The organism is Streptomyces sp. NPDC001056 (assembly GCF_053598955.1).
In genome coordinates, this window is record NZ_JBSFLI010000001.1 from 244146 (window position 1) to 299946 (window position 55801).

General features: G+C 72.2%; 48 protein-coding genes and 2 pseudogenes. 23 read left to right on the forward strand and 27 right to left on the reverse strand.

Annotated elements, in window-relative coordinates:
* The 3 genes from ACWDD7_RS01135 to ACWDD7_RS01145 form a co-directional block, all read left to right on the forward strand.
* Positions 1–1405, forward strand: a 1405-nt coding sequence (locus tag ACWDD7_RS01135; protein ID WP_450455564.1) for a VWA domain-containing protein, incomplete at its 5' end; no start/stop codon positions are given.
* Between the two features lie 109 nt (positions 1406–1514).
* A complete protein-coding gene (metG, locus tag ACWDD7_RS01140) occupies positions 1515–3131 on the forward strand; it encodes a methionine--tRNA ligase (RefSeq protein WP_450455565.1) in 1617 nt (538 codons plus the stop codon).
* Between the two features lie 104 nt (positions 3132–3235).
* Entirely contained in the window at positions 3236–3955 is a 720-nt protein-coding gene (locus ACWDD7_RS01145) for a hypothetical protein (protein WP_450455566.1), read from the forward strand.
* Positions 3956–4009: 54 nt separating this feature from the next.
* Here ACWDD7_RS01145 and aspS read toward each other — a convergent pair whose 3' ends face one another.
* Positions 4010–5773, reverse strand: coding sequence for an aspartate--tRNA ligase (gene aspS, locus ACWDD7_RS01150; RefSeq protein ID WP_392212384.1), 1764 nt, complete (start codon positions 5771–5773; stop codon positions 4010–4012).
* Positions 5774–5951: 178 nt separating this feature from the next.
* On the opposite strand from aspS, the gene ACWDD7_RS01155 reads away from it, so the two are divergent.
* Positions 5952–8120, forward strand: a complete 2169-nt coding sequence (locus tag ACWDD7_RS01155; RefSeq protein ID WP_450455567.1) for a SpoIIE family protein phosphatase — start codon at positions 5952–5954, stop codon at positions 8118–8120.
* Here the strand turns inward: ACWDD7_RS01155 and ACWDD7_RS01160 are convergent.
* From ACWDD7_RS01160 to ACWDD7_RS01170, 3 genes are all read right to left on the reverse strand, one after another.
* Complete coding sequence (locus ACWDD7_RS01160) at positions 8036–9136, reverse strand: AI-2E family transporter (protein WP_450455568.1); 1101 nt, start codon at positions 9134–9136, stop codon at positions 8036–8038. The two genes, ACWDD7_RS01155 and ACWDD7_RS01160, sit on opposite strands and share 85 nt — an antisense overlap.
* Positions 9137–9273: 137 nt before the next feature.
* A complete protein-coding gene (locus tag ACWDD7_RS01165; RefSeq protein WP_351870693.1) occupies positions 9274–10251 on the reverse strand; it encodes a pirin family protein in 978 nt (325 codons plus the stop codon).
* Between the two features lie 130 nt (positions 10252–10381).
* Positions 10382–10864 (reverse strand): SseB family protein, encoded by a 483-nt coding sequence (locus ACWDD7_RS01170; RefSeq protein ID WP_111583275.1) that lies wholly within the window; start codon positions 10862–10864, stop codon positions 10382–10384.
* 195 nt (positions 10865–11059) lie between these two features.
* Between ACWDD7_RS01170 and ACWDD7_RS01175 the strand changes: the two genes are divergently transcribed.
* The 3 genes from ACWDD7_RS01175 (at position 11060) to ACWDD7_RS01185 (ending at position 14797) form a co-directional block, all read left to right on the forward strand.
* Positions 11060–12886: an acyl-CoA dehydrogenase gene (locus ACWDD7_RS01175; protein WP_351870691.1), complete on the forward strand. Its 1827-nt coding sequence runs from the start codon at positions 11060–11062 to the stop codon at positions 12884–12886.
* Between the two features lie 123 nt (positions 12887–13009).
* Entirely contained in the window at positions 13010–14359 is a 1350-nt protein-coding gene (locus tag ACWDD7_RS01180; RefSeq protein WP_450455570.1) for a M18 family aminopeptidase, read from the forward strand.
* Between the two features lie 177 nt (positions 14360–14536).
* Positions 14537–14797 carry a DUF6458 family protein gene (locus tag ACWDD7_RS01185; protein WP_285556715.1) on the forward strand — a complete coding sequence of 87 codons (261 nt, stop codon included), beginning with the start codon at positions 14537–14539 and terminating at the stop codon, positions 14795–14797.
* On the opposite strand, the pseudogene ACWDD7_RS01190 reads toward ACWDD7_RS01185, so the two are convergent.
* Positions 14785–14982: pseudogene (locus ACWDD7_RS01190) on the reverse strand (alkyl hydroperoxide reductase); the annotation flags it as partial. The gene ACWDD7_RS01185 and the pseudogene ACWDD7_RS01190 overlap by 13 nt on opposite strands.
* Before the next feature lie 129 nt (positions 14983–15111).
* Here ACWDD7_RS01190 and ACWDD7_RS01195 point away from each other — a divergent pair.
* Complete coding sequence (locus ACWDD7_RS01195; protein WP_392212378.1) at positions 15112–15606, forward strand: LURP-one-related/scramblase family protein; 495 nt, start codon at positions 15112–15114, stop codon at positions 15604–15606.
* 43 nt (positions 15607–15649) lie between these two features.
* On the opposite strand, the gene ACWDD7_RS01200 is transcribed toward ACWDD7_RS01195, so the two are convergent.
* Positions 15650–16468 (reverse strand): carbon-nitrogen family hydrolase, encoded by an 819-nt coding sequence (locus ACWDD7_RS01200; RefSeq protein WP_351870681.1) that lies wholly within the window; start codon positions 16466–16468, stop codon positions 15650–15652.
* A gap of 182 nt (positions 16469–16650) precedes the next feature.
* Here ACWDD7_RS01200 and ACWDD7_RS01205 point away from each other — a divergent pair, with 182 nt between their 5' ends.
* Positions 16651–17475: a maleylpyruvate isomerase family mycothiol-dependent enzyme gene (locus tag ACWDD7_RS01205; RefSeq protein ID WP_351870679.1), complete on the forward strand. Its 825-nt coding sequence runs from the start codon at positions 16651–16653 to the stop codon at positions 17473–17475.
* A gap of 86 nt (positions 17476–17561) precedes the next feature.
* Entirely contained in the window at positions 17562–18314 is a 753-nt protein-coding gene (locus tag ACWDD7_RS01210; protein WP_450455572.1) for an SAM-dependent methyltransferase, read from the forward strand.
* A 24-nt stretch (positions 18315–18338) separates the two neighbouring features.
* Here the strand turns inward: ACWDD7_RS01210 and ACWDD7_RS01215 are convergent, their stop codons facing one another.
* Together ACWDD7_RS01215 and ACWDD7_RS01220 are read right to left on the reverse strand one after the other, a co-directional pair.
* On the reverse strand, positions 18339–19634 hold the full coding sequence (locus ACWDD7_RS01215; RefSeq protein ID WP_351870673.1) for an MFS transporter: 1296 nt from the start codon (positions 19632–19634) through the stop codon (positions 18339–18341).
* Positions 19631–20302: a GntR family transcriptional regulator gene (locus ACWDD7_RS01220; protein ID WP_450455574.1), complete on the reverse strand. Its 672-nt coding sequence runs from the start codon at positions 20300–20302 to the stop codon at positions 19631–19633. The genes ACWDD7_RS01215 and ACWDD7_RS01220 overlap by 4 nt, the downstream gene beginning before the upstream one ends.
* 191 nt (positions 20303–20493) lie before the next feature.
* On the opposite strand from ACWDD7_RS01220, the gene ACWDD7_RS01225 reads away from it, so the two are divergent.
* Positions 20494–21396, forward strand: a complete 903-nt coding sequence (locus ACWDD7_RS01225; RefSeq protein ID WP_351870667.1) for a D-alanyl-D-alanine carboxypeptidase family protein — start codon at positions 20494–20496, stop codon at positions 21394–21396.
* Positions 21397–21497: 101 nt separating this feature from the next.
* Here ACWDD7_RS01225 and ACWDD7_RS01230 read toward each other — a convergent pair whose 3' ends face one another.
* Positions 21498–22301 carry a hypothetical protein gene (locus tag ACWDD7_RS01230; protein ID WP_450455576.1) on the reverse strand — a complete coding sequence of 268 codons (804 nt, stop codon included), beginning with the start codon at positions 22299–22301 and terminating at the stop codon, positions 21498–21500.
* A 358-nt stretch (positions 22302–22659) separates the two neighbouring features.
* Here ACWDD7_RS01230 and ACWDD7_RS01235 point away from each other — a divergent pair, with 358 nt between their 5' ends.
* Entirely contained in the window at positions 22660–23505 is an 846-nt protein-coding gene (locus tag ACWDD7_RS01235; protein WP_450455577.1) for a calcium-binding protein, read from the forward strand.
* 186 nt (positions 23506–23691) lie between these two features.
* On the opposite strand, the gene ACWDD7_RS01240 is transcribed toward ACWDD7_RS01235, so the two are convergent.
* The 3 genes from ACWDD7_RS01240 to pdhA (ACWDD7_RS01250) are packed head-to-tail and all read right to left on the reverse strand — an operon-like array spanning position 23692 to position 27309.
* Entirely contained in the window at positions 23692–25068 is a 1377-nt protein-coding gene (locus ACWDD7_RS01240) for a dihydrolipoamide acetyltransferase family protein (RefSeq protein ID WP_450455578.1), read from the reverse strand.
* Positions 25069–25079: 11 nt separating this feature from the next.
* The gene (locus ACWDD7_RS01245) at positions 25080–26057 is read right to left on the reverse strand and encodes an alpha-ketoacid dehydrogenase subunit beta (RefSeq protein WP_351870656.1); all 978 of its coding nucleotides are present in this window, start codon (positions 26055–26057) and stop codon (positions 25080–25082) included.
* Position 26058: 1 nt separating this feature from the next.
* Positions 26059–27309 carry a pyruvate dehydrogenase (acetyl-transferring) E1 component subunit alpha gene (gene pdhA / locus ACWDD7_RS01250; protein ID WP_450455580.1) on the reverse strand — a complete coding sequence of 417 codons (1251 nt, stop codon included), beginning with the start codon at positions 27307–27309 and terminating at the stop codon, positions 26059–26061.
* 493 nt (positions 27310–27802) lie between these two features.
* On the opposite strand from pdhA (ACWDD7_RS01250), the gene ACWDD7_RS01255 reads away from it, so the two are divergent.
* Complete coding sequence (locus ACWDD7_RS01255; protein ID WP_351870650.1) at positions 27803–28849, forward strand: phosphotransferase; 1047 nt, start codon at positions 27803–27805, stop codon at positions 28847–28849.
* A 101-nt stretch (positions 28850–28950) separates the two neighbouring features.
* On the opposite strand, the gene ACWDD7_RS01260 is transcribed toward ACWDD7_RS01255, so the two are convergent.
* Positions 28951–30591 (reverse strand): protein kinase domain-containing protein, encoded by a 1641-nt coding sequence (locus ACWDD7_RS01260; protein WP_351869571.1) that lies wholly within the window; start codon positions 30589–30591, stop codon positions 28951–28953.
* Between the two features lie 344 nt (positions 30592–30935).
* On the opposite strand from ACWDD7_RS01260, the gene ACWDD7_RS01265 reads away from it, so the two are divergent.
* Positions 30936–32582, forward strand: a complete 1647-nt coding sequence (locus ACWDD7_RS01265; RefSeq protein ID WP_450455583.1) for a protein kinase domain-containing protein — start codon at positions 30936–30938, stop codon at positions 32580–32582.
* A gap of 54 nt (positions 32583–32636) precedes the next feature.
* Here ACWDD7_RS01265 and ACWDD7_RS01270 read toward each other — a convergent pair whose 3' ends face one another.
* Positions 32637–33179: a bacterial proteasome activator family protein gene (locus tag ACWDD7_RS01270; RefSeq protein WP_351869565.1), complete on the reverse strand. Its 543-nt coding sequence runs from the start codon at positions 33177–33179 to the stop codon at positions 32637–32639.
* Positions 33180–33359: 180 nt separating this feature from the next.
* On the opposite strand from ACWDD7_RS01270, the gene ACWDD7_RS01275 reads away from it, so the two are divergent.
* Positions 33360–34067: a hypothetical protein gene (locus ACWDD7_RS01275; protein ID WP_450455585.1), complete on the forward strand. Its 708-nt coding sequence runs from the start codon at positions 33360–33362 to the stop codon at positions 34065–34067.
* A gap of 46 nt (positions 34068–34113) precedes the next feature.
* Here the strand turns inward: ACWDD7_RS01275 and ACWDD7_RS01280 are convergent, their stop codons facing one another.
* From ACWDD7_RS01280 to pdhA (ACWDD7_RS01310), 7 genes are all read right to left on the reverse strand, one after another.
* Positions 34114–35094 carry an NAD(P)H-quinone oxidoreductase gene (locus ACWDD7_RS01280; protein WP_450455587.1) on the reverse strand — a complete coding sequence of 327 codons (981 nt, stop codon included), beginning with the start codon at positions 35092–35094 and terminating at the stop codon, positions 34114–34116.
* Between the two features lie 56 nt (positions 35095–35150).
* The gene (locus tag ACWDD7_RS01285; protein WP_450455589.1) at positions 35151–36284 is read right to left on the reverse strand and encodes a potassium channel family protein; all 1134 of its coding nucleotides are present in this window, start codon (positions 36282–36284) and stop codon (positions 35151–35153) included.
* A complete protein-coding gene (locus ACWDD7_RS01290; protein ID WP_450455591.1) occupies positions 36272–37708 on the reverse strand; it encodes a molybdopterin molybdotransferase MoeA in 1437 nt (478 codons plus the stop codon). The genes ACWDD7_RS01285 and ACWDD7_RS01290 overlap by 13 nt, the downstream gene beginning before the upstream one ends.
* On the reverse strand, positions 37705–38634 hold the full coding sequence (locus ACWDD7_RS01295) for an NTP transferase domain-containing protein (RefSeq protein ID WP_450455837.1): 930 nt from the start codon (positions 38632–38634) through the stop codon (positions 37705–37707). Before ACWDD7_RS01295 ends, ACWDD7_RS01290 begins: the two co-directional genes overlap by 4 nt.
* A 111-nt stretch (positions 38635–38745) precedes the next feature.
* On the reverse strand, positions 38746–40074 hold the full coding sequence (locus ACWDD7_RS01300; RefSeq protein WP_450455592.1) for a dihydrolipoamide acetyltransferase family protein: 1329 nt from the start codon (positions 40072–40074) through the stop codon (positions 38746–38748).
* A complete protein-coding gene (locus ACWDD7_RS01305) occupies positions 40074–41078 on the reverse strand; it encodes an alpha-ketoacid dehydrogenase subunit beta (RefSeq protein ID WP_351869547.1) in 1005 nt (334 codons plus the stop codon). Before ACWDD7_RS01305 ends, ACWDD7_RS01300 begins: the two co-directional genes overlap by 1 nt.
* Entirely contained in the window at positions 41075–42229 is a 1155-nt protein-coding gene (gene pdhA, locus ACWDD7_RS01310; protein ID WP_351869544.1) for a pyruvate dehydrogenase (acetyl-transferring) E1 component subunit alpha, read from the reverse strand. The genes ACWDD7_RS01305 and pdhA (ACWDD7_RS01310) overlap by 4 nt, the downstream gene beginning before the upstream one ends.
* A 175-nt stretch (positions 42230–42404) precedes the next feature.
* Here pdhA (ACWDD7_RS01310) and ACWDD7_RS01315 point away from each other — a divergent pair, with 175 nt between their 5' ends.
* Positions 42405–42902 (forward strand): Lrp/AsnC family transcriptional regulator, encoded by a 498-nt coding sequence (locus ACWDD7_RS01315; RefSeq protein ID WP_285556666.1) that lies wholly within the window; start codon positions 42405–42407, stop codon positions 42900–42902.
* 61 nt (positions 42903–42963) lie between these two features.
* On the opposite strand, the gene ACWDD7_RS01320 is transcribed toward ACWDD7_RS01315, so the two are convergent.
* The gene (locus ACWDD7_RS01320) at positions 42964–43563 is read right to left on the reverse strand and encodes a TetR/AcrR family transcriptional regulator (protein ID WP_450455594.1); all 600 of its coding nucleotides are present in this window, start codon (positions 43561–43563) and stop codon (positions 42964–42966) included.
* Positions 43560–45074 (reverse strand): 3-hydroxyacyl-CoA dehydrogenase, encoded by a 1515-nt coding sequence (locus ACWDD7_RS01325; RefSeq protein WP_450455596.1) that lies wholly within the window; start codon positions 45072–45074, stop codon positions 43560–43562. Before ACWDD7_RS01325 ends, ACWDD7_RS01320 begins: the two co-directional genes overlap by 4 nt.
* A gap of 159 nt (positions 45075–45233) precedes the next feature.
* Here ACWDD7_RS01325 and paaN point away from each other — a divergent pair, with 159 nt between their 5' ends.
* Positions 45234–46925, forward strand: a complete 1692-nt coding sequence (gene paaN, locus ACWDD7_RS01330) for a phenylacetic acid degradation protein PaaN (protein ID WP_450455598.1) — start codon at positions 45234–45236, stop codon at positions 46923–46925.
* A gap of 52 nt (positions 46926–46977) precedes the next feature.
* On the opposite strand, the gene ACWDD7_RS01335 is transcribed toward paaN, so the two are convergent.
* The 3 genes from ACWDD7_RS01335 to ACWDD7_RS01345 are packed head-to-tail and all read right to left on the reverse strand — an operon-like array spanning position 46978 to position 49903.
* Positions 46978–47727: a TrmH family RNA methyltransferase gene (locus ACWDD7_RS01335; protein ID WP_450455599.1), complete on the reverse strand. Its 750-nt coding sequence runs from the start codon at positions 47725–47727 to the stop codon at positions 46978–46980.
* A complete protein-coding gene (locus tag ACWDD7_RS01340) occupies positions 47724–49034 on the reverse strand; it encodes an HTTM domain-containing protein (RefSeq protein ID WP_450455601.1) in 1311 nt (436 codons plus the stop codon). Before ACWDD7_RS01340 ends, ACWDD7_RS01335 begins: the two co-directional genes overlap by 4 nt.
* Positions 49031–49903, reverse strand: coding sequence for a DUF5819 family protein (locus tag ACWDD7_RS01345; RefSeq protein ID WP_450455603.1), 873 nt, complete (start codon positions 49901–49903; stop codon positions 49031–49033). The genes ACWDD7_RS01340 and ACWDD7_RS01345 overlap by 4 nt, the downstream gene beginning before the upstream one ends.
* A 604-nt stretch (positions 49904–50507) precedes the next feature.
* Here ACWDD7_RS01345 and paaA point away from each other — a divergent pair.
* The 6 genes and pseudogenes from paaA to ACWDD7_RS01375 all read left to right on the forward strand — a co-directional run bounded on the left by paaA (position 50508) and on the right by ACWDD7_RS01375 (position 55400).
* The gene (paaA, locus tag ACWDD7_RS01350; RefSeq protein ID WP_392212347.1) at positions 50508–51542 is read left to right on the forward strand and encodes a 1,2-phenylacetyl-CoA epoxidase subunit PaaA; all 1035 of its coding nucleotides are present in this window, start codon (positions 50508–50510) and stop codon (positions 51540–51542) included.
* Positions 51539–51826: a 1,2-phenylacetyl-CoA epoxidase subunit PaaB gene (gene paaB / locus ACWDD7_RS01355; RefSeq protein WP_014673816.1), complete on the forward strand. Its 288-nt coding sequence runs from the start codon at positions 51539–51541 to the stop codon at positions 51824–51826. The genes paaA and paaB overlap by 4 nt, the downstream gene beginning before the upstream one ends.
* Positions 51823–52554, forward strand: a complete 732-nt coding sequence (gene paaC, locus ACWDD7_RS01360; protein WP_450455606.1) for a 1,2-phenylacetyl-CoA epoxidase subunit PaaC — start codon at positions 51823–51825, stop codon at positions 52552–52554. Before paaB ends, paaC begins: the two co-directional genes overlap by 4 nt.
* Positions 52548–53075: a 1,2-phenylacetyl-CoA epoxidase subunit PaaD gene (gene paaD / locus ACWDD7_RS01365; protein WP_450455607.1), complete on the forward strand. Its 528-nt coding sequence runs from the start codon at positions 52548–52550 to the stop codon at positions 53073–53075. Before paaC ends, paaD begins: the two co-directional genes overlap by 7 nt.
* Positions 53075–54139, forward strand: a complete 1065-nt coding sequence (locus ACWDD7_RS01370) for a 2Fe-2S iron-sulfur cluster-binding protein (RefSeq protein WP_351869512.1) — start codon at positions 53075–53077, stop codon at positions 54137–54139. Before paaD ends, ACWDD7_RS01370 begins: the two co-directional genes overlap by 1 nt.
* Before the next feature lie 127 nt (positions 54140–54266).
* A pseudogene (locus tag ACWDD7_RS01375) lies at positions 54267–55400 on the forward strand (acyl-CoA dehydrogenase family protein).
* A gap of 29 nt (positions 55401–55429) precedes the next feature.
* Here ACWDD7_RS01375 and ACWDD7_RS01380 read toward each other — a convergent pair.
* Positions 55430–55759 carry a rhodanese-like domain-containing protein gene (locus ACWDD7_RS01380; protein ID WP_351869577.1) on the reverse strand — a complete coding sequence of 110 codons (330 nt, stop codon included), beginning with the start codon at positions 55757–55759 and terminating at the stop codon, positions 55430–55432.
* Positions 55760–55801: the final 42 nt, after the last annotated feature.

The following is a 55801-nucleotide window of genomic DNA, read 5'->3' on the forward strand; positions in this document are numbered from 1 at the left end:
CGAAACCGAGCCGGACGTCGCACCGGAAGCCGAGGCCGAGCCCGAGACGGACATCGAGCCCGAAGCCCAGACCGAGACGAAGCCCGAGGCAACGGCCGAGGCCGAGCCCGAGGCGCGAGAAGAGACCGAGCCCGAGGCCCAGACCGAGGCCGAGCCCGAGGCCGAGGCGTCCGCAGCGGAGGGAAGCGAGACCGAGGTCGCGGCAGCGGGGCGGACGGAACCGGACCCCGAGCCGACTCCCTCCCCGGAGTCGTCGGCGGACGAGGCGTCCCCGGAGCCGACGGCGGAAACGGAGACCGCGCAGGCCGAGCCCGCCTCCCCGGACCGCACGGCCACGGAGCCGGAGGCGTCCGCCGAGGCGGAAGCCGGGAAGACGCCCGGGACGGCCGCCGAGCCGGAGGGCGAGGAGCCGGAGGAAGCCGCCGCTCCCGCCGACGAGGACCTCTCGAACCTGTCGGCGGCCACGGACGTACCGACCCCGGACCCGGCGACCGAGCCCGCCGAGCTTGAGCCGACCATGGAGACGGCGGAGGACCCCGAACCGGCCATCGCCACCGAGGCGGCCGGGGAAACCGCGACGGCGCTCGCGGAGGGCCCGAAGGCCGCGGCCGAATCCGAGCAGGGCGAGCCCGAGCCGGAAGCGACCGCACCCGCGCCCGCCGAGGCGCCCCGGCCCACCGCGAGCGAAGAACCCCCCACCGCCCCGCAGGCCGCCGACGGCGAGCCCGGCACCCGCGCCCCCGCCACCTCCCTCGCCACCCTCACCGCAGCCGCCCCCGCCCTCACCACCGCCTACGACGCGGCCGCCGCCCCCCTCGCCAAGACCGACCTCACCGGCACCCGGGCCAAGCTCTACCTCGTGCTGGACCGCTCCGCGAGCATGCGGCCGTACTACAAGGACGGCTCCGCCCAGGCCCTCGCCGACCAGACCCTCGCCCTCGCCGCCCACCTGGACCCCGAGGCCACGGTCCACACCGTCTTCTTCTCCACGGAAGTGGACGGCACCACGGACCTCACCCTCACCCCGGACCACACGACGAGGATCGACGACACCCACGCGGGCCTCGGCCGGATGGGCCGTACCAGCTACCACGCCGCCGTGGAAGCCGTACTCGCCCACTACGACGCGCACGTCGCCCCCGGCACCCCCGCCCTCGTCGTCTTCCAGACCGACGGCGCCCCGGACGCCAAGACCCCCGCGACCCAGGCCCTGACCGCCGCCGCGGACACCCACCCCACGGTCTTCTTCTCCTTCGTCGCCTTCGGCGAGCCGGACAACAAGGCCTTCGACTACCTCCGCAAGCTGAAGACCCCCAACACCGCCTTCTTCCACGCGGGCCCCGCCCCCCGCGAACTGACGGACACCGAGCTGTACGAGGGCGTCCTCGCCACCTGGCGGCCGTAGGGCGACAACCGGATGACCCGATGAGCACGTGCCCGGGGGGTGGACCGACACGTCCACCCCCCGAAACACGTGTGAGGCGATCTCCGCGGGACCAGTAGGATTTCGCCTTATGGCGGCCACTGGATCCGAGAAGCAGGCGGGGAAGGCGTACTACGTCTCCACGCCCATCTACTACGTCAACGACGCTCCTCACCTGGGCCACGCCTACACGACCGTCGCAGGGGACGTGCTCACGCGCTGGCACCGCCAGCGCGGTGAGAAGGTGTGGTACCTCACCGGCACGGACGAGCACGGTCAGAAGATCATGCGCACGGCCGAGGCGAACGGGGTGACGCCCCAGCAGTGGGCGGACAAGCTCGTCACCGAGGCATGGAAGCCGCTCTGGGAGCACCTGGAGATCGCGAACGACGATTTCATCCGCACCACCCAGAAGCGGCACACGGACCGCGTCCAGGAATTCGTGCAGGACCTGCACGACAAGGGCGAGATCTACAAGGGCGGCTACGAGGGCCCGTACTGCGTCGGCTGCGAGGAGTACAAGCTCCCCGGCGAGCTCCTCGACGGCGAGGGCGAGTACGCGGGCCAGAAGCTGTGCCCCATCCACAAGCGGCCCGTGGAGACCCTCAGCGAGGAGAACTACTTCTTCCGCCTCAGCGAGTACGGCGAGAAGCTCCTCGCCCACTACGAGGCCAACCCGGGCTTCATCCAGCCCGAGTCCGCGCGCAACGAGGTCGTGAACTTCGTCCGCCAGGGCCTCCAGGACCTCTCCATCTCCCGCTCGACGTTCGACTGGGGCATCCCGATCCCCTGGGACGACAAGCACGTGATCTACGTGTGGGTCGACGCCCTGCTGAACTACGCCACGGCGGTCGGCTACAACGAGAACCAGGAGAAGTTCGAGGCCACCTTCCCGGCCGACGTCCACCTCGTCGGCAAGGACATCCTCCGCTTCCACGCGGTGATCTGGCCGGCCATGCTGATGGCCCAGGGTCTGCCCCTGCCCGGCAGGATCGCCGCGAACGGCTGGCTGATGGTCGGCGGCGAGAAGATGTCGAAGTCCAACCTGACCGGCATCAAGCCGCAGGACCTCACCGCGCACTTCGGCGTCGACGCCTACCGCTGGTACTTCCTGCGTGCCATCGCCTTCGGCCAGGACGGCTCCTTCTCCTGGGAGGACTTCTCCGCCCGCTACACCAGCGAGCTGGCCAACGACTACGGCAACCTCGCCTCCCGCGTGGCCGCGATGGTCGGCAAGTACTTCGGCGGCACCCTGCCCGAGGCCACCGCCGACGGTCCGGCGGAGGCGGCGGTGCACGAGGGTCTCGCCAAGGCGGTCGCCGAGGCCGACCGGAAGATCGGCGAGGAGCTGGACTTCCAGGGCGGCATCCTGGCCGTCTTCGACTTCGTCAAGCAGGTCAACGGCTACATCACGGAGCAGGAGCCGTGGAAGGTGGCCAAGGACGAGTCCGAGGAGGGCCGCGCCCGCCTCGCGACCATCCTGTACACCGCCGCCGAGTCGCTGCGCGCGGTCGCCGTCCTGCTCAACCCGGTGATGCCGGAGACCTCGCAGAAGCTGTGGGACTCCCTGGGCGCGGAGGCCTCCCTCGGCGCGCTCGCCGAACAGCGGGTCCAGGACGCGGCCGACTGGGGCCGGCTCCCGGCCGGCTCCACCGTCACCAAGGGCGCGGTGCTCTTCCCCCGTCTGGAGGAGAAGCCGACCGCCTGAGTCACGGTCGTACGGCACACAGGGGCCCGGGGCGCCATCATGGCTCCCGGGCCCTGCCCGCATCCCCCACCGCCCCCCGTCCCCTCTGGCAAAGTACCGGTCCCGTGAACCTTCCCGAATCCCACCGTCGGCTGCTCGCGGACGCCGTCACGGCGGGTGGCGCCCATGGTCTGGTCCTCGCCGGCGGGTACGCCCTCGAAGCGCACGGACTGGTCGGGCGGCCGCACGGCAATGTGGACCTCGCGACCGAGAGCGGCGAGGACATGGAGCGGATCGCCGGCGCGGTCGCGGCAGCGCTGGAGGCGCGTGGCCGGAGCGCCCGGGTCGGGGCCGTGACCGCGCGCACCGCGCAGCTGGCCGTGACCGATCCACCGACCGGCGGGTCCTGCGTGCTCGCCCTGCACAAGGAGAGCCTGTGGGGGCCGCCGGACCTCACCGCGTACGGGCCCGCCCTGTGCCTGGAGGACGCCGTCGGTACGAAGATCCGCGCGCTGTACGACCGGGGCGCGGCCGTCGACCTGATCGACGCGCGGGCCGCGTCGGGCCGGTTCTCGCTGCCCGAGCTGGAGGAACTGGGCCGCCGGCACGCCCATGACGTCTTCGACCTGCCCACCCTCCAGTCCCGGCTGACCGGCACGGACTTCTACTCCGACGCCCAGTTCACCCGGTACGGACTGGACGAGGGCGCGATCAGCGAACTGCGGGCCTGGGCCCAGCGGTGGTCGGACGACATCGCCGAGCGGCTGCTGGAGGACGGCGCCTCCCCGGACGTGGAGGCCGCCGAAGACGCCGGGGAACCCGAAGACGCGCACGACACCGAGTGACGCGGAACGCCCGGAACCCCAAGGGGCTCCGGGCGTTCGGCGAAAGCGGCCGGGCTACTTCGGCTGCGGCTTCCTGATGCTCAGGTGCAGCTCGCGCAGGCGGGACTCCTCCAGCTCGGTCGGGGCGCCCATCATCAGGTCCTGGGCGTTGCCGTTGAGCGGGAAGGCGATCGTCTCGCGGATGCTGGGCTCGTCCGCGAGGAGCATGACGATGCGGTCCACGCCGGGGGCGATGCCGCCGTGCGGCGGGGCGCCGAAGCGGAACGCGCGGAGCATGCCCGCGAACTTCTCCTCGACGGTGTCGCGGTCGTAGCCCGCGATCTCGAAGGCCTTCAGCATGATGTCCGGCTGGTGGTTCCGGATCGCGCCGGAGGACAGCTCGACGCCGTTGCACACGATGTCGTACTGCCAGCCCAGGACGTCCAGCGGGTCCTGGGTCTCCAGGGCCTCCAGACCGCCCTGCGGCATGGAGAAGGGGTTGTGCGAGAAGTCGATCGCGCCGGTCTCCTCGTCCTTCTCGTACATCGGGAAGTCGACGATCCAGCAGAAGCGGAAGACGTTCTCCTCGAACTGCCCCGCGCGCTTGGCGGCCTCGACACGGACCGCGCCCATGATCTTGGAGACCTCGTCGTACTCGCCCGCGCCGAAGAAGACCGCGTGGCCGGGGGCCAGCGAGAGGCGCTTGGTCAGCTCGGCGACGTTCTCCTCGGTGAGGAACTTCGCGATCGGGCCGGACAGGGCGCCGTCCTCGCCGACGCGGACCCAGGCCAGGCCCTTGGCGCCGAGCGAGACCGCGAAGTCACCGAGCTGGTCGAAGAACTTGCGCGGCTGGTCCTGGACCGCCGGCACCGCCAGGGCGCGCACGTGCTTGCCCGCGAACGCCTTGAACTCCGAGCCCTCGAAGACATCGGTGATGTCCACCAGCTCCAGCTTGGCGCGCAGGTCCGGCTTGTCGGAGCCGTACTTCAGCATCGCCTCGCGGAACGGGATGCGCGGGAAGGGGGACGTCACGTGGCGGCCGCCGCCGAACTCCTCGAAGAGCTCCGTCATCAGCCGCTCGATCGGCTGGAAGACGTCCTCCTGCTCGACGAAGCTCATCTCGACGTCGAGCTGGTAGAACTCGCCCGGGGAGCGGTCGGCGCGGGCGTCCTCGTCGCGGAAGCAGGGCGCGATCTGGAAGTACCGGTCGAAGCCGGAGATCATCAGCAGCTGCTTGAACTGCTGCGGGGCCTGCGGCAGGGCGTAGAACTTGCCGGGGTTCAGCCGGGAGGGGACGACGAAGTCGCGGGCGCCCTCGGGGGAGGTCGCGGACAGGATCGGCGTCGCCATCTCGTTGAAGCCGAGCGCGGTCATCTTGTGGCGGATCGCGGAGATGACCGCCGTACGCAGCATGATGTTGCGGTGCATGCGCTCGCGGCGCAGGTCGAGGAAGCGGTACTCCAGACGCCGCTCCTCGTTGACCCCGTCCTCGGCGTTGATGGTGAAGGGGAGGGGCTGGGCCGCGCCGAGCAGCTCGACCTCGGTCACCTCGACCTCGATCTCGCCGGTCGGCAGGTCCGGGTTCACGTTCTCGGTGCCACGCGAGACGACGGAGCCGTCGACACGGACCGTGGACTCCTTGGAGAGCTTGTCCAGGGCGTCGTAGGCGGGGGTGCCGGGGCGGGCGACCAGCTGCGTGATGCCGTAGTGGTCGCGCAGATCGATGAAGAGGATGCCGCCCAGGTCGCGCCGATTGTGCAGCCAGCCACTGAGCCGGACGTCGGTGCCGACGTCAGAGGCGCGGAGCTGGCCGCAGGTGTGGGACCTGTACCGATGCATCGTCGTTCATCGTCCTTCGCGGATTGAGTTGGTCTTCGCGGTGATCGCCGGGGCAGCCGCCCCCGACTGAACCAAGGGTACCGGCCACCCCAAGATCGGCTCCCCACCATTTGCCGCCCGCGGAAGTCCCGCGCTCCTACGGTGGCACGCACCGAGCGCATCTTCTTAAATAGGGACAATGCGTACAGGTGAGCCGCTCCCGGCCGTAGGGGAGGTCCTCGCCGCCCTCGCGACCGGGCTGTGGCACTGGGACACGGCGGACAAGCTGGTCACCGTGGACGCGGAGGCGGCGCGGCTGCTCGGGCTGCCCGCCGCGCCGGCCACCCTCACCGAGGCCCAGACCCGGGCCCGGCTGCATCCGGCCGACTGGAACGAGATCACCTCGGTGGTGCAGCTCGCGGTGGCGGGGAGCACACTCGCCGAGGTACGGGTGCGGATCATGGACGAGCAGGGCACCCTCCTGCGCGTCGTACGCAGCCGCTCGAAGCCGTCGTACGACCCCGAGCGGCGCGCCTATGTGCTGACCGGCACCCTCCAGGAGGTGGCCGAGCCGGGCCCGGAACCGGCGGACGGGCGCGCCACCACGGTCACCGGGCCCTGGCGGCGTTCGCGGGAGGCGTTCCTGCTGGACGCGGGCCGGGCACTGGCCGAGGCGCGCTCCACGGCGGAGGTGCTGCGGGTCGCGGCGGGCCTGTCGATGCCCGGGTTCTCTCCGGACGGCCTGGTGGTGTTCGGGGTGGAGGGCGACCGGCTGACGATGACCGGCCACCACGGGCACCGGTCCGACGAGATGGGCCCGTTCACCGACATGCCGCTGGCCATGGAGTACCCGGCGGCCGAGGTGGTGCGCACCGGGCGGGCGGTGTACCTGTCCTCGCCGGAGGAGTACAAGGACCGCTACCCGGTGACCTGGCCGCTGGCCCGGCCCTTCGGGCGCAGCTCGTGGGCGTTCCTGCCGCTGACGGTGGGCGGGCGCACGATGGGTGCGTGGATGGCGGGGTTCGCCTATCCGGTGGCGTTCACCCCGGACGAGCGCGCGGTGCTGACGACGGTGGCCCGGATGCTCGCCCAGGCGCTGTCCCGGGCGACGACCGCGGAGTCGGAGCGGGAACTGACCGAGGGCCTCCAGCGCTCCATGCTGCCCTCGATCGGCCCGGAGGTCCCGGGGGTGGGGATCGCCGCCCGCTACATCCCGACCGGCGGCGGGCTCCAGGTGGGCGGCGACTGGTACGACGTGATCCCGCTGCCCGCCGACCGGTTCGCGCTGGTCATCGGGGATGTGCAGGGGCATGACGTGCGGGCGGCCGGGCTGATGGGGCAGCTGCGGATCGCGCTGCGCGCCTATGCCTCCGAGGGGCACCACCCGGACGCCGTGCTCTCGCGCGCGTCCCGCTTCCTGCACGGGATCACGCACGACGAGGAGATGTCCGACCCGCGCTTCGCGACCTGCCTGTACGTGGCCGTCGACCCGGTGACCGGGCGGCTGGAGATCGCCCGCGCGGGCCATCCGGACCCGGTGATCCGGATGGCCGACGGCACGGTGATGCTGCGGCCGACGGCGGGCGGGCTGCCGCTGGGCATCGACCCGGACGCGGACTATCCGACGACCCGGTTCGTGCTCCAGCCCGGGGAGACGCTGATGCTGTGCACCGACGGGCTGATCGAGACCGGCGGGCACGACCTGGACAGCGGCTGGCAGCGGCTGCGCGCGATCCTGGAGGGCCACGACGGCGACCTGGAGTCGCTGGCCGACGTGCTGGTGCAGGGCGTGCACGGGCCGTCCTCGCACCACACGACGGGGCCGCTGGCCGACCGGCGCGAGGACGACATCGCGCTGCTGCTGCTGCGCCGCGCGGTGCCGGGGCACGACACGGCGGCGCGGCCCCGGGTGCGGCGGATGCTGCTGTCGGTGGGGCAGGACGAGCCCGAGCGGATCGCGGAGGCGCGCCGGTTCGTACGGGACCTGCTGCACGACTGGGCCGCCCCGGACCAGGTCGACTCCGCCGAGCTGCTGGTCTCCGAGATGCTCACCAACGTCCTGGTGCACACGGACACCGACGCGCTGCTGCTGGCCGAGGTGATCGAGGAGAGCGGCCGGCGCCGGCTGCGGATCGAGGTCTTCGACACCGGCGACGACCTCCCGCACAAGCGCCGCCCCGGCGAACTGGCCTCCTCCGGGCGGGGCCTGCTGCTGATCGGGATCCTGGCGGACACCTGGGGGGTGGACCCGAGGGGCGAGGGCAAGAGCATCTGGTTCGAGCTCTACGAACGGTCGGGGGAGCGGGACGGCCCGAGGCCGGGCGGGGGGTCCGGCGGGGGCGCGTCCGAGGGGGTCGGGGGCGCGTAACGGGTGCGCAGTTCCTGTACGACGCCGAAGGCGGCCGCGGTCAGCGGGACGGCCAGGAGCATGCCGAGGATGCCCGCCACGGAGGCGCCGGCCGTGATGGTGACCATGACCACCGCGGGGTGCATCTGCACGGTACGGCTCTGGATCACCGGCTGGAGCACATGCCCCTCCAGCACCTGCACCGCGAGCACCACGCCGAGCGCCCACAGGGCGATGACGAACCCCCGGTCGGCGAGGGCGACGAGTACCGAGACCGCGCCGGAGATGAACGCCCCGAGGTAGGGGATGAAGGCGCCGACGAAGACCAGCGCGCCGAGCCCGACGGCGCCGGGCACCTGGAGGATCAGCAGGCCGACGGTGATGCACACGGCGTCGATCAGGGCGATCAGGGTGGTGCCGCGCATGAACCCCTCGACCGCCTGGAAGGCGCGCCGCGCGACGGCTTCCAGGATGTCGGCGGTGCCCTCGGGCGCGAGGGAGCGCAGGGTGCCCGCGACGAGGTGGGAGTCGCGCAGGAAGAAGAAGACCAGCACCAGGGCGAGGACGGCGAGGGCGATGCTCTCGCCGACGACGCTCACGCCGCTGATGACGTTGGACGCGGCCGTGCCGCCGAAGCGGCGCAGCAGTTCGCGGGAGTTGGTGGCGAGGTCGTCCAGGCCGCTGCCGGCGGCGCCGAAGTGCCGGGAGAGGCTCCGGGCGGCGTTGCGGAGGGAGGCTATGATCTCGTCGCCGCTGTCGATGAGGGCGGCGACGACGATGTAGACGGCGCCGCCGACGACGGCCACCACGGCGACACAGGTCAGCCCGGCCGACACCGAGCGCTGCACACCGGCGCGTACGAGCTGCCGGTGCAGCGGGCCGAGCAGGGCGGTGCCGAGGAGGGCGAGCAGCACCGCGGTGACGGCCGTACGGAACTCGCCGCACAACCGCACCCCGACCCATCCGACCGCGGCGGCCAGCAGCAGCACGGCACACCACGCGGCAAGCCGCCGAACGGGCTCGGGCAACAGATGCACGTCCCCCAGCGGATCACGCGGGCCGCGCGGTGTCCCGCCGTGCGGGTCCGGGCGGGTGAGCCGCCCGGACCCGCGTCGGCCGAAAGGGCGCCCCTGCGGGCTTCGTCGGCCGAAGGGGCGCCCTCGATGAGGAGGCGTCAGGCGCCGGGGCCCTCGTCGGTCATGCCGTGGACGGCCGGGATCGTGCCCAGCCGGCCCTTCTGGAAGTCCTCGAACGCCTGCTGGAGCTCTTCCCTGGTGTTCATGACGAACGGGCCGTAGTGGGCCATGGGCTCACGGATGGGCCGCCCGCCCAGGAGGACGACCTCCAGGTCCGGCGTGTGGGAGTCCTGCTTCTCGTCCGCGCGGACCGTCAGCGAACCGCCGGCGCCGAAGACCGCCGTCTGGCCCAGGTGGATCGGACGGCGCTCGGCACCGACCGAGCCCTTGCCCGCCAGCACGTACGCCAGGCCGTTGAAGTCCTCCCGCCAGGGCAGCGTGATCTCCGCACCCGGCGCGAGCGTCGCGTGGACCATGGTGATCGGGGTGTGGGTGATGCCGGGACCCTCGTGGCCGTCCAGCTCACCGGCGATGACCCGGAGCAGCGCGCCGCCGTCGGGCGAGGTCAGCAACTGGACGCTGCCGGCCCGGATGTCCTGGTAGCGCGGCGCCATCATCTTGTCCTCGGCGGGGAGGTTCACCCACAGCTGGAGCCCGTGGAAGAGCCCGCCCGAGACGACCAGGTGCTCCGGCGGCGCCTCGATGTGCAGCAGGCCCGCGCCCGCCGTCATCCACTGGGTGTCGCCGTTGGTGATGGTGCCGCCACCGCCCTGGCTGTCCTGGTGGTCGAAGATGCCGTCGATGATGTAGGTGACGGTCTCGAAGCCGCGGTGCGGGTGCCAGGGGGTGCCCTTGGGCTCGCCCGGCGCGTACTCCACCTCACCCATCTGGTCCATCATGATGAACGGGTCGAGATGGCGGTAATTGATGCCCGCGAACGCCCGGCGCACGGGGAAGCCCTCACCCTCGTACCCGCTCGGAGCGGTCGTGACGGTGAGCACCTTACGTGCCACGGCGTCGGCGGGAGCGGTCACACGGGGCAGCGTCAACGGGTTCGCGACGGTCACTGCAGGCATGGTGGCTACCTCCTTCGTACGCTCACTTTAGTTGAGCGTTGAACTTCTTGCCACCCACAACAGGGCGGGCCCGGAGGTAATTCCCTCCGGGCCCGCGCGGCGGTGAGGATCAGCCGATCGGCCGTACCGGTCAGCCGTACATCCGGCGCATCGCGAAATCGACCATCTGCTCGACCGCCTTCGCGTCGAACACCATCCGGTGCTCGCCCTCCATGTCGAGGACGAAGCCGTAGCCGGTCGGCAGCAGGTCGATCACCTCGGCGCCGGTGATGACGAAGTACTTGGACTCCTTGCCCGCGTACCGCCGCAGCTCCTTGAGCGAGGTGAACATAGGGATCACCGGCTGCTGGGTGTTGTGCAGGGCGAGGAAGCCGGGGGTGTCCCCGCGTGGGCAGTACACCTTCGACGTGGCGAAGATCTGCTGGAAGTCCTCGGGGGACATCTGCCCGGTGGTGAACGCGCGCACCGCGTCCGCGAGCGAGGGCGGGGACGGCTCCGGATAGAGCGGCGGCTGCTGGCCGTACCCGCCGGCCCCGCCCGCCATCTGCTGCTGCCCCGACGTGTACTGCTGCTGCGCGGCGCCGCCGTCCATGGGCTGGCCGTATCCGTACATGGGCGCAAGCGTACCGAGATCGAGCCCACCGCAGGGATGGACCCGAACGGCCCACAGGAGTAGACCCTTCTCACACTTGACCGAACCGGGGTTGCGTCTTATTACCGACGGGTAGCATCATCGTAGCTACTTGTTGGTACGTGAACCAGATGCGAGGAGACAGTGCCTCGCCGATCCCTCAACGGAGCCGTCGCCATGGGGCACTACAAGTCGAATCTCCGCGACATCGAGTTCAACCTCTTCGAAGTACTCGGGCGCGACAAGGTGTACGGCACCGGCCCGTTCGAGGAGATGGACGTCGAGACCGCCAAGAGCATCCTGGAGGAGATGACCCGCCTCTCGGAGAACGAGCTGGCCGAGTCCTTCGCCGACGCCGACCGCAACCCGCCGGTCTTCGACCCGGAGACCAACACGGCGCCGGTCCCGGCCTCCTTCAAGAAGAGCTACCAGGCCTTCATGGACTCCGAGTACTGGCGGCTCGGCCTGCCCGAGGAGATCGGCGGCACCACCTCGCCCCGCTCCCTGATCTGGGCCTACGCCGAGCTGATCCTGGGCGCCAACCCGGCCGTGTGGATGTACTCCTCGGGCCCGGCGTTCGCCGGCATCCTCTTCGAGGAGGGCAACGAGGTCCAGAAGCACATCGCCTCGATCGCCGTGGACAAGCAGTGGGGCTCCACGATGGTGCTCACCGAGCCCGACGCGGGTTCCGACGTGGGCGCCGGCCGCACCAAGGCGGTCCAGCAGGAGGACGGCTCCTGGCACATCGAGGGTGTGAAGCGCTTCATCACCTCCGGTGAGCACGACATGTCGGAGAACATCCTCCACTACGTGCTCGCGCGTCCCGAGGGCGCCGGCCCCGGCACCAAGGGCCTGTCCCTCTTCCTGGTGCCGAAGTACCTGTTCGACTTCGAGACCGGCGAGCTGGGCGAGCGCAACGGCGTCTACGCCACCAACGTCGAGCACAAGATGGGCCTGAAGGCCTCCAACACGTGCGAGATGACCTTCGGCGACCAGCACCCCGCCAAGGGCTGGCTGATCGGCGACAAGCACGAGGGCATCCGCCAGATGTTCCGCATCATCGAGTTCGCCCGCATGATGGTCGGCACGAAGGCGATCTCCACGCTGTCCACCGGCTACCTGAACGCCCTGGAGTACGCCAAGGAGCGCGTCCAGGGCCCGGACCTGGCCAACTTCATGGACAAGGCCGCGCCCAAGGTCACCATCACCCACCACCCCGACGTGCGCCGCTCGCTGATGACGCAGAAGGCGTACGCGGAGGGCATGCGCGCCCTGGTGATGTACACCGCCTCGATCCAGGACGCGATCCAGATCAAGGAGGCGGGCGGCGAGGACGCCTCCGCCGAGCACGCCCTCAACGACCTGCTGCTGCCCGTCGTCAAGGGCTACGGCTCCGAGAAGGCCTACGAGCAGCTGGCCCAGTCGCTGCAGACCTTCGGCGGCTCCGGCTTCCTCCAGGAGTACCCGATCGAGCAGTACATCCGGGACTCCAAGATCGACACCCTCTACGAGGGCACGACCGCGATCCAGGGCCAGGACTTCTTCTTCCGCAAGATCGTCCGCAACCAGGGCGCCGCGCTGAACTCGCTCGCCGAGGACATCAAGAAGTTCCTGGCGCTCGGCACCGGCGGCGAGGAGCTGGCAGGCGCCCGCGAGCACCTGGCCAAGGCCGCCGTGGAGCTGGAGGCGATCGTCGGCCTGATGCTGACCGACCTCGCCGCCACCCAGAACGACGCCAAGAACATCTACAAGGTCGGCCTGAACAGCACCCGCCTGCTGCTCGCCTCCGGCGACGTCATCGTCGGCTACCTGCTGCTCAAGGGTGCCGCCGTCGCCGCCGAGAAGCTCGCCACGGCCTCCGCGAAGGACAAGGCGTTCTACACCGGCAAGATCGCCGCCGCGAAGTTCTTCGCCGCGAACGTCCTGCCGGGCGTCACCCTCGCGCGCAAGATCGCCTCGGGCGTCGAGCTCGACCTGATGGAGCTGGACGAGGCCGCGTTCTAGGAAGCGGACCGGCGTCCTTCCGGGACGCCGGTTCCGGACGTTACGGACGTCCCCGTCGTTTCCGCGCACGGGCCCGCACCCTTTACCGGGAGCGGGCCCGTGCCCGTCGTTAAGGTGAATCCCATGAGCGCACCATCCCGCCCGTCGCCCGCCGCCACCCCTCCAGCGAGCGCTGCGCGCGCACCTCTCACCTTCGACCGCGCCCACACCGACGACCTGATGTCCTTCCTGGCGGCCTGCCCCTCGCCGTACCACGCCGTGGCGAACGTCGCCGGGCGGCTGGAGAAGGCCGGCTTCAGGCAGGTCGCCGAGACGGACGCCTGGGACGGCACCAGCGGCGGCCGGTACGTGCTGCGCGGCGGCGCGATCATCGCCTGGTACGTCCCCGAGGGCGCCGCGCCCCACACGCCGTTCCACATCATCGGCGCGCACACCGACTCGCCCAACCTGCGGATCAAGCCGCGCCCCGACAGCGGCGCGCACGGCTGGCGCCAGGTCGCCGTGGAGATCTACGGCGGCCCGCTCATGAACTCCTGGCTGGACCGCGACCTGGGCCTGGCGGGCCGGCTGACCCTGCGCGACGGCTCCAGCGTCCTGGTCGACGTGAACCGGCCGCTGCTGCGGGTGCCGCAGCTCGCCATCCACCTGGACCGCTCGGTCAGCGCCGAGGGTCTCAAGCTGGACAAGCAGCGGCATCTGCAGCCGGTGTGGGGCCTCGGCGACGAGGTGCTCGACGGCGACCTGATCTCCTTCCTGGAGCAGGAGGCCGGTCTTGAGGCCCACTCGGTGGCCGGCTGGGACCTGATGGTGCACCCGGTGGAGCCCCCGGCCTATCTCGGCCGCGACCGCGAACTGGTCGCCGGGCCGCGCATGGACAACCTGCTGTCCGTGCACGCCGGCGCGGCCGCGCTGGCCGCCGCCGCGGCCTCCGGCGCGGCCCTCACCCGCATCCCGGTGCTGGCCGCCTTCGACCACGAGGAGAACGGCTCGCAGTCCGACACCGGCGCGGACGGCCCGCTGCTCGGCTCCGTCCTGGAACGCTCGGTGTTCGCCCGCGGCGGCTCCTACGAGGACCGCGCCCGCGCCTTCGCCGGCACCGTGTGCCTGTCCTCCGACACCGGTCACGCCGTGCACCCCAACTACGCCGAGCGGCACGACCCGACGCACCACCCGCGCGTCAACGGCGGCCCGATCCTCAAGGTGAACGTCAACAACCGCTACGCCACGGACGGTTCGGGCCGTGCCGTGTTCGCCGCGGCCTGCGAGAAGGCCGGGGTCCCCTTCCAGTCGTTCGTCTCCAACAACTCCATGCCCTGCGGCACCACCATCGGCCCGATCACCGCGGCCCGGCACGGCATCCGCACGGTCGACATCGGCGTGGCGATCCTCTCCATGCACAGCGCCCGCGAACTGTGCGGCGCCGACGACCCGTTCCTCCTCGCGAACGCCCTGACGGCCTTCCTGGAGGTCTAGCCGGGCCCGTGCTCCGGAGGGCCGGCCGGCACCGGCCTCCCGGAGGGCGGCGTCCCGCCGGGCGGACTTCCGCGGAACGTCCTTGCGCGGGGCGGCCTTTCGGAGGGCTAGGCGGGGCGGCGCCGGGTACCCGCACGGGACCGGAGATTCCGGAACCGAAAGGGGAGGCGAAGCCTCATGGGGCTCGGCGGATGCATCATCCTCATCGCCGTGGGGGCCATTCTCACGTTCGCGACCGACTGGCACATGCACGGCGTCAACCTCACGGTCGTCGGCCTGATCCTGATGGCCGTCGGGCTGATCGGTGTCGCCACGTTCAGCGGTATCGCCCGGCGCCGGCGGGTCGTCGTGCCGCCGACGACGCCGGTCGTGGAGGAGGAACCCCACCACCGTCACCACCACACCGGCGACGGTTACACGGACGGCTACGGCGTCTGAGCACCGCCCTCCTGCCCGTCCATGCCCGCCAGGACGAGCGGCAGGCGGTCCGCCGCCCCCTCGGTGAGGCGGACCGGGACGCCCCGGTCCTGCTGGTGGACGTGGCAGGCGGGGTACTCGATGTCCGGGTCGTCGTCGCAGGACGCGGCCATCGTGGATATGCGCGACGCCCCCTCGCGAACGGCCGGGTCGGGCTCCGGCTCGCGGCCCTGGCCGACCCGCCCGCGCGGCCTCGGGGAAAAGCGGGCCGCGCGCCGAGGGATCGCCCCGCTCCCGCCGTGAGGAACCGGCCGAACCGGGGAAGGGCTCAGAGCATGAGATTCCTGGTACGCGACCGGCTCCTCGGCATCGGCGAAGACTATTGGATCGAGGACGAGCACGGCCGCAAGGTGTTCCTCGTCGACGGCAAGGCCATGCGGCTGCGGGACACCTTCGAGCTGAAGGACGCCCGGGGCCGGGTCCTGATCGACATCCACCAGAAGATGTTCGCCCTGCGCGACACGATGGTGATCGAACGGGACGGGGAGGGCCTGGCCACCATCAGGCGCAAACGGCTGTCCCTGCTGCGCAACCACTACCGCGTCGCGCTGGCCGAGGGCTCCGAACTGGACGTCAGCGGCAAGATCCTCGACCGCGAGTTCGTGGTCGAGTACGACGGCGGGACGCTGGCCGTGATCTCCCGGCGCTGGCTGCGTCTGCGGGAGACGTACGGCGTGGACGTCGTACGCGAGGACGCGGACCCGGCGCTGCTCATCGCGGTCGCGGTGTGCGTGATCCATCTCGCGGAGAAGGAGCGGGAGGGCGACTGACGTGCCGTCGGCCGGGCCGCCGCCGGCACACGGGCGGTCCCCGCTAGCGCCGGGGCGGCGCCAGCCCGAGGACGCGGTCCTTCAGCGCGGGGAACTGCTCCCGGGTCGCGGCCGCCTTCGCCGGGTCGAAGTCGACCGTGAGGACCTCCTCGCCGGGGCCCGCCTCGGCCAGCACCTCACCCCACGGGTCCACCACGATCGAGTGACCGGCCTGCGGAACTCCCGCGTGGGTCCCGGCCGTTCCACAGGCGAGCACGAACGCCTGGTTCTCCACCGCCCGCGCCCGTGCCAGCAGCGTCCAGTGCGCGCGCCGTCGCTCGGGCCAGCCCGCCGGGAGCACCAGCACCTCGGCGCCGGCGTCCACCAGTCCGCGGAAGAGCTCGGGGAACCGCAGGTCGTAGCAGGTGCCCAGGCCCAGCGTCGCCCCGGGCAGCGGGACCGTCACCAGGTCCTGCCCCGCGCCCATGAGCACGGCCTCGCCCCGGTCGAAGCCGAAGCGGTGGATCTTGCGGTAGGCGGCGGCGAGCCGGCCGGAGGGGGAGAAGACGAGCGAGGTGTTGTACAGGGTCCCGTCGTCCTGCGCGGAGCCGTCGCCGGATGCCGCGCGCTCGGGGATCGAGCCGGCGTGCAGCCACACGCCCGCGTCCGCCGCCGCCTCGGCCATCGCCTCGTACGTCGGTCCTTCGAGCGGCTCGGCCTCGCGGCCGAAGTCCTCGTAGGCGAAGGCGCCGGTGGTCCACAGCTCGGGCAGCACGACCAGGTCGGACCCGGCCTGCTCGCGGACCAGGGCGGCCGCGCGACGCCTGCGCGAGGAGACCGATTCGCCCTCGTCGACGGCCATCTGGATCAGAGAGGCGCGCACACTACCACCGTCCTGGCATTCGAGTCGTCCATACGGGCCTACGATCGTCACGCGAAAGCACTGCCGGGGTGCCTGGCAGCAGCGTAACTTAGCTTCTCAGACACCCGCCGACGTGCAGCCGCCGCCCGCTGGCACCGCCGCCGCAACCTGCCCGTGTACCGACCGCCGAGGGGTCCCGTTCCGTGAGTCTGCATCCCACCCTCCAGCCCTACGCCGACGCCTGGTCGCACTCCGTCGACGCGATATCCGAGATGGTGCAGCCCCTGGCAGAGGCCGAGTGGAACCGGCGGACCCCGTGCCCTGGATGGTCGGTGCGCGACATCGTGTCGCACGTCATCGGCATGGACTGCGAACTGCTCGGTGATCCGCGCCCCATCCACTCCCTGCCGCGCGACCTCTTCCACGTCACCAACGAGCACCAGCGCTACATGGAGATGCAGGTCGACGTCCGCCGCCACCACACCGCGCCGGAGATGACGTCCGAGCTGGAGTACACGGTCATCCGCCGCAACCGCCAGATGCGCAACGAGAACCGTGAGCCGGGCACCATGGTGCGCGGGCCGCAGGGCACGGACATCACCCTCGAACACGCCTACCGGATGCGCGCCTTCGACGTCTGGGTGCACGAACAGGACCTGCGTACGGCGCTCGGCCGCCCCGGCAACCTCGACTCGCCCGGCGCGCACGTCACCCGCGACTTCCTGCTGGAAATACTGCCGAAGGTCGTCGCGAAGGACGCGAACGCGCCGCGCAGTTCGGCCGTCGTCTTCGACGTGCACGGCCCCGTGGAGTTCCTGCGGACCATCCGCGTCGACATCCAGGGCCGCGGCACCCTGGAGACCGCCCCGGCGCTCGGCCCGGTGGCCTCCCTCAGCCTCGACTGGGAGACCTATGTCCGGCTGGCCTGCGGCCGGGTGAGCCCCGAGGCGGTGGCGGACCGCGTCAAGGCCGAGGGCGACCAGGATCTGGCGAAGGCCATCCTGCACAGCTTCGCCGTGACGCCGTGACGCCATGACGCCCTTGCGCCGGCCGGGGGTTCGGGCCGCCGGCAAATCAGTGGTGCCTGCCGGGACGGCCTTCTAGCGTGCCCGGTATGACCATCGCCCTGCCCCGGCTCACCCGTCTCACCTTCCACGGCCCCCTCTCGGAGGCCCGCGCGACCGCCATGGTCCGGCGGCTCGCGGCGAACCGCCCCCGCACCGTGCTGGACATCGGCTGCGGCTGGGCCGAGTTGCTGCTGCGCGTGCTCGACGCCGTACCGGACGCCACGGGAACCGGCGTCGACCTGAACGGCGAGGACCTCGCCCGCGCCCGGAGGAACGCCGAGGAACGCGGGCTCGGCCCGCGGGTGGAGTTCGCCGAGGAGTCCGCGGTGGGAACCCCGCGGGGGCCCGCCGACCTGGTGCTCTGTCTCGGCGCGAGCCACGCCCTCAGCGAGGCCGAACCGCCCACCGCCGAGGCGCTGCGGGCGCTGCGGCGCCTGGTGACCGACCAGGGCCGGGTGCTGCTCGGCGAGGGCTTCTGGCAGCGTCCGCCCACCGAGGCCGAACTGTCCGGCATGTGGCCGGGCGCGACTCCGGGCGATCACTACGACCTCGGGGCGCTGCTCGATCTCGCGGTCGAGGCCGGTTTCCGTCCGGAGTGGACGGAGACGGCGAGCCCGCAGGAGTGGGAGGAGTTCGAGTCGGGCTACCAGGCGGACCTGGAGGTCTGGCTCGCCGGCAACCCGGACCATCCGCTGGCGCCCGAGACCCGCGCCCGCCTGGACCGGCACCGCGCCCAGTGGATGAGCTACCGCGATGTCCTCGGCATCGCGTACCTCACCCTCGTACCGGACCTGCGCTGACGCGGGCGGCCCGGTCAGCCGGGCTCACGCCGGTACGTGCACCGTCTCCACCCGGCTGGCCACCAGCCGCTCGCGCTCGCGGCGGGCGGCCCGGCCCCGCAGCCGCAGGATCTGGCCGAGGCCGATCGCCTGGAGGACGAACACCGCGCTGAACGCCACCGTGTAGTCGTCCCCCGTCGCGTCCAGCAGCACGCCGATCGCGAGCAGGGTGGTCATGGAGGCGATGAAACCGCCCATGTTGGTGATCCCGGACGCGGTGCCCTGGCGCTCGGGCGGGTTGGCCGGGCGGGCGAAGTCGAATCCGATCATCGAGGCGGGTCCGCAGGCGCCGAGCACCGCGCACAGGACGATCAGCAGCCACATCGGGGCGTGCGTCCCGGGGTAGGCCAGCGTCACGGCCCACAGCAGCGCCGTCGCCGCCACCGTGCACAGCGCGAGCGGCAGCCGGGCGGTGTGGTGCCGGGCGATGATCTGGCCGTAGACCAGGCCCACCACCATGTTGGACAGGACGACGAGGGTCAGCAGTTCACCGGCCGTGGCCCGGCTGAGACCCTCCGCCTCGACCAGGAACGGCAGGCCCCACAGCAGCAGGAAGACCATCGCCGGGAACTGGGTGGTGAAGTGCACCCACATCCCGAGCCGGGTGCCGGGCTCCCGCCAGGCCTCGACGATCTGCCGGCGGACGTAGGCGGCGCCGTGGTGCCGGGACGGCTCGGGCTCGTGCCCCTCGGGGTGGTCCTTCAGGAACAGCACGGTCAGGACGAGCACGGCCACGCCGGCCAGCGCGCTGCCCGCGAACGCCTGCGTCCAGCCGATGCTGTGCAGCAGCCGGGCCAGGACGAGGGTGGAGATCAGGTTGCCCGCCATGCCGACCAGGGCCGCGAGCTGCGCGACCAGCGGTCCGCGCCGGGCCGGGAACCAGCGGGTGCCGAGGCGCAGCACGCTGATGAACGTCATCGCGTCACCGCAGCCCAGCAGCGCCCGGGAGGCGAGCGCGGTGCCGTACGACGGCGAGAAGGCGAAGCCCAGCTGCCCGATCGTGAACAGCACGGCACCGAGGGCGAGCACCTTCTTGGTGCCGAGCCGGTCGACCATCAGGCCGACGGGTATCTGCATGCCGGCGTAGACCAGCAGCTGGAGTATGGAGAAGGTGGACAGCGCGGAGGCGTTGACGTGGAAGCGGTCGGCCGCGTCGAGACCCGCCACGCCGAGCGAGGTGCGGAAGATGACGGCGACGAAGTAGACCGCGACGCCTATGGACCACACGCCGACGGCCCGGACGCCGCCGGGCGGGTCCCCCGGAAGGGTGGGCTTGCTCATCGGTCCTCACCCCGCGCGAGAAGCGACACCCGGCTCACGTGCCGGTGCACGACACCGACGGCCGCCTCCGCGTCCCCGGCGCGCAGCGCCCGCAGGATCTCCTCGTGCTCGGCGAGCGTCTTGGCCACCCGGGCGGGGTGGGAGTACATGACGGCGACGCCCATCCGCAGCTGGCGGTCGCGCAGCTGGTCGTAGAGCCGGGCCAGGATCTCGTTGCCCCCGCAGCGGACGATCTCGGCGTGGAAGCAGCGGTCGGTCACCGCGGCCTCGGCCAGGTCCCCGGCGGCGACCTGTGCCTTCTGCCGCTCCAGCAGCTCGGTCAGCCGCTCCACCAGGCCCGGCGGGGCGGGTACGGCCTTGCGCGCCGCGTGCTCCTCGACCAGCAGCCGGGTCTCCACCACGTCCGAGATCTCCTGCGCGGAGACGGGCAGCACCAGGGCGCCCTTCTTGGGGTAGAGCCGGATCAGACCCTCGACCTCCAGTCGCAGCAGCGCCTCCCGCACGGGCGTGCGCGACACCCCTACGGCCTCGGCCAGCTCGCCCTCGGTGAGGAGGGTGCCGCCCTCGTAGCTCCGGTCGAGGACGCTTTGTTTGACGTGGGCGTAGACACGGTCGGCGGCGGGGGGCCGCTTGGCGGGCGGGGCGGACTGCGGGACGGCCGTTTTCATGTCTACAGCATAGATACAACAGGTACGCAACACATGCCGGCGTCCACGATGCGGACATGACGCCTGCCTCTCTCCGGGGGGCCGCACAACCTTCTGTGCTACCTACGTGTCAGACAGATGCGGCCCTTCTCTCTGGACCACCTCAACTGGGCCGCATCCAGGGGCATTCCAGACAATCGGGGTATACCACTTTGACTACCGGCATCAAGGGCCTCCGCCTCCGCCGAGCCGCCGCCGTCGCGATCACCTCCGGCGCGCTGCTCACCACCGGCGCCCTCACCGCGGCTCCCGCACAGGCCGTCACGACGCCCTCGATCGTGGCCAAGGGCGGCTATGTGATGAACAACGCGAGCGGTTCGACGCTCTACACCAAGGCCGCGGACACCAAGCGGTCCACCGGGTCCACGACCAAGATCATGACTGCCAAGGTCGTGCTGGCGCAGAAGAACCTGAACCTCGACGCCACGGTGACGATCCAGAAGGCGTACAGCGACTACGTCGTCAAGAACAACGCCTCCCAGGCCCACCTGATCGTGGGCGACAAGGTGACCGTCCGCCAGCTGCTGTACGGCCTGATGCTGCCGTCCGGCTGCGACGCCGCCTACGCCCTCGCCGACAAGTACGGCACCGGCTCCAGCCGCGCCGCCCGTGTGTCGAACTTCGTCGGCAAGATGAACAGCGCCGCGAAGAACCTGGGCCTGAAGAACACGCACTTCGATTCCTTCGACGGCATCGGCAACGGCAAGAACTACTCGACGCCGCGCGACCTGACGAAGATCGCCAGCAGCGCGATGAAGAACTCCACGTTCCGCACCATCGTCAAGACCAAGTCGTACACGGCCAGGACGAAGACCAAGTCCGGCGGCACCCGCACGATGGGCACCTGGACCAACACCAACGGGCTCCTCAAGAGCTACAGCGGCACCATCGGCGTGAAGACCGGCTCCGGTCCCGAGGCCGGCTACTGCCTGGTCTTCGCCGCCACCCGCCACGGCAAGACCGTCATCGGCACCGTCCTCTCCTCCACCTCCATCCCCCAGCGCGAGTCGGACGCCACGAAGCTCCTCAACTACGGCTTCGCCAGGCTCGGCTGACATCCGCGATCCGGCGGCCGGCATCCGGCAGCCGCTCACCGTCCTGGCACCAGGGGCCCGCCGCATCCGGTGGCGGGCCCTTCGCGTTCCCGCCCGCCTCCTTACCGGGGGAGTCGGTCGTAGGTCCTGAAGGTGTACGACGCGTCGTACGTCATCAGGTTTCCCTCGGCGGCCGGCAGGCCGAGGCGCCGGTCGAGGAGACGGGTGAGCGGGCCGCAGTGTTCGGCGGCGGGGACGGTGAAGGTGTCGTCGTAGGCGGAGAACTCGATCAGCGGCGGGTCCTGGGAGACCCAGACGGAGGGGCCCGAGCGCTTCAGTCGGAAGTCGACGGGGGCGGTGGCGCCGATGGTGCAGCCGGGGGCCAGCAGCGGGTCGAGGAGCCGGAAGCGGAGACTGAACGTGCCGGTGTAGAAGTCGGATCGGCCGCCGTACTCGGGTTGTACGGACAGCTCCCGGACCGGCGCGCGGTCGTCCGAGGCCGTGACGGTGCCGGCTCCCGTGAGTCCTCCCGGCACGGTCGTCGGCGCGCTGTGCATCGCGCCCCACACCTGTCCGTCGCCACCGTCCGGCAGAGGCCCCTCGGCGTGGGTCATCGTGATCGGAGCGAGCCGCACCGTCACCTTGCCCATGGTCAACACCGGTGCGGCGGTGTGCACTTCGCATCTCCAGCGAGCCGGATCGACTCCGTCGGGCAGGGGCGGACAGTCCCGGAAGTCGGTCGCGGGCGGAGCGGACGCGGCGGCCCGGGGCGCGGAGTACGCGACACCCGGCGCGCACACGGCCGCCGTACCGGCGAGGACGGCGGCGCCCGCGACGGCGGCGGCACGGCGGGCGGCGGGCCGCCGGAGCAGGTCGAGACGGCGAGCGGGACCCGAACCGGCCCCGGTGGCAGCGGAATTCGTCATGCCGCCAGCGTGCCGCCGACGAGCACACGCTCACCATCCGTGACTCCCCTGGCTCGACCCTGACCCACCCCTGATGCCCCATCAGGGGCCGACCCGGAGCCCGTTCCGCTCCTCCTGATCACAGGGTCGAGCCATGACAAGAGGTGCTGATTCCCCTGCGGGTCACGGGGGAACCCAAGCCATACCCGCGGTGTTGAGGGGGAGGACACGCGGGGTTCAGAAAAAGTCGGCGGGACGTACAACCGTTCGCAGGTGTCGTGAGTCTCCCTTGCGAGTCAAAAGACTCACTACATCGTTCAGAGCCCGCACACCCCCCATGCGCCACGCGCGCGGCTCTCTCTCCACGTGGGGAACAAAGATGCGTATTCGTGCCAGCCTGGCCGCCACCACGGTGTCCGGCGCCGTGGCGCTCACCGCGCTCCTCGCTCCTGCCGCGCACGCGGCGGACAGCCCGCAGATCCCGAAGGTCTTCACCTCGAAGCCGTCGACCGCGCTCAACGCCCCGGCCGACGAGACGCAGGGCGACACCCAGATCACCAAGGTGACCGACAACGGCAACAAGGACCTCGTCGTCGGCGTCGGCCAGAAGACCTTCAGCATCTACGTCACGGCCACCGACCCGTCCGGGATCTACTCCGCCGACGCCATGCTGTGGCACGGCACCAGCCTGGACAGCGACGTGGACGGCGCGCTCTACTCGGACACCGACGCGACCTGCGACAACTGGAGCGCCACCTCCGCCACCTGCAAGATCACCATCACGGCCACGCCCGGCACCGACCTCTACGACAGCGCGCTGAGCGGCAAGTGGAACGTCGCCGTCTACGCCGTGGGCAACGACGGCGACTACGTGGAGACGGACGTCTACAAGAACCGCTGGGTCAAGCGTGCCGCCGGCTTCAGCGGTTTCAACGCCTCCCCGGAGCCCGTCTCCAAGGGCCAGACCATCACGGTCACCGGCACCCTGAAGCGCGCCAGCTGGACCTACCTGAAGTACTACGGCTACGGCAGCCAGCCCGTCGAGCTGCAGTTCAAGAAGGCCGGCAGCAGCACCTACAGCACCGTGAAGACGATCAACAGCTCGTCCACCGGCTACCTGAAGACCACCGTCACCGCTTCGGCGGACGGCACCTGGCGCTTCCACTACGCCGGTAACAGCACCTCCTCCGCCGCGGACGCCTACGACTACGTCGACGTGCGCTGACCCTTCGCCGGCGACGGCATGACCGAGGCCCTGCGGATCACTCCGCAGGGCCTCTGCGTTCGGGCAAGGGCGGACGGGGCCGGCGGACCGGCAGCCCGTGGACGTCCCGGGGAAAGACCGAGCCGCGCACCCCGTCGATCAGGATGCGCGGCTCTCCCGGAAGGGGGCCCGGTCAGGACCGGTCGGTCACGCCCAGGTGATCAGTCGTTTCGGCTGTTCCAGGATCGCTGCGACGTCGGCCAGGACCTTGGAGCCCAGTTCGCCGTCGACCAGGCGGTGGTCGAAGCTCAGGGCGAGGGTCGTGACCTGGCGGGGCTTGACCTTGCCCTTGTGGACCCACGGCTGGAGCTTGATCGCGCCGATGGCGAGTATCGCCGACTCGCCGGGGTTGAGGATCGGCGTGCCGGTGTCGACGCCGAAGACGCCCACATTGGTGATGGTCACCGTGCCGCCCTGCATGGCGGACGGGGAGGTCTTTCCCTCGCGGGCCGTGGACACCAGGTCGCCGAGCGCGTCCGCCAGCTGGGGCAGCGTCTTGGCCTGCGCGTCCTTGATGTTCGGGACGATGAGGCCGCGCGGGGTGGCCGCGGCGATGCCCAGGTTGACGTAGTGCTTGACCACGATCTCCTGGTTGGCCTCGTCCCAGGACGCGTTGATGTCCGGGTTGCGCTTGATGGCGACCAGCAGGGCCTTGGCGATCAGCAGCAGCGGGTTGACCCGCCTGCCCTGCATCTCCTTGTCCTGCTTCAGCTCCTCGACCAGCTTCATGGTGCGGGTCACGTCCACCGTCACGAACTCCGTGACATGCGGCGCCGTGAACGCCGAGCCGACCATCGCCGCCGCGGTCGCCTTGCGCACGCCCTTGACGGGGACGCGGGTCTCCCGGACTCCTTCGTACGCCACCACGGGGGCGGGCGCGGCAGGGGCCGCCGTCACCGGCTCGGGCGCGGCCACGGGCGCGGCCGCCGCGTGGACGTCCTCGCGCGTGATGACGCCGTCCGGGCCGGAGGGGGTGACCGTGGCCAGGTCGACACCCAGGTCCTTGGCCAGCTTGCGCACCGGAGGCTTGGCCAGCGGGCGGGGGGTGCCCGCCACCGGGGCGTGGCCGTTCAGCTCGGGCTGGGCGGCCGGAGCCGCGACGGTGATCTCGGGGCCCTTGCGGGGGCGGCGCTTGGTCGCGGAGGCCGACACGCCGTAGCCCACCAGGACAGGCTGACGGCCCTCGGCCTTCGGCTCCTCGGCCGGAGCCGCCGGTGCCGCCGCCTCGGGCCGCGCGGGCTCCGCGGCCGGGGCCGGAGCCCCGCCCGCCACCTGCACCGTGATGATCGCCGTACCCACGTCGACCGTGGTCCCCTCGGGGAACCGCAGCTCGCGCACCACGCCGTCGTACGGGATGGGCAGTTCGACGGCCGCCTTCGCGGTCTCGACCTCGCACACCACCTGGCCGTCGGTGACCGTGTCGCCCGGCTGGACGTACCACTTGAGGATCTCGGCCTCGGTCAGGCCCTCGCCCACGTCGGGCATCTTGAACTCGCGTACGGACGCGTCCGTCATCGTCGTCACGACCCTCTCCCTCAGTACGCCAGCGAGCGGTCGACGGCGTCGAGCACGCGGTCCAGGTCCGGCAGGTACTCCTCCTCCAGGCGGGCCGGCGGGTACGGGGCGTGGTAGCCGCCGACCCGGAGCACCGGGGCCTCCAGGTGGTAGAAGCAGCGCTCGGTGATCCGGGCGGCGATCTCACCGCCGGAGCCGAAGAACACCGGCGCCTCGTGGACCACGACCAGGCGGCGGGTCTTCTCCACCGAGGCCTGGATGGCGTCGAAGTCGAGGGGGGAGACCGAGCGCAGGTCCAGGACCTCCAGGTTCTTGCCCTCCTCGGCGGCTGCGGCGGCGGCCTCCAGGCAGAGCTTCACCATCGGGCCGTAGGCCGCGAGGGTCAGGTCGGTGCCCTCGCGGACGACCTGGGCCTTGTGCAGCGGCGCGGGGATCGCCTCGGCGTCCACCTCGGCCTTGTCCCAGTAACGGCGCTTGGGCTCGAAGTAGATCACCGGGTCGTCGCTCTGGATGGCCTGCTGCATCATCCAGTACGCGTCCGACGCGTTCGACGGGCTGACGACCTTCAGGCCGGCGACGTGCGCGAACAGCGCCTCGGGGGACTCGGAGTGGTGCTCGACCGCGCCGATGCCGCCGCCGTAGGGGATGCGCACGACGACCGGCATCTTGACCTTGCCGAGCGAGCGCGCGTGCATCTTGGCGAGCTGGGTGACGATCTGGTCGTAGGCCGGGAAGACGAAGCCGTCGAACTGGATCTCCACGACCGGGCGGTAGCCGCGCAGGGCCAGGCCGATCGCGGTGCCGACGATGCCGGACTCGGCGAGCGGGGTGTCGATGACCCGGCTCTCGCCGAAGTCCTTCTGCAGGCCGTCCGTCACGCGGAAGACGCCGCCGAGCTTGCCGACGTCCTCGCCCATGACCAGGACCTTGGGGTCGGCCTCCAGGGCGCGGCGCAGCGACTCGTTGATGGCCTTGGCCATCGCCATCTTCTCGGCCATCTCAGTGACCCCCTTCTGCGTCCGCGAACGACGCCTGGTAGGCGGCGAACTGGGCCCGCTCCTCGTCGACGAGCGCGTGCCCGTCCGCGTACACGTTCTCGAAGATGGCGAAGTGGTCCGGGTCGGGCATGGCGCGGACCGCTTCGCGCACCCGCTTGCCCAACGCCTCGGACTCGGCCTCCAGTTCCTCGAAGAATCCCTCGTCCGCGTGGTTCGAGGCCTCCAGATGGCGGCGCAGGCGCAGGATCGGGTCCTTGGCCTCCCATGCCTGGCGCTCCTCGTCGCCCCGGTAGCGGCTGGGGTCGTCGGAGGTGGTGTGGGCTCCCATGCGGTAGGTGAACGCCTCGACCAGGGTCGGGCCCTCGCCGTTGCGGGCGCGCTCCAGGGCCCACTTGGTGACCGCGAGACAGGCCAGCACGTCGTTGCCGTCCACGCGCACGCCCGGGAAGCCGTAGCCCTGGGCACGCTGGTAGAGCGGCACCCGGGTCTGCTTCTCGGTCGGCTCGGAGATCGCCCACTGGTTGTTCTGGCAGAAGAACACCACGGGCGCGTTGTAGACCGCGGAGAAGGTGAACGACTCGGCCACGTCGCCCTGGCTGGAGGCGCCGTCGCCGAAGTACGCGATGACCGCCGAGTCCGCGCCGTCCTTGGCCACGCCCATCGCGTAGCCGGTGGCGTGCAGCGTCTGGGAGCCGATGACGATCGTGTACAGGTGGAAGTTGTTCCCGTTGGGGTCCCAGCCACCGTGGTTCACGCCGCGGAACATGCCGAGCAGGTTGGTCGGGTCCACGCCACGGCACCAGGCGACGCCGTGCTCGCGGTACGTCGGGAAGACGTAGTCGTCGTCGCGCAGGGCCCGGCCGGAGCCGATCTGGGCGGCCTCCTGGCCCAGCAGGGAGGCCCACAGGCCCAGCTCGCCCTGGCGCTGCAGGGCGGTGGCCTCGGCGTCGAAGCGACGGGTGAGCACCATGTCGCGGTAGAGGCCGCGCAGGTCTTCGGGGGTGATGCCGGCGACGTAGGAGTCGTACTCGGCGTTCTTGACCCGCTTGCCCTCCGGCGTCAGAAGCTGCACGAGCGCGGGCTCGGTGCTCTTCTTCGCGCCGGCACGCGCGGGGCGCGGGGCGGGGGTCGTGCTGGTGCGCTTGGCGCCGGTGGCTCCGGACTTGGTCCCGGCCGAACCGGCCTTGCTGCCGGTGGTGCCGGCCTTGCCTGCGGCGCTGCGCTTGCGCGCGGCACTGCTGTCCACGGTCACGTGTGCTCCTCCGTCGTTCCGGCCCCCGGGGTTGCCGGTAGGCCAGTGCGGCTCACCTGTTTCGACCACCGGGCACGGGGTGGGTGCCACTCGGCCGGGAACAGGCGTGACAGGTGCCCCGGCGAGCGCCCTGCGACCATTACGTTACCCAGTGCTCCACATTTCTGTGAAACCCCACTTGACCTGCGATTTTGCTTGGATATCCAAGTAAATCGAGGGGACGCGGAAGCGTGCTGGTCACAGCCTTGCGGCAAGGCCGGAGCACCCGAACGTTATCCCGGTCACCCAGGTGACGGGAAGAGTTTGTCGGGGCGGACCGACGAGTCGAACAGCTTTAAGCCGACCGTATTTTTTGTCGTACCTTTGGGCCGCTTCTCTGGGGAAGCGCGCAAGCGTTCGTCCCGGCTCACTCTGTGACCGATTGCGATTGGCGACGACTGCCTGTGACAAGACCCAGCTCACAGGGCCTTTGCGGTGCCCTAGCATCTGCCGCGTGCCGCGCCCTTGTGTACCACCCCCCGTACCCCACGCGCCCCCTCTGGGCGCCCTGCTCCGCCTGTACGACGCCGCCGGTACCGCCCTCGCCTGTGAACCGGTCGACCAGGGGCTGCTCAATCGCGGCTACCGGCTGTGCACCACGCGCGGCCGGTATTTCCTCAAGCACCACTTCGACCCCGACACCGCCGACCCGGCCGCCATCGAACGCCGGCACCGGGCCACCCAGCGCCTGGCCGCCCTCGGCGTGCCGGTCGCCGTGCCGCTCGCGCACCGTGAGGGCCGTACCGTCGCCGTCGTCGGCGGCCATGCCTACGCCCTGCATCCCTGGATCGACGGCGGACACCGCCACGGCGGCCAGCTCACCCGCTCCGAGAGCGCACGGCTGGGGGCGCTGCTGGGCGCCGTGCACGCCTGCCTGGAGCGCGTGATGCCGCCCAAGGGGCGCACCCGCCCGGCCACGAGTCCCCATCCCGTGGAGAGCGCCGACCCTGCCGACACCTTCGACCTCATCGACCAGCTGCTCTCCCGGGTGCGCCGACACCGCCCCGCCGACGCCTTCGACGCACTCGCCCGGCACCGGCTGCTGGAACGGCGGTCGCTGCTGGAGCGGCACACGGACCGGCGCCCGCCGCCCGGCGGACCGGTGGGCTGGGTGCACGGCGACTTCCACCCGTTCAACCTGCTCTACAAGGACGGCACCCCGGCGGCCATCGTGGACTGGGACCGGCTCGGGGTGCAGCCCCGCGCCGAGGAGGCCGTACGCGCCGCCGCGATCTTCTTCGTGCGGCCCGCGGGCGCCCTGGACCTGCCGAAGGTGCGGGCGTACGCCCGCGCGTACCGGCGCGCGGCCGGTGCCACGCCCGCGGAACTGGCCGCCGCCGTGCACCGGGTGTGGTGGGAACGCCTGAATGACTTCTGGATGCTGCGCTGGCACTACGAACGCGACGACACCCGTGCGGACTGCCAGTTCCCGGCCGCCTCGGCTCTCGTGGTGTGGTGGACGCGGGAGTACGACGCGGTGTGCGACGCCTTCACCCGGTGAGCGGGTTTGCCCGGAGGCCGTCGGCAAAGAACGGACGGGGCCCGGACGACCGGGCCCCGTCCGGGGCTCACCTGGCGAGCGGCCCCGCCGGGGTCCGCGTTTCAGCCGGTGGGCAGACCCGCCGCCCCGCCGGCCGCCGTGTTGCCGTCGGTGGTGGTGCCGCCGCCCGTGGTGCCGCCGTCCGTACCGCCACCCGTCGTGCCGGTGCTCGTACCGCCGCCGACGGTGCCGCCGCCACCGTCCGTGCCGCCACCGGTTGTCGGGTCCGTGGTCTGCGTCGACGTGGGCTGCGGATTCGTCGGCTGGTCGGTGGGACCGGTGGTCTCCGGCTGGGTCGGGGTGTCCGACGGCGTGTACGTCGGCGACCAGCCCGAACCGGAACCGGTGCCCGAGCCTGTGTCGGTGGGCGTGTCCGTGGGCTGCCCGGTGCTGTCGTCGGTCGGGCTCGCGGGGGCGGAGTCGCCGCCGGTGCTCTTGGTGTGCGTGGCCGGCGGCTTGGTGTCGGTACCGGTGCCGCCACCGTTGCCCGCCCCCTGCAGCGCCAGCGCCACGCCCGCCGCGATCGCGATGACCGCGAGCACGGCGAGGATCCACAGCTTGCCGCGGCCGCTGCCCTTGTTGCCGTGCCCCTCGAAGCCGCCGTCGTCGCCGTTGCCGTAACCCTGCGGCAGCAGCGGCTGCGGGATCTGCGTGGTGCCGCCGCCGGCCATCGGGTGCTGCATCGCGGTCGTACCCGCGAAGCCGCCCGCGGGGGTGTGCCGGCCGTCGTGCGCCGCCACCGGGCCGGTGTTCCAGGTGCCGGTGTGGCCGCCCTGGTCGTACAGCATCTGCAGGCCGTACTGGACCATGCCGCGCATCTCCTCCGCCGTCTGGAACCGGTCGTCCGGCTCCTTGGCGAGCGCGCGCATGACCAGGCCGTCCAGCTCCGGCGGGCAGGCGTCCAGGACCTGCGAGGGCGCCACCGGTGTGTCCTGGACGTGCTGGTAGACGACCGACAGCGGGGTCTCGCCGGTGAACGGGGGCCGCAGCGCGAGCAGTTCGTACAGCAGGCAGCCGGTCGCGTACAGGTCGGAGCGGTGGTCGACGGCCTTGCCGAGCGCCTGCTCCGGGGAGAGGTACTGCGGGGTGCCCATGACCATGCCGGTCTGGGTCATCGTGGACTGCGCGCCGTGCAGGGCGCGGGCGATGCCGAAGTCCATCACCTTCACGGCGCCGCTGTCGGTGATGATGACGTTCGCGGGCTTGATGTCGCGGTGCACGATGCCGTGCTGGTGCGAGTAGGCGAGCGCCTCCAGGACACCGGAGACGATGATCAGCGCCTGCTCGGGGCCGGGCGCCTCCGCGTTGATCAGCAGATCGCGGATGGTGCGGCCCTCGACCAGCTCCATCACGATGTACGGCACCGACTGGCCGCCCACGACGTCCTCGCCGGAGTCGTACACGGCGACGATCGCGTGGTGGTTGAGGCCGGCGACCGACTGGGCCTCACGCGTGAAGCGGGCCTTGGAAACAGGGTCCTCGGCCAGGTCGGCGCGGAGCAGCTTGACCGCGACCGTACGGCCCAGACGGACGTCCTCGGCCGCGAACACCTCGGCCATGCCGCCCCGGCCCAGCCGATGGGTGAGCCGGTACCGGCCATCGCCAACCAGTCCTGCGTTGCCCCAGTTCTCCGGCGCGTCCGACATGCCGCCGCCAGACGCCTCGGGGTCGGACGGGCCCTGGGCGCGCTGCGTCTGTGCCATCAGTCCTCGCCGTCGTTTCTGCCCGCGGTGCGCGCGGTGTTGTCACGGTCTCCGTCGGCCACGCTACAGCCTCCGTGGGGGCCGCCGGTCCGGAACCGGAACCGGGACCGACTCTGCGACGGACCGGCCATGAAACCCTCCGCACAGGCCGTCGTGCAAATTCTGTGTGCTGGTCGTAGGTCCCCTGTAACGCTTGCGCGACTCTTCTTGCACGTACGGTCACGGAACGGGCACCGAGCTTGACGTGTCAGAGGCCTGGGGCAGACTTGGCCGGGAATGACACATTCGATCAAGGCCTGTGCGACGAGCCAGAGTGCCGGGCGGCCGATGGGGGACGGGGAGAGATGAGCCAGGACGGCGCACACGGCCGGTATACGGGGCAGGCGCTGGCCGGCGGCCGCTACCAGCTGCGCGACTTGCTCGGCGAGGGCGGCATGGCCTCGGTGCACCTCGCGTACGACGCCGTGCTGGACCGCCAGGTCGCGATCAAGACACTCCACACCGAGCTCGGCCGTGAGCAGGCCTTCCGCGAGCGCTTCCGCCGCGAGGCCCAGGCCGTGGCGAAGCTCACGCACACCAATATCGTCTCCGTCTTCGACACGGGCGAGGACGACCTCGGCGGTATGGCGACGCCGTACATCGTCATGGAGTACATCGAGGGCCGCCCGCTGGGCTCGGTCCTTGAGGAGGACATACGGCAGTACGGCGCGATGCCCGCCGAGAAGGCGCTGAAGGTCACCGCGGACGTGCTGGCGGCGCTGGACATCAGCCACGAGATGGGGCTGGTCCACCGCGACATCAAGCCGGGCAACGTGATGATGACCAAGCGCGGTGTGGTCAAGGTCATGGACTTCGGCATCGCGCGCGCCATGCAGTCGGGCGTGACGTCCATGACGCAGACCGGCATGGTCGTCGGCACCCCGCAGTACCTCTCGCCCGAGCAGGCCCTCGGCCGCGGTGTGGACGCCCGCTCCGACCTGTACTCGGTCGGCATCATGCTCTTCCAGCTGGTGACCGGGCGGCTGCCGTTCGACGCGGACTCCCCGCTGGCGATCGCGTACGCGCATGTGCAGGAGGAGCCGGTGGCTCCCTCCTCCATCAACCGCGCGCTGCCCCAGGGGGTGGACGCGCTGGTCGCCCGAGCGCTGCGGAAGAACCCGAACGAGCGCTTCCCGACCGCCGACTCCATGCGCGAGGAGTGCCTGCGGGTCGCCGCCTCCCTCCAGGGCGCCGCGCCGAGCATCGTGCCGAACGCGGGTCCGCAGCAGAGCGGCTCGGGCGTCGGCTCCGCGGTGTTCCCGCCGGTCGACCAGGCCCGGCAGACGCCGGCCGGCCCGGTGCAGACGCCGTACCGGCCGGGTCCGTACGGCGGCCCCCAGACCCCGGCGCCGGCCGCGCCCGCGCCGTCCTACGGCTATCCGCAGCAGGCGGGCTACCAGACGCCCCCGGTGGGCTACGGGCCGCAGACCCCGCCGCCGTACGCGCAGCCGCCGCAGACGGCCGTGCAGGGACACGGCGCGGGCTCGGGCTCGGGCGGCGGCAAGGGCAACAAGGGCGTGATCATCGGCGCCGCCGCGGTGTCGCTCGTCGCCGTCGTCGGCCTGGTCGTCGCGCTGACCGTGAACAGCGGCGGCGGGAACGACACGGGCGGCCACGGCGGCGCCAGTGCCTCCGCGTCCCCTACCCACCAGGCCGGTTACCGGGGCCCGGACACCACGCGCGTGATCGACAAGACCAAGTGCACGGAGCCGAACGAGTCCTACAGCGACCCCACCAAGATCCAGCTGCCCGACTTCCGCTACAAGGACATCAACTCCGTGAAGGCCTGCTTCCAGGCCGCGGGCTGGCAGCTGCACGTCAAGAAGGTGGACGACAACACCTGGGGCGACGGGACCGTGCTGGACCAGTTCCCTTCCGAGGGCACGGATGTGAACGCCAAGGACCCGGGCACCATCGAGCTGAGTGTGTCGACGGGTAATCCGCCGCAGTGACGCACAGAAGGGGCCCGGCGCATCACCGCCGGGCCCCTTTCGCGTGTGCGGGGCCTACAGGTACGGGCCGCCCGAGCGCCCGCCCAGGTGCTGGTCGTCGCCCTCGGCGCCCGAGACACCCGGCGGAAGCGCGCGGCGCATCTGCTCCAGCTGGGCCCGCGCGGCCATCTGCTGGGCGAACAGCGTGGTCTGGATCCCGTGGAAGAGTCCCTCCAGCCAGCCCACCAGCTGCGCCTGCGCGATCCGCAGCTCCGCGTCGCTCGGGGTGACGTCGTCGGTGAACGGCAGGGACAGCCGCTCCAGTTCCTCGACCAGCTCCGGCGCCAGGCCGTCCTCCAGCTCCTTCACCGAGCTGGCGTGGATCTCCTTCAGCCGCACCCGGCTGGCCTCGTCGAGGGGAGCCGCGCGCACCTCCTCCAGGAGCTGCTTGATCATGCTGCCGATCCGCATGACCTTGGCGGGCTGCTCGACCTGCTCGGTGACCGGAATCTCGCGGGACTCGTCGTCCCCGCCACCTCCGCCGAGCGCCATCCCGTCCTGGCCCACGACGAGGATCTGGGGATTCTCCGGCGACCGTTCGTTCCTCGGCATCTCCATGCCGTCATTCTCTCGCACCCGTCCACCTCACCACCGTGGGCCCCCCTGTGGGGCGGAACCGCCGTTTAGACCCGTCGGCCCAACCCGGAATGCCCGGAGGAGTCGCGAATGTGACTCTGTTCCCGTCGGTTCATCATCGATCACGCGCTCACGCCCGCTGGGCTCCGGGAGGTCACCGACGTGACTCCATGGCTGCGACTCACCCACCGCTGCCTGCGGCTGCTGCTCGTCCTCACGACGGCCCTGCCCGCGTACGGCACCGCCACCGCGTACGCCGCCGAAGCCGGCGCCCCGCGCACCCCCACCACAGGTCACCCGGCCTCCGCCTCGCCCTCGGCCCCGTCCTCGCCCCCCGGTCACCCGGGCGGCACCGGCGGCTCGGGGGGCGCCTCCGGGCACCCGGCCGATTCCGGCGGATCCGCCCACCCGGGGCACGATCACCAGGACCGCCCGGACCACGATCACGCCGGCGCCGATCCCCAGCACCCGGCGCCCCTGCCCTCGGGCTCCGCCTCCGCCTCGTACCCCCCGTCGTCCGCCGAGCCGTCCCGGGCGGGGAGCGGGGCCGGGGAGGGGAAGCTGCGCCCGGGGCGGCCGGACGGGCCCTGGGCCCGGGTGGAGGGCGACGACGACTCGGTCCCCGACTCCGCCGCCGCGCAGCCCGCGGAGCCGGAGACCGCGGAGACCCCGACGGCCTCACCGCCGACCGAGGAGGCGGGCCTCGATCCCACGGGGTCGCCGGGGCGGTCGGCCGCGCAGAACGCCGCCGGACAGAGCGAGAACACGAGCGAGCCGGTCCTGCGGATCCTCCCGCTCGGCAGCGGGCTCGTCCTCATCGGCCTGGGCCTCGGCCTGGCCTTCCTGGGCCTGCGGCTGCGCCGGAGCTGAGCTCCCCGCTCGGGCTCCCCGGTCGGGCTCCCCGCTCGGGTGTCCGCTACGGCGCCACCAGCAGCACCTTGCCGATGTGGCCGCTCTCCTCGACCACCCGGTGCGCCTCGGCGGCCTGCGGCATCGGCAGCTCACGGTCCACCACCGGGCGCACATGCCCGCCGGCGAGCAGTGGCCAGACGTGCTCGCGCACCGCGGCGACGATGGCCGCCTTCTCGTCCAGCGGCCTGGCCCGCAGCGAGGTGGCACTGACGGCGGCCCGCTTGTGCAGCAGCGCGCCGATGTTCAGCTCTCCCTTGGCGCCGCCCTGGAGCCCGATGATCGCCAGGCGCCCGTTGACGGCCAGGGCCTGCACGTTGCGGTCGAGGTACTTGGCGCCCATGTTGTCGAGGATGACGTCGGCGCCCGCGCCGCCGGTGGCCTCCTTGACCTCGGCGACGAAGTCCTGTTCCCGGTAGTTGATCAGGATGTCCGCGCCCAGCTCGGCGCAGCGTTCCAGCTTCTCCTTGGTCCCGGCGGTCACCGCGACCTTGGCGCCGACGGCCTTGGCCAGCTGGATCGCCATGGTGCCGATGCCGCTGGAGCCGCCGTGCACCAGCAGGGTCTCGCCCGGGCGCAGATGGGCGACCATGAACACGTTGGACCAGACCGTGCAGGTCACCTCGGGCAGCGCGGCGGCCCGCACGAGGTCGACGCCCTGCGGCACGGGCAGCAGCTGACCGGCCGGTACGACGACCTTCTGGGCGTAGCCGCCGCCCGCGAGCAGCGCGCAGATTTCGTCGCCGACGGCCCAGCCGGACACCCCGGGGCCGAGCGCGGCGATCCTGCCGGAGCACTCCAGGCCGGGGTAGGGGGAGGCGCCGGGCGGCGGGTCGTAGAAGCCCTGCCGTTGCAGGATGTCGGCACGGTTGACGGCGCTGGCCGCCACCTCGACCAGCACCTCGCCCTCGCCGGGCTGCGGATCGGGGACCTCGTCCCACACCAGCGCCTCGGGACCACCAGGTTCGGGAATCGTGATCGCATGCATGCGGGTGACGCTACTCCCCGTGGCCCACGCGGTGTTCGCGCCCCGCGACGGCCCGCTCAGTCCGTGGGCAGCGGACGGGGGTGCGGGGTGACCTGGGTGCCGGGGCCGGCCCGGACGATGGTGATGAGCCGGTCGGTCAGCTGCAGGGTGCCGATGGACCGGTCGTCGTAGCCGAGCACCCGGTGGCCGCGTACGACGCTCACCACCAGGTCGTCGAGCTCGCGCGGCCGTTTGCCCGCTTCGGCGCGCACCACCGGCCGTTCCACGAGGTCCAGGCCGCTGCCCTGCTGGATGAGGTCCTCTATGACCATGCCGGCGGCGGGGCTGAGGACGGACAGGCCGAGCAGCCGGCCGGCCGCGCTGGCGCTGGTGATGACGGCGTCGGCGCCGGACTGCCGCAGCAGCGGAGCGTTCTCCTCCTCGCGCACCGCGGCCACGATCTTCGCACCGCGGTTGAGCTGACGGGCGGTCAGCGTGACCAGCACCGCGGTGTCGTCGCGCTGCGGGGCGACGATGATCTGCCGGGCCTTGCGCACCTCGGCCCGCCTGAGGACGTCGCTGCGGGTGGCGTCGCCCATGACTCCGGCGAAACCGTCGGCGGTCGCCGCGTCGATCACTTTGGCGCTGGGGTCGACCACGACCACCTGCTCCTTCCTCAGCCCGGTCGCGCACACGGTCTGCACGGCCGACCGCCCCTTCGTGCCGAAGCCGACGACGACGGTGTGCTCGCGCAAGGCGGACCTCCAGCGTTTCAGGCGCCATTCCTCCCGGGTGCGCTCGGTGAGGACCTCCAGCGTGGTGCCGACCAGGATGATCAGGAACAGCACACGCAGGGGTGTGATGACGAAGATGTTGGTCAGCCGGGCGCTGTCGCTGACCGGGGTGATGTCGCCGTATCCCGTGGTGGAGAGGGTGACGGTGGCGTAGTAGAACGAGTCGAGCAGGTCCACGGAGTCGTCGGAGCTGTCGTGGTAGCCCGCGCGGTCGGCGTAGACGACGATCGCGGTGGCGACCAGCACCAGCAGCGCCATGAGCAGCCGTTCGGCGACCTGGCGGAGCGGGCGCTCCACCACCTTCACCGGGAGCTTCACCCGGTGGATGACCGGGCGTTCGTCCGCCATGAGTGCGTCGTCCTGGGGGACGGCGGCATGGTCGGATGGGTCGCTGTCCGCACGTTTCACGTGAAACATACCCCGATCCCCGCGCTCGCCCAGGGCAGATCCAGCAGCTCCGCCTCGTCGCCCGCCCGGGCCCCGCCCGGCGGTACGACGGCCAGCGCGTCGGCGGCGGCGACGCCGCGCAGCATGGCCGGGCCGTTGTAGTGCAGCGGCACGGCGCGGTCGCCGCGCAGCACCACGGGGATGAGCCGGGTGTCGTACGGGTGCCCGTGCACCGCCTCCGTCAGCGGCAGTGTGTACGGCTCGGGGGCCGGACGGGCGGCGAGGGTCCGCAGAAGCGGCTCGGCGAGCGTGAACAGGCCGGAGACGGCCGCGAGGGGGTTGCCGGGCAGGCCGACGAGATGCTGGTCGTCCTTGGTGCGGGCGAGCAGCATGGGGTGGCCGGGGCGCACTTCGACGCCGTCGACGAGGAGTTCGGCGCCGATGCGTTGCAGGGTGGGGTGGACGTGGTCGACGGGTCCGGCGGCGGTGCCTCCGGTGGTGATGACCAGGTCGGCTGTCGCGGCGCTGATCGCCTTGTGCAGGGCCTCGGCGTCGTCGCGGACCCGGCGCACCGCGACGACCTCGGCGCCGAGCGCCCGCAGCCAGGGCGGCAGCATGGGGCCGAGCGCGTCCCGGATCAGCCCCTCGCGCGGCAGCCCCTCGGTCAGCAACTCGTCCCCGAGGACCAGGACTTCGACGCGGGGGCGCGGAACGACGGTGACGGTGTCGTATCCCGCGGCCGCGGCCAGGCCGAGGACGGCCGGGGTGATCTGGGTGCCGACGGGCAGCAGTTGGTCGCCGCTGCGGCACTCCTGGCCGCGTGGGCGGATGTCCTGGCCGGGGACCATGTCCCGGGTGGCGTGCAGCCGGCCCTGGGCGTCGGTGCGGCCGTGCTCGGTACGCAGGACGGCGGTGGTGTCGGCGGGGATGCGCGCACCGGTCGCGATGCGGACCGCCTCGCCGTCGGTGAGCGGCGCGGGCTGGGCGTGCCCTGCGAGGACGCCCTCTTCCCGCACCGCCCAGGGTCCGGGCCCGGCGACCGCCCAGCCGTCCATCGCGGAGGTGTCGAAGGAGGGCAGGTCGATGAGCGCGTCGAGGGGGGCGGCGAGGACGAGGCCGAGGGCGTCGCCGAGGGGGACGGAGACGGGGGCGCGCTGGAAGGCGGCCGAACCGGTGGCCCCGGCGGTTCCCGCGGCGCCTGCGGCGGTCCGGGCCGATCGGGCGGCGCGAGCGGCTCGGGCGGCGGTCTCGCGGGCCTGTGGCCAGGAGGTGGCGCGGTGCCGCTCCGCCGGGGCGGGCCGATGCCGCTCGGCGGGCTGCGCGTGCGGCGCCGGGGCCGGTACGGGGCCGGCGCCATCGTCCTTGGCTTCCCTCACGAGGGCCAGGGCCTCCTCGACGTCGAGGTCGTCGCTGTCCTCCACGGGTGCCCCGTTCCGGAGGCCGGGCGCGGTCATCCGGCGTCCGGGGCGCTCGGCCCCCCGTCCGGGGCGCTCGGGCCCCCGCTCCCCTGGGACTCCCCCGCCTCCTCCTCCCAGCGCAGGGCCAGTGCGGCGGCCTTGCGGGCGGCCTCGGCGACGGCCTCGGGGCCGCCCTCGCCCCGCGCCGCGGCGTAGCCGACGAGGAAGGTGGTCAGCGGGGCGGCGGGCCGGGCGACACCGTGCGCGGCGTCGCGGGCGAGGTCGAGCAGGGCGTTCGTGTCGACGTCCAGGTCGATGCCCAGTTCGTCCTTGACTGCGGAGATCCATTCATCCAACACGTGCCCATGCTCCCTGATGCGTGTCCTGGCGTTGACGATGTCGTCCCAGGTGTCGCAGTCGAAGGACGCGTACGGGTCCGGGACGCGGGTGAGGCGGAGGGCACCGGTGAGCCGGCGCAGCGGCAGCCCGGTGAGACCGTCGTGCGCGGCGGCGAGGGCGGCCAGTTCACGGCGCAGCGCCGAAGTGCGGTACGCGGCGACCAGGGGCTGGTCGCGGCCGTCCGCGTCGGTGAGCAGCGCGCCGTCGGCGCCGGTGTCGTCGAGTGCGGCCAACAGGCGGTGCAGCGTGGCCGGTCGCAGGAAGGGCAGGTCGGCGGAGAGGGCCACGGCGTGCTCGGCCGTGGTGTGCCGCAGGCCGGCCGCCAGCGCGGCGACCGGTCCGGCGCCGGGCGGCTCCTCGCGCGCCCAGCGCACCGGGCGGACGGTGGTGCGGGGCGCGGCCACGACGACGGTCGTACGAGCGCCCGCGCAGGCCGTGAGGACCCGGTCGAGGAGCGCCCGGCCGCCGACCCGGACACCGGGCTTGTCGGCCCCGCCGAGCCGCCGCGCGGCACCCCCGGCCAGCACGACGGCGTCGTACGGCGGGGGGGCCGCGCCGGCCGCGCCGGCTCCGGGGGCCGCCACGGCCCTCGCGGCCGCGGTGGTCGCCGGCCCGGCGGTGGCTTTGTCGGTCACTCCCCGAGTATGCGGGCCGGGCCGCTCACGGGGAACCGAGGGATCACGGGAGCCCGGCGGTCACAGGGTGCGCAGCAGCACCGCCGGTTGTTCCACGCAGTCCGCCACGTACCGCAGGAAGCCGCCCGCCGTGCCGCCGTCGCACACCCGGTGGTCGAAGGTGAGCGAGAGCTGCACGACCTGGCGAACCGCCAGCTCGCCCTCGTGCACCCACGGCTTGGGGATGATCCGGCCGACGCCGAGCATGGCGGCCTCGGGGTGGTTGACGATCGGCGTGGAGCCGTCGACGCCGAAGACGCCGTAGTTGTTCAGCGTGAAGGTGCCGCCGGTGAGTTCTCCCGGGGTCAGCGTCCCTGCCCGGGCCGCCTCGGTGAGCCGGGCGAACTCGGCGGTCAGCGACTCCGCGTCGCGGGCGTGGGCGTCCCGGACGACCGGCACGACCAGACCGCGCTCGGTCTGCGCCGCGAACCCGAGGTGCACATGCGGGTGCCGGACGATCTCGCGGGCCCCGGTGTCGACCGAGGAGTTGAGCTCGGGGAACCGGGCGAGGGCGGCGGTGCTGATGCGGGCGAGCAGCGCGAGGAGCGAGATCTTCGGGCCCCCGGCCGCGTTCATCGCGGACCGCGCGCGCATCAGTTCCGTCGCGTCGGCGTCCACCCAGCAGGTCGCGTCCGGGATCTCCCGGCGGCTGCGGGACAGCTTGTCGGCGACGGCACCGCGGATGCCCTTGAGGGGGATACGGACCTCGCCCGCTCCCGGGGCCGCTGCGGGAGCGGGCGCGGGCACGGCCGGGGCCTCGGCCGTACGAGCGCGCTCCGGTCCGGATCCGGCTCGCAGGGCCTGTTCCACGTCCGCGCGCAGGATCAGCCCGTCCGGGCCCGAACCCGTCAGTCGCCGCAGGTCCAGTCCGCCCTCACGGGCGAGCCGCCGGACCAGCGGGGAGATCACGGGCACGGGACCGCCGGGCGGGCCCGCGTCGACGGGCCGGCCCGGAGCGGGCACCGCAGCGCTGCCGTTCACGCCCCTGCGCGCACCGCCGCCGGTCAGCGCCACCGGCCGCACCCTGCGCCGGCGGCCCGGCGCCTCGGACGTGCCGTAGCCGACCAGGACGTTGCCCGAGCCTTCTTCGGACTCCGCGGCGGGTTCGCCGACCGCGACCGTCAGGAGCGGGGCGCCGACCGGGAGTTCGGCGCCCTCCTCGCCGTAGCGGGCGGTGACCACACCGCCGTAGGGGCAGGGGACCTCGACCGAGGCCTTGGCCGTCTCGACCTCGACCACCGGCTGGTCGACGGCGACCACGTCACCGACCTGGACCAGCCAGCGCACGATCTCCGCCTCGGTCAGTCCCTCGCCGAGGTCGGGCAGCTTGAACTCCAGCACCTGTGCCATCAGCCCTCGGCCTCCCACTGCAGCCGGGCCACGGCGTCCAGGACGCGGTCCACGCCGGGCAGATGGTGCCGCTCCAGCATGGGCGGCGGGTAGGGGAGGTCGAACCCGGCCACGCGCAGCACGGGGGCCTCCAGGTGGTGGAAGCAGCGCTCGGTGACACGGGCCGCGATCTCGCCGCCCGGCCCGCCGAACCCGGTGGACTCGTGCACCACGACCGCGCGTCCGGTGCGCCGCACGGAGGCGCAGACCGTCTCGTCGTCGAACGGCACCAGGGAGCGCAGGTCGATCACCTCCAGGTCCCATCCCTCGGCCCGCGCGGCCTCGGCGGCCTCCAGGCAGACGGGTACGGAGGGGCCGTAGGTGATCAGCGTGGCGCTGCGGCCGGTGCGCCGGACCACCGCCCGCCCGATCGGCTCGACCTCGGCCGGCTGCTCGGGGTTCCAGGTGTCCTTGGACCAGTAGAGCCGCTTGGGCTCCAGGAAGACGACCGGGTCGTCGGAGGCGATGGACCGGCGCAGCAGGCCGTAGGCGTCGGCGACGGTCGCGGGGGTGACCACGTGCAGGCCGGGGGTGGCCATGTAGTACGCCTCGGAGGAGTCGCTGTGGTGCTCGACGCCGCCGATGCCGCCGCCGTAGGGGATCCGGACGGTGATCGGCAGGGGCATCTTGCCGCGGGTGCGGTTGCGCATCCGGGAGACATGGCTGACCAGTTGCTCGAACGCCGGGTAGGCGAACGCGTCGAACTGCATCTCCACCACCGGGCGCAGGCCGTACATGGCCATGCCGACGGCGGCGCCGAGGATGCCGGCCTCGGCGAGCGGGGTGTCGGTGCAGCGGTCCTCGCCGAACTCCTTGGCGAGCCCGTCGGTGACGCGGAAGACGCCGCCGAGGGTGCCGACGTCCTCACCGAGCACGTGCACGCTGGGGTCGGCGGCCATCGCGTCGCGCATCGCGCGGGTGAGGGCCTGGGCCATGGTGGCGGGCTTGACGGCCACGGTGGTCATCGGCGGTCGCCTTCCTGCTGGTCGGGCCCGTCCTGCTCGGCCGCCAGCTCGGCCCGCAACAGGTCCCGCTGTTCGCGCAGTTGGGCGGTGGTCTCGGCGTAGACGTGGTCGAAGAGGTCCATCGGGTCGAGCTCGGGGTCCTGGTTCATGCGTGCGCGCAGGTCGGCGGCCATCGCCTCGGCGCCCTCCCGTACGGCTTCCAGTGCGGCCCCGTCGAGCAGGCCGCGCTCGGTCAGTTCCGTCTCCAGCAGGCGCACCGGGTCGTGCGCGCGCCAGGCCTCGACCTCGGCGTCGCCCCGGTAGCGGGTGGCGTCGTCGGCGTTCGTGTGGGCGTCGATGCGGTAGGTGACCGCCTCGATCAGCGTCGGACCGCCGCCCTCGCGGGCGTGCCGTACGGCGTCGCGGAGGACCTCGTGCACCGCCACCGCGTCGTTGCCGTCGACCAGGCGGCCCGGCATGCCGTAGCCGACGGCCTTGTGGGCCAGGGAGGGCGCGGCGGTCTGCTTGGCGAGCGGGACGGAGATGGCGAAGCCGTTGTTCTGCACCAGGAAGACGACGGGTGCCTGCCAGACGGCGGCGAAGTTCAGCGCCTCGTGGAAGTCGCCCTCGCTGGTGCCGCCGTCGCCGACCATGGCGAGGGCGACCACGTCGTCGCCCTTGAGGCGCGCGGCGTGGGCGAGTCCGACGGCGTGCGGGAGCTGGGTGGCCAGCGGGGTGGAGAGGGGGGCGACCCGGTGGGCGTACGGGTCGTAGCCGGTGTGCCAGTCGCCGCGCAGCAGGGTCAGCGCCTCCACGGGGTCCACGCCGCGGGTGACGACGGCCAGGGTGTCGCGGTAGCTGGGGAAGAGCCAGTCGCGCTCTTCGAGGGCCAGGGCGGCGGCGACCTCGCAGGCCTCCTGGCCGGTGCTGGAGGGGTAGACGGCGAGGCGGCCCTGCTTGGTGAGCGCGGTGGCCTGGGTGTTGTAACGGCGGCCGCGCACCAGGTGGGCGTGGAGCCGGCGGAGCAGGTCGGGATCGGCCTTGGCGGCCGCCTCGGTGCCGAGGACGCGGTAGGGCTCGGCGTCGGGCAACAGCGGCGCGGGGTCCATACGGGGCTGCCAGGCGGGCGGCGGCGATGGCCGGTACGCGCCCCGCTGCTCCAGAACCGTCATGACGGCACCTCCTCGTGGGAGCGGCTACGGGAGACGGGTCGGCTGTGACCCGTCTCACCTACCGATTGTTCGGTCGCCGGCACATTTTGGCTACAGGCGGCTCCAGGCTGTGGACAAACGGTTCTGCACAGCCTGGAATGAACGCAGGAAGTCCACGGCGAGGGAGCGGGGGGACATGGCACCTGAACAAATGGCCGAGACAGCGCAGGACGCGGTGCCGCTGCCGGCACGACCGCTGGACGCCATCGATCAGGACATCCTGCGCATCCTCCAGGCGGACGGCCGCGCCTCGATACGGTCGGTCGCCGAACGCGTCCACGTCTCGCGGGCCAACGCCTACGCGCGCATCAACCGGCTGGTCGAGGACGGGGTGATCCGGGGCTTCGGCGCCCGCGTGGACCACGAGCGGGCCGGGCACAGCACCTCGGCGTACATCACGCTGAAGATCGTCCAGAACACCTGGCGCACGGTCCGCGAGCAGCTGCGCCAGCTGCCCGGCGCCTCGCACATCGCACTGGTGGGCGGCGACTTCGACGTCCTGCTGCTGGTGCACACGCCCGACAACCGGGCGCTGCGCGAGCTGGTGCTCACCCGGCTCCAGGCGATCCCGGAGGTGCTGAGCACCCGCACACTGCTGGTGTTCGAGGAGGAGGACCTGGAACCCGACGCCTAGGCCGTCTTTCCCGGATCGTCCGAAGGGCGCTTCCCCGGCGACCGGAAGGCTCCTTGCCCTGTCACGGGGAGGGCCGGTCCCGGCACAGCCCGGAGAAGACCAGCTGGACGACCGCGTCGGAGACCTCGCGGCCCGAGGCGCCACGGGCCTCCGGCCGGTACCACTCCACGATGGAGTTGATCATTCCGAAGACCAGCCGAGTGGCCAGCCGCACCTCCACCTCGGGGCGTACGTCCCCGTCGGCTGCCGCCGCCTTGAGCAGTTCGGCGACCCGGTGGTCGAAGTCGCGGCGGCGCTCCAGCGCCCACCGCTCGGTGGCGGTGTTGCCGCGCACCCGCAGCAGCAGCGTCACGTAGGGCAGCTCGGCTATGAGCACCTCGACCATGCGCCGTACGACATGCTCCAGGCGCTCCACGGGCCGCCCCTCGCGCGCCCCCGGCTCCTCCAGGATGGCGAAGAGGCCGTCCAGGGCGCGGCTGACGGCCCGCTTCAGCAGCTCTTCCTTGCCGCTGACATGGTGGTAGATCGACGACTTGGAGATGCCGGCCGCCTTGGACAGGTGCTCCATGGAGGTGCCGTCGTAACCGCGCTGGTTGAAGACCTGGACGGCGACGGAGAGCAGTGTCTCGGGGGTGTACGTGTCGCGCCTGGGCGTGGTCATGAGGTGCCCTCCCGCTTGTCGTCGGCATAGGCGTGGCGGTAGAGCGCGAGGGAGGGCGCGTAGCGCCCGGAGGGGTCGCGCTCGTGCATCGCGTCCAGGACGTCATAGGCGAACTCGTCGCCCAGCCTGCGGTCCCATTCGAAGGGGCCGAGGGGATAGTTGACGCCCAGGCGCATCGCGGTGTCGACGTCCTCCTCGGTAGCCACGCCCTTGGCGACCGCGTCATGCGCGAGGTCGATGATCCGGGCCACGGTGCGGGCCACGATCATGCCGGGGACGTCGCCGATGACGCTGACGTCCTTGCCGAGCGCCTGGAACAGGCCGACGGCCTCGGCGAGGGTCGCCGGCGCGGTGTCCTGGGAGGCGGACAGGGCGACGCGGGTGGCCTTGCGGTAGTCGAGGGCGAGGTCGAAGTAGACGACGTCGCGGAACTCCACCGAGGTCTGGCCGTCGGCGAGGACCAGCTGGCCGCCGCCGGGCAGCTCCAGGTGGCCGCCCTCGTCGCCGTTCTCCTCGCGGACCTGGATGCCCGCCTCGCGGATCAGCGCGAGCAGCTCGGCGGCGGGGCCGAGATCGCCCTCGGCGACGACGTAGGCGGGCGGCCGCTCCTTGTCGGCGGTGTGCGGCTCGGGCCGCTCGGCGCCCTCCCCGTGGTCGTACCAGCCGTGTCCGGTCTTGCGGCCGAGGCGCCCGGACTCCACCAGGCGGCGCTGGGCCAGCGACGGGGTGAAACGCACGTCCTGGAAGAACGACTGCCACACCGAGTGCGTCACCGCCTCGTTGACGTCCTGGCCGATCAGGTCGGTGAGTTCGAACGCGCCCATGCGGAAGCCGCCGCACTCGCGCAGGACCGCGTCGATGGTGGCCGGGTCGGCGCCCTGGGCCTCGTAGACCGCGAACGCCTCGGCGTAGAAGGGCCGGGCGATCCGGTTGACGATGAAGCCGGGCGTGTCCGCGCAGGCCACCGGGGTCTTGCCCCAGGCGCGGGCGGTCTCGTAGGCGCGGGTGGCCGAGGTGACGTCGGTGGCGAACCCGGAGACGACCTCGACCAGCGGCAGCAGCGGGGCGGGGTTGAAGAAGTGCAGGCCGAGGAAGCGGCCCGGAAGGCGCAGGGCGCCCCCGATCGCCGTCACCGACAGCGAGGAGGTGTTGGTGGCGAGCAGACAGTCCTCGGCGACGATGTCCTCCAGCTCGCCGAAGAGCCGCTGCTTGACGTCCAGCCGCTCCAGGACGGCCTCCACGACGAGGCCGCAGTCGGCCAGGTCGGTGAGCGCGTCCGCGGGCGCGAGGCGGGCGCGGGCCGCGTCCCGTGCGGCGGCGTCGAGCCGGCCCTTCTCCACCAGCCGGTCCAGGCGCGCGCCGATCGCCGCGGCCGCTTCCCGGGCCCGCCCGGGCGCGGCGTCGTAGAGCCGCACGGGGTGGCCGGCGACCAGTGCGACCTGGGCGATGCCCTGGCCCATGGTGCCGGTGCCGACGACTGCCACGGGGCTGCTGAGGTCGAGTGCTGTCATGTGCGCGATCCTCCCGCACGGGGTTTTCCACAGATGCGGCGGACCCCCTTGAACCGACCGATCGTTCGGTTACTCTAGCCCTGACCGTCCCATCCCGCTGCTCTTTCTGCCAGGTCCTGAACTCGAAGACGAGTTCTCCAGACGAGGAGTTGGTCCCGCATGGCCGCCGAACTGACCGCCCCCGAGCTGATCGCGAAGCACCGGCCCACTCTCGACCAGGCCCTGGAAGCGATCCGCACCCGCGCGTACTGGTCCCCGCACCCCGAGCACCCCAAGGCGTACGGCGAACACGGCAGCCTGGACGCCGCCGCGGGCAAGGCCGCCTTCGACGCCCTGCTGGGCACCCGCCTCGACCTCGGCCAGGCGGGCACGGACGACTGGGTGGGCGGCGAGGTCTCGCCGTACGGCATCGAGCTGGGCGTGAGCTACCCGCACGCGGACCTGGACGTACTGCTGCCCGCGATGAAGGCCGGGCAGCCGGCCTGGCGGGACGCGGGCGCCGAGGTGCGTGCCGTGGTCTGCCTGGAGATCCTCAAGCGGATCAGCGACCGGACGCACGAGTTCGCGCACGCGGTCATGCACACCAGCGGCCAGGCCTTCCTGATGGCGTTCCAGGCGGGCGGCCCGCACGCCCAGGACCGCGGCCTGGAGGCGGTGGCGTACGCGTACGCGGAGCAGGTGCGCACCCCCGGGACCGCCGAGTGGACCAAGCCGCAGGGCAAGCGCGACCCGCTGGTGCTGACCAAGGACTTCACGCCCGTCCCGCGCGGCATCGGCCTGGTCATCGGCTGCAACACCTTCCCGACGTGGAACGGCTACCCGGGCCTGTTCGCCTCCCTGGCGACCGGCAACGCGGTCCTGGTCAAGCCGCACCCGCGCGCGGTGCTCCCGCTCGCGCTGACCGTGCGCATCGCCCGCGAGGTGCTCGCCGAGGCCGGTTTCGACGCCGACCTGGTCGCCCTGGCCGCCGAGCGCCCCGGCGAGGGCATCGCCAAGTCGCTCGCCACCCGCCCGGAGATCCGGATCATCGACTACACCGGTTCGACGTCCTTCGGCGACTGGCTGGAGGCCAACGCCCGCCAGGCGCAGGTCTACACGGAGAAGGCCGGCGTCAACACGGTGATCGTGCACTCCACGGACGACTACAAGGGGATGCTGTCCAACCTGGCGTTCTCGCTGTCCCTGTACAGCGGCCAGATGTGCACCACCCCGCAGAACCTGCTGATCCCGCGCGACGGCATCGGCACCGACCAGGGGCCGAAGACCTTCGACGAGGTCACCGCCGACCTCGCCCGCGCGGTCGACGGACTGCTCGGCGACGACGCGCGGGCCAACGCGCTGCTGGGCGCCATCGTCAACCCCGACGTCAAGGCCCGCCTGGAGGCCGCGGCCGGCCTCGGCGAGGTCGCCCTCGCCTCGCGTGAGATCACCAACCCGGAGTTCCCGGACGCGGTGGTGCGCACCCCGGTGATCGTCAAGCTGGACGGTGCCAAGCCGGACGCCGAGGCCGCCTACATGAGCGAGTGCTTCGGTCCCGTCTCCTTCGCCGTCGCGGTCGACTCGGTGACCGACGCGGTGGAGCTGCTGCGGCGCACGGTGCGCGAGAAGGGCGCGATGACGGTCGGCGCGTACACCACCGACAGCGAGGTGGAGCGGGCCATCGAGGAGGTGTGCCTGGAAGAGGCCGCCCAGCTGTCCTTCAACCTCACCGGCGGGGTGTTCGTGAACCAGACCGCCGCCTTCTCCGACTTCCACGGCTCGGGCGGCAACCCGGCGGCGAACGCGGCCCTGTGCGACGGCGCCTTCGTGGCGAACCGGTTCCGGGTGGTCGAGGTGCGCCGGGAGGGCTAGCGGCCGAGGGCCGTCGGGAGGACGGGTCCCTCCTCCCGACGGCCGCAGAGGGCTAGACGGGAGCGCCCCCGGTGGTGCTCCAGTGGTACAGCGTCATCGCCACGCTGGTGGCGAGGTTGTAGCTGGAGACCTGGGGGCGCATCGGCAGCCGCAGCAGATGGTCGGCCCGCGCGCGCACCTCGGCGGAAAGCCCGCTGCGCTCCGAGCCGAAGGCGAGGACGGCGTCGTCGGGCAGCTCGGTGCCGCGGATGTCCTCGCCCTCCGGGTCCAGGGCGAACAGCGGGCCGGGCGGCAGCTCGTCGACGTCCAGGCGCTCCACGGCGGTCGCGAAGTGCAGTCCCGCGCCACCGCGCACCACGGTCGGATGCCAGGGGTCGAGCGTGCCGGTGGTGACCACGCCGGTCGCCCCGAAACCGGCGGCCAGCCGGATCACGGCGCCCGCGTTGCCGAGGTTGCGGGGGTTGTCGAGGACCACCACGGGGGCGGTGCGCGGCATCCGGGCGAGCGCCTCCAGACGGGCCTCGCGTGAGGGTCGTACGGCGAGCGCGGCGACACCCGTCGGATGGGGGCGCGGGACGAGCGCGACGTACGTCTGTTCGGGAACTTCGGCGAGCAGCCCGGCCAGAGTCTCCCGTACGTCCCCGGCCAGTTCCTCGGCCAGGGCGAGCGCCGCCCGCCGGTCGGTGGTGACCGCCACCGGCACCTCGGCCCCGAAGCGCAGCGCGTGCTTGAGTGCGTGGAAGCCGTCGAGCAGCACGGTGGAGGCGGCGTGCTCGCGCCAGCGGATCAGCGGGTCGGTCATGCCGTGAACCCTACGGGGCCGGGCGTGCTGTCCTCCGGGGAGCGGGGCGCCGGCACCGTGGCGTCCTCGCCTGCTTCCCGGCCCATGCCCCGGCCGTCGCCGTGGCCGTCGTCCGTGACGAACCGGCCGCGCGCGCGAGTGGCGAGGGCCCCGACCCTGCGCAGGAACGAGGTCGGCAGGAAGACCGCGTCCGCGGTGATCATCGCCAGCGAGAAGAACGGCAGTCCGAGGACGACCGCGATCACGGAGTGCTCCAGCATGAGCAGCACCAGCAGCACGTTCTTCACCCGCCGGTTGAGCAGGGTGAAGGGGAAGGCGACCTGCACCATCACGGTGCCGTACGCCACGATCGTCAGGATGGTGCCGCTGGTGGACATCAGGCCGGCGAGGCCGGGCCAGGGCGTGAAGTAGTCCAGGTGGAGCGGGTAGTAGACGGCGGTGCCGTCCTGCCAGCGCGAGCCCTGGATCTTGTACCAGCCGGCGGTGGCGTAGATCAGGCACGCCTCGGCCATGATCACCACGAGGGCGCCGTTGTGCAGGACGTTGGCGATCACGTCGAGCAGGATCCGCGGCTCGGCCGAGCGCGCCAGGCGCTGGACCAGCCACCACAGGCCGAGCGCCACCCATATGGTCCACAACAGGACCGGGATCAGCCAGGCGTTGCCGAAGAGGCGGCCGGTCGCCGTCACCGTGATCAGCGCGAGGCCGAGAACCGCCCACAGGAGCGCACCGACCAAGTCGGCGGGAGCCCGGTCGGCGAGGGCGCCGTCGGCAAGGGCCCGGTCGGAGGGGGCGCCGTCGGCAAGGGCCCGGTCGGAGGGGGCCCGCTCGCCGCACGCTCTGCGCCGGGCGTCGAGGGACCACACCTGCCCGCAGCGCGTGAACACGAGGTAGATGGCCATCAGGTGCAGCACGTTGTCGCCGCCGTCGCCGACGAAGACGCTCCGGTTCTGCAGCGACAGGACGGCCACCATGAACAGCACGGACGCCGTACGGGTGCGCCAGCCGAGCAGCAGCGCGCCGCTGGCGAGGATCGCGAGCGTGTAGAAGCACTCGAACCACAGCTGCCCGCTCGACCACATCAGGGCCGTGAAGGCGTGGTTGTCCTCGGTCAGCTGCCGGCCCATGCCCCAGTCCCAGGGACCGCTCGGGCCGTACAGCTCCTGACGGTGGGGAAACTCGCGCAGCAGGAAGAACAGCCAGGTCCCGGCGAAGCCGATCCGGATCACGGCGCTCTGGTACGGCCCGAGGGCCGCCTCGGTGATACGGGCGAGCCCGCGGGACAGGGACGGGGAGAACCGCTTCACCGCACACCTCCGGCGGCCTCGTCGGCGCTCACCGTCCACCAGGGCAGCACGCGGTAGAAGGGCTTGTCGGACACCTGCTCACCACTCCATGAGGGGGGCTGCACATTGACGGTGCAGGACCGGACCTGCACCCGCTGGACGACGCCGAGCCGGCTGGTCGGATCGGTGCGGTACAGGCGCATCACCACGATCCGGCGCAGGTACTCCTCGGACAGGGAGCCGCGCAGGCCGACGGGACGGTTGTCCGCGGTGTGCGTCGCGGTGAGGAAGTCCCAGGCGCGGCGCAGCTCGTTCTGCTGGGTGTGGCTGGGCACCGGGTTGCCGTCGATGGCGGCGCCGTCCTGGGCGGACAGGTCGGTCCAGCCGGTGGTGCGCACGCTGCCGTCCTTCATCCGCACATCGGCCCGTACCTGCACGGCGATGTTCTGCTGGAGCGGATTGGGTGCGAACAGCTTCCAGTTCTGCTCGAACTCCGGGAACACCCATGCCTCGACGGCCTTGCCGTGCTGTTTGGACACCGTGTTCTGCGGCGCGACGCTGAGGAACACCATCAGCAGGTGCACCCCGACCCCGACGGCGACGACGGCGACGGCCAGGGCGGCGACGACCTGGTAGCGGAGAGAGAGGGCGGCGAGCCCGCGAAGGGCCGGACCCTGGGGCGTCGGAGCCTGGGGCGTCGGACCCTGGGGCGTCGGAGCCTGGGGCGTCGGAGCCTGGGGCGTCGGGGGCTGGTCCTCCGGTTCCTGCTCGGCGGAGCCACCGTCGTGCTCGCCCGCCGGGAGGTGTTCCGGGGTGTCCTCCGGGACTGCCGGACTCTCGGGCTTCTCCTGGATCTCCGTGCCCTCCGGGCCCTCCGGGGCCTCGGGCAACCCGCGATTTCCCGGGGCCTCCGGCATCCCGGAGTGCCTTGAGGCCTCCGGGGCCTCCGGCATCTCGGACTTCCCTGGGTCCTCCGGGCCCTCTGGGGCCTCTGGGGCCTCTGGGACCTCTGGGACCCGTGGCGTCTCCGGGGGACGCGCCCCGGCCGGCCCGTCCGGGCCGCTCTCGGCCCCCGGGTCCTCGTCGTACGCGTCCATTCCGCCCCGTCCCCCAATTCCGGCTCAGTCGTGGATCGGCCCACCGGGCCGACCCGGGGCCGACCCCTTCGATACGGCCGCCCGGCACAGGCGCCACGCGGTTCACGAGCGCCCCATCGCGGCACATGCACGGAACGGTACTCAGCCCCGGCCTCCGCGCGCAGCCCCGGGGGTCGGCCCTCCCTTCCCCGCACGCTCGGTCCACCGACTCCGCCCGCCGCCGGCCTCGCTCGTCCACGGGCATCGCTGGTCCACGGGCATCACTCGTCCACAGGTTCCGCGCGGAGTTTTCCACAGCGGTTGACACTGTCCGGCGGCCCGGCCCACCATTGATGCGCACGGACCGAACGATCGGTCGGGAGAATCCCACCGCAGAGCCCGAGGTCAGGGGGATCGCATGGCCACAGCAGCCGCGCAGCGCACGGCCCGCCCGGAGGCGGACGGCGCACGGAGCACCGCCGGGGACATGGCGGAATACCAGCGCGTCTTCGACGCGGCCGTGGCCGCCGACGAGCGCATCGAACCGCGCGACTGGATGCCCGACGCCTACCGCGCGACCCTGGTGCGCCAGATCGCCCAGCACGCGCACTCCGAGATCATCGGGATGCAACCGGAGGCCAACTGGATCACCCGCGCGCCCTCCCTGCGCCGCAAGGCGATCCTGATGGCCAAGGTCCAGGACGAGGCGGGGCACGGCCTGTATCTGTACAGCGCGGCGGAGACCCTCGGCACCGGCCGGGACGAACTGCTCGACAAGCTGCACAGCGGCCGCCAGAAGTACTCCTCGATCTTCAACTACCCGACGCTGACCTGGGCCGACGTCGGCGCGATCGGCTGGCTGGTGGACGGCGCCGCGATCACCAACCAGGTCCCCCTGTGCCGCTGCTCCTACGGCCCGTACGCGCGCGCCATGGTGCGGATCTGCAAGGAGGAGTCCTTCCACCAGCGCCAGGGCTACGAGCTGCTGCTGGCCCTGAGCCAGGGCACCCCGGAACAGCACGCGATGGCCCAGGACGCGGTGGACCGCTGGTGGTGGCCCTCCCTGATGATGTTCGGCCCGCCCGACGACGAGTCCCAGCACTCCGCGCAGTCCATGGAATGGAAGATCAAGCGCCATTCGAACGACGAGCTGCGCCAGCGCTTCGTCGACATCTGCGTCCCCCAGGCCGAGTCCCTGGGCCTGACCCTCCCCGACCCGGACCTGAAGTGGAACGAGGAGCGGGGGCACCACGACTTCGGCCGGATCGACTGGACGGAGTTCTGGGAGGTCCTCAAGGGCAACGGCCCGTGCAACGAACAGCGCCTCACCCAGCGCAAACGCGCCCATGACGAGGGCGCCTGGGTGAGGGAAGCGGCCGCGGCCCACGCGGCCAAGCACACCGGTGGCACCGAAGCCACCGGACACGAGACGACGGGAGCGGAGCGAGCATGAGCACCACCGACTGGCCCCTGTGGGAGGTCTTCGTGCGCTCCCGGCGGGGCCTCTCCCACACCCACGCCGGCAGCCTGCACGCGCCCGACGCCGAGCTGGCCCTGCGCAATGCCCGCGATCTGTACACCCGGCGCGGCGAGGGCGTCTCCATCTGGGTCGTCCCGGCCGCCGCGATCACCGCGTCCTCGCCGGACGAGAAGGACCCCTTCTTCGAGCCGGCCGCCGACAAGCCCTACCGGCACCCGACCTTCTACGAGATCCCGGAAGGGGTGAAGCACCTGTGACCGCCACCGGCCCCGCCACCGTCCCGGTGACCGCCGCGCTCGCGCTCGGCGACGATGCCCTGGTGCTCTCCCACCGCCTGGGGGAGTGGGCCGGGCACGCCCCCGCCCTGGAGGAGGAGGTCGCCCTCGCGAACATCGCCCTCGACCTGCTCGGCCAGGCCCGGGTCCTGCTGTCCCTGGCCGGCGACGAGGACGAACTGGCCTATCTGCGCGAGGAGCGGTCCTTCCGCAACCTCCAGCTGGTCGAGCAGCCGAACGGCGACTTCGCCCACACCATCGCCCGCCAGCTGTACTTCTCCACCTACCAGCATCTCCTGCACGCCGAACTCGCCGCCGGGGACGGACCGTTCGCTCCGCTGGCCGCGAAGGCGGTCAAGGAGGTCGCCTACCACCGCGACCACGCCGAGCAGTGGACCCTGCGCCTCGGCGACGGCACCGAGACCAGCCACGAGCGGATGCGGCGCGCCTGTGCCGCGCTGTGGCGGTTCACCGGGGAGATGTTCCAGCCGGTGGAGGGACTGGACGTCGACTGGGCGGCTCTGGAGTCCCGTTGGTTGGAGTCGGTCACCGAGGTGCTCGTCCGGGCCACCCTGACGGTTCCCGAGGGGCCGCGCACCGGGGCCTGGTCGGCGGGCGCGGGCCGCCAGGGCATCCACACCGAGCCCTTCGGCCGGATGCTCGCGGAGATGCAGCATCTGCACCGCAGCCATCCGGGGGCGTCATGGTGACCGCCACCGCCCTGGAGGCGGAGCTGCTGGAGCTGGCCGGCTCGGTCCCCGATCCCGAGCTTCCGGTGCTGACGCTCCATGAGCTGGGCGTGGTGCGCGCGGTGCACCTGCACGGCACCGACGCCGCCGAGGTCGACCTGACCCCCACCTACACCGGCTGCCCGGCCGTCGCGGCGATGTCCCTCGACATCGAGCGGGTCCTGCGGGAGCACGGCCTGCGCGAGGTCACGGTGCGCACGGTGCTCACGCCCGCCTGGTCGACCGACGACATCACCCCCGAAGGCCGCCGCAAACTGCGGGAGTTCGGCATAGCTCCGCCGAGGGTGCGCGATGCCTCCGGTCCGGTACCGCTGACCCTCGGCCCGACGCGCACCGACGCCACCGGGGCCGAGCCGGTCCCCTGCCCGCACTGCGGCTCGCCCGACACCGAGCTGCTGAGCAGGTTCTCCTCCACCGCGTGCAAGGCACTGCGCCGCTGTCTGTCCTGCCGCGAACCGTTCGACCACTTCAAGGAGTTGTGATGGCGCGCTTCCACCCGCTCCAGGTGGCCGCGGTCGACCGGCTCACCGACGACTCCGTGGCCCTCACCCTCACCGTCCCGCCCGAGCTGCGCGCGGAGTACCGGCACGCACCCGGCCAGCACCTCGCGCTGCGGCGCCGGGTGGACGGCACGGAGGTGCGGCGGACCTATTCGATCTGCTCCCCCGCGCCCGGCCCTGACACCGAGGGGCCGAGCAGCCTGCGGGTGGGGGTGCGTCTGGTGGAGGGCGGCGCCTTCTCCACCTACGCGCTCAAGGAGATCGACGTCGGGGACGAGCTGGAGGTGATGACCCCGGCCGGGCGCTTCACCCTGGAACCGGCGCCGGGGCTGTACGCGGCGATCGTGGGCGGCAGCGGCATCACCCCGGTGCTGTCCATCGTCTCCACCCTGCTGGCGCGGGAGCCCGCGGCCCGGTTCTGTCTGATACGCGGTGACCGTACGGCCGCGTCCACGATGTTCCTTGAGGAGGTCGCCGACCTGAAGGACCGCTATCCGGAGCGGCTCCAGCTGGTGACCGTGCTCTCCCGGGAGGAGCAGCAGGCGGGCCTGCCGTCCGGCCGGCTCGACCAGGCGCGCCTCACCGGGCTCCTGCCCGCGCTGCTGCCGTTGGCGCGGGTGGCGGGATGGTTCCTGTGCGGGCCCTACGGGCTGGTGCAGGGCGCCGAGGGAGCGCTGCGCGAACTGGGCGTGGACCGCGCGCGGATCCACCAGGAGATCTTCCACGTGGACTCCGGTCCGACCGCGGCGGGCACCGCACCGGCGGCCGCGCACAGCACCGTCACCGCCCGCCTCGACGGACGCGGCGGCACCTGGCCCGTGCAGGAGGGCGAGTCCCTGCTGGAGACGGTGCTGCGCAACCGTCCCGACGCGCCCTACGCCTGCAAGGGCGGGGTCTGCGGCACCTGCCGGGCCTTCCTGGTCTCCGGTGAGGTCCGCATGGACCGCAACTTCGCCCTGGAAGAGGACGAGACGGACGCCGGATACGTACTGGCCTGCCAGTCCCATCCGCTGACCGAACAGGTGGAGCTGGACTTCGACCGCTGAGGACGCGCCGCGGAACCCGCAACGGAACCCGCCGCGGAGGAAGGACCGCCGAGGTTCCCTTCTCCTAGAAACTGTTCTGTCCTGACGGCCCGTCAGGTGACGAATGGCACCGTCGGCGGGACAGGCCGTGGACTTCACCTTCACCGAGGAGCAGCAGGCGGCGGCCGAGGCGGCGCGCGGGGTGTTCGCCGGTGTCCTGCCGGACGCGGTGCCCAGCCCGGCGCTGACCACCGGCGCCGTGGCAGAGGGCCTCGACCGGGAGCTGTGGTCGCGGTTCGCCGGCGCCGATCTGCTGAGCCTGCTGCTCGACGAGGCGTACGGCGGGGCGGGCCTGGACGCGATCGCCCTGTGCCTGGTGCTCCGGGAGTCGGCGAAGGTCCTCGCACTGGTGCCGCTGCTGGAGCACAGCGCGGCGGCGGTCGTACAGGCCTACGGGAGCAAGGAGTCGGGGGAGCGCCTGCTGGAGCGGGCGGGGCGGAGAGCTGGTGCTGACCGTCGCCGCGAGCGGACGCAGCGGTCATGACCCCGAACTCGCCGTCATCGCACGGCGGGAGGGGCCGGGTGGGTGCTGGACGGGGTGCAGACGGCGGTGCCGTGGGCGTACGACGCGGACGTCGTCGTCGTACCGGCGCGCCTCGAAGGCGCGGCGGCCGGCGAGAGCGTGCTCGCGCTCGTGTCCCGGGAGTTGGACGGCGTGGTGCTCGCCGAGCAGGTGTCCACCAGCGGGGAGCGGCTGGCCGAACTGCGGCTGACAGCGGCGCGGCTGGAGTCGGGCGAGGTCATCGGGACCGAGGGCGGCTGGGAATGGCTGCACGCGCTGCTCGCCACCGGCACCTGTGCGCAGGCGCTCGGGCGGGGCGAGCGGGTGCTGGACATGACCAGCCAATACACCGGCAGGCGGGAGCAGTTCGGGCATCCGATCGCGACCTTCCAGGCGGTGGCCGTGCAGGCCGCGGACCGGTACATCGATCTGCGGGCCATGGCGGCCACCCTGTGGCAGGCCGCCTGGCGGATCGCCTCCGGGGCGCCGGGCGCGCTGCCCGTCGCCGGGGATGTCGCGGTGGCGAAGATCTGGGCGGCGGAGGGGGTACGGCGGGTGGTGCAGACGGCCCAGCATCTGCACGGCGGCTTCGGCGCGGACACCGACTACCCCCTGCACCGCTACCACGCCTGGGCCAAGCACCTGGAACTGGCGCTCGGCCCGGCGGCGGCGTACGAGGAGCGGCTCGGGGACCTGCTGGCGGCACACCCGCTCGGCTGACCCGCGCGGCCTGCCGGGGTGCGGGGTGCCTAGAGCACGTGGCCCGGCCCGCCGTCGTCGGTGACCACCGGGCGGCCCGCGGCGGCCCAGGACTGCATGCCGCCGTCGATGTTCACCGCGTCGATGCCCTGCTGCACCAGATACATGGTGACCTGGGCGGACCGGCCGCCGGAGCGACAGATCACATGGACGCGGCCGTCCTGCGGGGCGGCCTCGGTCAGCTCGCCGTACCGGTCCACGAACTCGCTGGTCGGGATGTGCAACGCTCCCTCGGCGTGGCCCGCCTGCCACTCGTCGTCCTCGCGGACGTCCAACAGGAAGTCGTCGTCCTTGAGGTCCGTGACACCGACCGTGGGCACACCAGCTCCGAAGTTCATGCCTCCGACGCTACCCGACCGCGG

What these genes read in the sequence shown, in the direction of transcription:
- metG (WP_450455565.1), top strand. Translation starts at nt 1,515, where the DNA reads ATGGCGGCCACTGGATCCGAGAAGCAGGCGGGGAAGGCGTACTACGTC.
- aspS (WP_392212384.1), bottom strand. Translation starts at nt 5,773, where the DNA reads ATGCATCGGTACAGGTCCCACACCTGCGGCCAGCTCCGCGCCTCTGAC.
- ACWDD7_RS01155 (WP_450455567.1), top strand. Translation starts at nt 5,952, where the DNA reads ATGCGTACAGGTGAGCCGCTCCCGGCCGTAGGGGAGGTCCTCGCCGCC.
- ACWDD7_RS01165 (WP_351870693.1), bottom strand. Translation starts at nt 10,251, where the DNA reads ATGCCTGCAGTGACCGTCGCGAACCCGTTGACGCTGCCCCGTGTGACC.
- ACWDD7_RS01170 (WP_111583275.1), bottom strand. Translation starts at nt 10,864, where the DNA reads ATGTACGGATACGGCCAGCCCATGGACGGCGGCGCCGCGCAGCAGCAG.
- ACWDD7_RS01175 (WP_351870691.1), top strand. Translation starts at nt 11,060, where the DNA reads ATGGGGCACTACAAGTCGAATCTCCGCGACATCGAGTTCAACCTCTTC.
- ACWDD7_RS01180 (WP_450455570.1), top strand. Translation starts at nt 13,010, where the DNA reads ATGAGCGCACCATCCCGCCCGTCGCCCGCCGCCACCCCTCCAGCGAGC.
- ACWDD7_RS01185 (WP_285556715.1), top strand. Translation starts at nt 14,537, where the DNA reads ATGGGGCTCGGCGGATGCATCATCCTCATCGCCGTGGGGGCCATTCTC.
- ACWDD7_RS01195 (WP_392212378.1), top strand. Translation starts at nt 15,112, where the DNA reads ATGAGATTCCTGGTACGCGACCGGCTCCTCGGCATCGGCGAAGACTAT.
- ACWDD7_RS01210 (WP_450455572.1), top strand. Translation starts at nt 17,562, where the DNA reads ATGACCATCGCCCTGCCCCGGCTCACCCGTCTCACCTTCCACGGCCCC.
- ACWDD7_RS01215 (WP_351870673.1), bottom strand. Translation starts at nt 19,634, where the DNA reads ATGAGCAAGCCCACCCTTCCGGGGGACCCGCCCGGCGGCGTCCGGGCC.
- ACWDD7_RS01220 (WP_450455574.1), bottom strand. Translation starts at nt 20,302, where the DNA reads ATGAAAACGGCCGTCCCGCAGTCCGCCCCGCCCGCCAAGCGGCCCCCC.
- ACWDD7_RS01230 (WP_450455576.1), bottom strand. Translation starts at nt 22,301, where the DNA reads ATGACGAATTCCGCTGCCACCGGGGCCGGTTCGGGTCCCGCTCGCCGT.
- ACWDD7_RS01235 (WP_450455577.1), top strand. Translation starts at nt 22,660, where the DNA reads ATGCGTATTCGTGCCAGCCTGGCCGCCACCACGGTGTCCGGCGCCGTG.
- ACWDD7_RS01245 (WP_351870656.1), bottom strand. Translation starts at nt 26,057, where the DNA reads ATGGCCGAGAAGATGGCGATGGCCAAGGCCATCAACGAGTCGCTGCGC.
- ACWDD7_RS01260 (WP_351869571.1), bottom strand. Translation starts at nt 30,591, where the DNA reads ATGGCACAGACGCAGCGCGCCCAGGGCCCGTCCGACCCCGAGGCGTCT.
- ACWDD7_RS01265 (WP_450455583.1), top strand. Translation starts at nt 30,936, where the DNA reads ATGAGCCAGGACGGCGCACACGGCCGGTATACGGGGCAGGCGCTGGCC.
- ACWDD7_RS01270 (WP_351869565.1), bottom strand. Translation starts at nt 33,179, where the DNA reads ATGGAGATGCCGAGGAACGAACGGTCGCCGGAGAATCCCCAGATCCTC.
- ACWDD7_RS01280 (WP_450455587.1), bottom strand. Translation starts at nt 35,094, where the DNA reads ATGCATGCGATCACGATTCCCGAACCTGGTGGTCCCGAGGCGCTGGTG.
- ACWDD7_RS01285 (WP_450455589.1), bottom strand. Translation starts at nt 36,284, where the DNA reads ATGTTTCACGTGAAACGTGCGGACAGCGACCCATCCGACCATGCCGCC.
- ACWDD7_RS01290 (WP_450455591.1), bottom strand. Translation starts at nt 37,708, where the DNA reads ATGACCGCGCCCGGCCTCCGGAACGGGGCACCCGTGGAGGACAGCGAC.
- ACWDD7_RS01300 (WP_450455592.1), bottom strand. Translation starts at nt 40,074, where the DNA reads ATGGCACAGGTGCTGGAGTTCAAGCTGCCCGACCTCGGCGAGGGACTG.
- ACWDD7_RS01305 (WP_351869547.1), bottom strand. Translation starts at nt 41,078, where the DNA reads ATGACCACCGTGGCCGTCAAGCCCGCCACCATGGCCCAGGCCCTCACC.
- pdhA (WP_351869544.1), bottom strand. Translation starts at nt 42,229, where the DNA reads ATGACGGTTCTGGAGCAGCGGGGCGCGTACCGGCCATCGCCGCCGCCC.
- ACWDD7_RS01315 (WP_285556666.1), top strand. Translation starts at nt 42,405, where the DNA reads ATGGCACCTGAACAAATGGCCGAGACAGCGCAGGACGCGGTGCCGCTG.
- ACWDD7_RS01320 (WP_450455594.1), bottom strand. Translation starts at nt 43,563, where the DNA reads ATGACCACGCCCAGGCGCGACACGTACACCCCCGAGACACTGCTCTCC.
- ACWDD7_RS01325 (WP_450455596.1), bottom strand. Translation starts at nt 45,074, where the DNA reads ATGACAGCACTCGACCTCAGCAGCCCCGTGGCAGTCGTCGGCACCGGC.
- paaN (WP_450455598.1), top strand. Translation starts at nt 45,234, where the DNA reads ATGGCCGCCGAACTGACCGCCCCCGAGCTGATCGCGAAGCACCGGCCC.
- ACWDD7_RS01335 (WP_450455599.1), bottom strand. Translation starts at nt 47,727, where the DNA reads ATGACCGACCCGCTGATCCGCTGGCGCGAGCACGCCGCCTCCACCGTG.
- paaA (WP_392212347.1), top strand. Translation starts at nt 50,508, where the DNA reads ATGGCCACAGCAGCCGCGCAGCGCACGGCCCGCCCGGAGGCGGACGGC.
- paaB (WP_014673816.1), top strand. Translation starts at nt 51,539, where the DNA reads ATGAGCACCACCGACTGGCCCCTGTGGGAGGTCTTCGTGCGCTCCCGG.
- paaD (WP_450455607.1), top strand. Translation starts at nt 52,548, where the DNA reads ATGGTGACCGCCACCGCCCTGGAGGCGGAGCTGCTGGAGCTGGCCGGC.
- ACWDD7_RS01370 (WP_351869512.1), top strand. Translation starts at nt 53,075, where the DNA reads ATGGCGCGCTTCCACCCGCTCCAGGTGGCCGCGGTCGACCGGCTCACC.